Annotated in this window: 51 protein-coding genes and 5 tRNA genes (1 of these 56 running past the window's edge); 20 read left to right on the top strand and 36 right to left on the bottom strand. The window is 57.5% G+C overall.

What is annotated here, in order from left to right:
* Positions 1 to 866, bottom strand: partial view of a TadA family conjugal transfer-associated ATPase gene (locus tag H4Q31_RS07165; RefSeq protein ID WP_185178390.1) — the 5' portion only. It extends 376 nt beyond the left edge of the window; only the first 866 of its 1242 coding nucleotides appear in the window; the start codon lies at positions 864 to 866; the stop codon falls past the left edge of the window.
* Positions 829 to 1980, bottom strand: a complete 1152-nt coding sequence (locus H4Q31_RS07160; RefSeq protein ID WP_185178389.1) for a P-loop NTPase family protein — start codon at positions 1978 to 1980, stop codon at positions 829 to 831. Before H4Q31_RS07160 ends, H4Q31_RS07165 begins: the two co-directional genes overlap by 38 nt.
* A 319-nt stretch (positions 1981 to 2299) precedes the next feature.
* Here H4Q31_RS07160 and H4Q31_RS07155 point away from each other — a divergent pair, with 319 nt between their 5' ends.
* Positions 2300 to 3505, top strand: coding sequence for a WD40/YVTN/BNR-like repeat-containing protein (locus tag H4Q31_RS07155; RefSeq protein WP_185178388.1), 1206 nt, complete (start codon positions 2300 to 2302; stop codon positions 3503 to 3505).
* 281 nt (positions 3506 to 3786) lie between these two features.
* Here the strand turns inward: H4Q31_RS07155 and H4Q31_RS07150 are convergent, their stop codons facing one another.
* The 5 genes from H4Q31_RS07150 to H4Q31_RS07130 all read right to left on the bottom strand — a co-directional run bounded on the left by H4Q31_RS07150 (position 3787) and on the right by H4Q31_RS07130 (position 8223).
* A complete protein-coding gene (locus H4Q31_RS07150) occupies positions 3787 to 4719 on the bottom strand; it encodes an SPFH domain-containing protein (protein ID WP_185178387.1) in 933 nt (310 codons plus the stop codon).
* Positions 4719 to 5159 carry an NfeD family protein gene (locus H4Q31_RS07145; RefSeq protein ID WP_185178386.1) on the bottom strand — a complete coding sequence of 147 codons (441 nt, stop codon included), beginning with the start codon at positions 5157 to 5159 and terminating at the stop codon, positions 4719 to 4721. The genes H4Q31_RS07150 and H4Q31_RS07145 overlap by 1 nt, the downstream gene beginning before the upstream one ends.
* Positions 5160 to 5255: 96 nt before the next feature.
* Complete coding sequence (locus H4Q31_RS07140; RefSeq protein WP_185178385.1) at positions 5256 to 6305, bottom strand: Gfo/Idh/MocA family protein; 1050 nt, start codon at positions 6303 to 6305, stop codon at positions 5256 to 5258.
* Between the two features lie 138 nt (positions 6306 to 6443).
* A complete protein-coding gene (locus tag H4Q31_RS07135) occupies positions 6444 to 7217 on the bottom strand; it encodes a TIM barrel protein (RefSeq protein ID WP_185178384.1) in 774 nt (257 codons plus the stop codon).
* Between the two features lie 34 nt (positions 7218 to 7251).
* Entirely contained in the window at positions 7252 to 8223 is a 972-nt protein-coding gene (locus H4Q31_RS07130) for a Gfo/Idh/MocA family protein (protein ID WP_185178383.1), read from the bottom strand.
* 128 nt (positions 8224 to 8351) lie between these two features.
* Between H4Q31_RS07130 and H4Q31_RS07125 the strand changes: the two genes are divergently transcribed.
* The 3 genes from H4Q31_RS07125 to H4Q31_RS07115 all read left to right on the top strand — a co-directional run bounded on the left by H4Q31_RS07125 (position 8352) and on the right by H4Q31_RS07115 (position 10615).
* On the top strand, positions 8352 to 9182 hold the full coding sequence (locus H4Q31_RS07125) for an AraC family transcriptional regulator (protein WP_185178382.1): 831 nt from the start codon (positions 8352 to 8354) through the stop codon (positions 9180 to 9182).
* A gap of 217 nt (positions 9183 to 9399) precedes the next feature.
* Positions 9400 to 10308, top strand: coding sequence for a hypothetical protein (locus H4Q31_RS07120; RefSeq protein WP_185178381.1), 909 nt, complete (start codon positions 9400 to 9402; stop codon positions 10306 to 10308).
* A gap of 130 nt (positions 10309 to 10438) precedes the next feature.
* On the top strand, positions 10439 to 10615 hold the full coding sequence (locus tag H4Q31_RS07115) for a hypothetical protein (protein ID WP_185178380.1): 177 nt from the start codon (positions 10439 to 10441) through the stop codon (positions 10613 to 10615).
* 167 nt (positions 10616 to 10782) lie between these two features.
* Here the strand turns inward: H4Q31_RS07115 and H4Q31_RS07110 are convergent, their stop codons facing one another.
* The 3 genes from H4Q31_RS07110 to H4Q31_RS07100 all read right to left on the bottom strand — a co-directional run bounded on the left by H4Q31_RS07110 (position 10783) and on the right by H4Q31_RS07100 (position 13648).
* On the bottom strand, positions 10783 to 12312 hold the full coding sequence (locus H4Q31_RS07110; RefSeq protein ID WP_185178379.1) for a sulfatase family protein: 1530 nt from the start codon (positions 12310 to 12312) through the stop codon (positions 10783 to 10785).
* Positions 12313 to 12380: 68 nt separating this feature from the next.
* Complete coding sequence (locus H4Q31_RS07105) at positions 12381 to 12914, bottom strand: chromate transporter (RefSeq protein WP_185178378.1); 534 nt, start codon at positions 12912 to 12914, stop codon at positions 12381 to 12383.
* A 29-nt stretch (positions 12915 to 12943) separates the two neighbouring features.
* A complete protein-coding gene (locus H4Q31_RS07100) occupies positions 12944 to 13648 on the bottom strand; it encodes a chromate transporter (RefSeq protein ID WP_185178377.1) in 705 nt (234 codons plus the stop codon).
* 186 nt (positions 13649 to 13834) lie between these two features.
* Here H4Q31_RS07100 and H4Q31_RS07095 point away from each other — a divergent pair, with 186 nt between their 5' ends.
* Positions 13835 to 14800, top strand: coding sequence for a formylglycine-generating enzyme family protein (locus tag H4Q31_RS07095; protein ID WP_185178376.1), 966 nt, complete (start codon positions 13835 to 13837; stop codon positions 14798 to 14800).
* A gap of 222 nt (positions 14801 to 15022) precedes the next feature.
* Here the strand turns inward: H4Q31_RS07095 and H4Q31_RS07090 are convergent, their stop codons facing one another.
* Positions 15023 to 17110: a choice-of-anchor J domain-containing protein gene (locus tag H4Q31_RS07090; protein WP_185178375.1), complete on the bottom strand. Its 2088-nt coding sequence runs from the start codon at positions 17108 to 17110 to the stop codon at positions 15023 to 15025.
* Positions 17111 to 17387: 277 nt separating this feature from the next.
* Positions 17388 to 18740, bottom strand: coding sequence for a methyl-accepting chemotaxis protein (locus tag H4Q31_RS07085; RefSeq protein ID WP_185178374.1), 1353 nt, complete (start codon positions 18738 to 18740; stop codon positions 17388 to 17390).
* 233 nt (positions 18741 to 18973) lie between these two features.
* Between H4Q31_RS07085 and H4Q31_RS07080 the strand changes: the two genes are divergently transcribed.
* The 3 genes from H4Q31_RS07080 to H4Q31_RS07070 all read left to right on the top strand — a co-directional run bounded on the left by H4Q31_RS07080 (position 18974) and on the right by H4Q31_RS07070 (position 21579).
* Entirely contained in the window at positions 18974 to 19801 is an 828-nt protein-coding gene (locus H4Q31_RS07080) for a MetQ/NlpA family ABC transporter substrate-binding protein (RefSeq protein WP_209703590.1), read from the top strand.
* An 85-nt stretch (positions 19802 to 19886) separates the two neighbouring features.
* Positions 19887 to 20915: a methionine ABC transporter ATP-binding protein gene (locus H4Q31_RS07075; protein ID WP_185178373.1), complete on the top strand. Its 1029-nt coding sequence runs from the start codon at positions 19887 to 19889 to the stop codon at positions 20913 to 20915.
* Complete coding sequence (locus H4Q31_RS07070; RefSeq protein ID WP_209703594.1) at positions 20908 to 21579, top strand: methionine ABC transporter permease; 672 nt, start codon at positions 20908 to 20910, stop codon at positions 21577 to 21579. Before H4Q31_RS07075 ends, H4Q31_RS07070 begins: the two co-directional genes overlap by 8 nt.
* Positions 21580 to 21634: 55 nt before the next feature.
* Here H4Q31_RS07070 and H4Q31_RS07065 read toward each other — a convergent pair whose 3' ends face one another.
* From H4Q31_RS07065 to H4Q31_RS07020, 10 genes are all read right to left on the bottom strand, one after another.
* On the bottom strand, positions 21635 to 23701 hold the full coding sequence (locus H4Q31_RS07065; protein WP_185178371.1) for a beta-galactosidase: 2067 nt from the start codon (positions 23699 to 23701) through the stop codon (positions 21635 to 21637).
* 76 nt (positions 23702 to 23777) lie between these two features.
* Positions 23778 to 25364, bottom strand: a complete 1587-nt coding sequence (locus H4Q31_RS07060; RefSeq protein WP_185178370.1) for a DUF3502 domain-containing protein — start codon at positions 25362 to 25364, stop codon at positions 23778 to 23780.
* A 54-nt stretch (positions 25365 to 25418) separates the two neighbouring features.
* The gene (locus H4Q31_RS07055; protein WP_185178369.1) at positions 25419 to 26357 is read right to left on the bottom strand and encodes a carbohydrate ABC transporter permease; all 939 of its coding nucleotides are present in this window, start codon (positions 26355 to 26357) and stop codon (positions 25419 to 25421) included.
* A gap of 19 nt (positions 26358 to 26376) precedes the next feature.
* The gene (locus H4Q31_RS07050) at positions 26377 to 27297 is read right to left on the bottom strand and encodes an ABC transporter permease (protein WP_185178368.1); all 921 of its coding nucleotides are present in this window, start codon (positions 27295 to 27297) and stop codon (positions 26377 to 26379) included.
* Positions 27298 to 27413: 116 nt separating this feature from the next.
* Entirely contained in the window at positions 27414 to 28988 is a 1575-nt protein-coding gene (locus H4Q31_RS07045; RefSeq protein ID WP_185178367.1) for a response regulator, read from the bottom strand.
* A gap of 24 nt (positions 28989 to 29012) precedes the next feature.
* Positions 29013 to 30740: a sensor histidine kinase gene (locus H4Q31_RS07040; RefSeq protein WP_185178366.1), complete on the bottom strand. Its 1728-nt coding sequence runs from the start codon at positions 30738 to 30740 to the stop codon at positions 29013 to 29015.
* A gap of 109 nt (positions 30741 to 30849) precedes the next feature.
* On the bottom strand, positions 30850 to 33240 hold the full coding sequence (locus tag H4Q31_RS07035) for a beta-galactosidase (protein WP_185178365.1): 2391 nt from the start codon (positions 33238 to 33240) through the stop codon (positions 30850 to 30852).
* A 170-nt stretch (positions 33241 to 33410) separates the two neighbouring features.
* Positions 33411 to 33496, bottom strand: a tRNA-Leu gene (locus tag H4Q31_RS07030).
* 39 nt (positions 33497 to 33535) lie between these two features.
* Positions 33536 to 33611, bottom strand: a tRNA-Lys gene (locus tag H4Q31_RS07025).
* A 9-nt stretch (positions 33612 to 33620) separates the two neighbouring features.
* Positions 33621 to 33695 (bottom strand) — tRNA-Glu (locus H4Q31_RS07020).
* 160 nt (positions 33696 to 33855) lie between these two features.
* On the opposite strand from H4Q31_RS07020, the gene corA reads away from it, so the two are divergent.
* A complete protein-coding gene (gene corA, locus H4Q31_RS07015) occupies positions 33856 to 34785 on the top strand; it encodes a magnesium/cobalt transporter CorA (RefSeq protein WP_185178364.1) in 930 nt (309 codons plus the stop codon).
* A gap of 126 nt (positions 34786 to 34911) precedes the next feature.
* Here corA and H4Q31_RS07010 read toward each other — a convergent pair.
* The 3 genes from H4Q31_RS07010 to H4Q31_RS07000 form a co-directional block, all read right to left on the bottom strand.
* Positions 34912 to 35000 (bottom strand) — tRNA-Ser (locus H4Q31_RS07010).
* Between the two features lie 4 nt (positions 35001 to 35004).
* Positions 35005 to 35080: transfer RNA gene (locus tag H4Q31_RS07005), tRNA-Asn, on the bottom strand.
* Between the two features lie 133 nt (positions 35081 to 35213).
* A complete protein-coding gene (locus tag H4Q31_RS07000) occupies positions 35214 to 35687 on the bottom strand; it encodes a SprT family protein (protein ID WP_185178363.1) in 474 nt (157 codons plus the stop codon).
* Positions 35688 to 35795: 108 nt separating this feature from the next.
* Here H4Q31_RS07000 and H4Q31_RS06995 point away from each other — a divergent pair, with 108 nt between their 5' ends.
* Together H4Q31_RS06995 and cmpA are read left to right on the top strand one after the other, a co-directional pair.
* On the top strand, positions 35796 to 36158 hold the full coding sequence (locus H4Q31_RS06995; RefSeq protein ID WP_185178362.1) for a hydrolase/acyltransferase: 363 nt from the start codon (positions 35796 to 35798) through the stop codon (positions 36156 to 36158).
* A 102-nt stretch (positions 36159 to 36260) separates the two neighbouring features.
* Positions 36261 to 36407, top strand: coding sequence for a cortex morphogenetic protein CmpA (gene cmpA / locus H4Q31_RS06990; RefSeq protein ID WP_185178361.1), 147 nt, complete (start codon positions 36261 to 36263; stop codon positions 36405 to 36407).
* Positions 36408 to 36592: 185 nt separating this feature from the next.
* Here the strand turns inward: cmpA and H4Q31_RS06985 are convergent, their stop codons facing one another.
* The 7 genes from H4Q31_RS06985 to H4Q31_RS06955 form a co-directional block, all read right to left on the bottom strand.
* Positions 36593 to 38785: a Tex family protein gene (locus tag H4Q31_RS06985; protein WP_185178360.1), complete on the bottom strand. Its 2193-nt coding sequence runs from the start codon at positions 38783 to 38785 to the stop codon at positions 36593 to 36595.
* Positions 38786 to 38887: 102 nt separating this feature from the next.
* Positions 38888 to 39502 (bottom strand): TetR family transcriptional regulator, encoded by a 615-nt coding sequence (locus H4Q31_RS06980; protein ID WP_185178359.1) that lies wholly within the window; start codon positions 39500 to 39502, stop codon positions 38888 to 38890.
* Between the two features lie 70 nt (positions 39503 to 39572).
* A complete protein-coding gene (locus H4Q31_RS06975) occupies positions 39573 to 40739 on the bottom strand; it encodes a YhgE/Pip domain-containing protein (protein WP_185178358.1) in 1167 nt (388 codons plus the stop codon).
* Positions 40740 to 40907: 168 nt separating this feature from the next.
* On the bottom strand, positions 40908 to 41258 hold the full coding sequence (locus H4Q31_RS06970; RefSeq protein ID WP_185178357.1) for a type II toxin-antitoxin system PemK/MazF family toxin: 351 nt from the start codon (positions 41256 to 41258) through the stop codon (positions 40908 to 40910).
* A 3-nt stretch (positions 41259 to 41261) separates the two neighbouring features.
* The gene (locus tag H4Q31_RS06965; protein WP_311771699.1) at positions 41262 to 41543 is read right to left on the bottom strand and encodes a CopG family ribbon-helix-helix protein; all 282 of its coding nucleotides are present in this window, start codon (positions 41541 to 41543) and stop codon (positions 41262 to 41264) included.
* Positions 41544 to 41683: 140 nt separating this feature from the next.
* Positions 41684 to 42871, bottom strand: coding sequence for an alanine racemase (gene alr / locus H4Q31_RS06960; protein WP_185178356.1), 1188 nt, complete (start codon positions 42869 to 42871; stop codon positions 41684 to 41686).
* Positions 42872 to 43078: 207 nt separating this feature from the next.
* Positions 43079 to 44266: a LolA family protein gene (locus H4Q31_RS06955; RefSeq protein ID WP_185178355.1), complete on the bottom strand. Its 1188-nt coding sequence runs from the start codon at positions 44264 to 44266 to the stop codon at positions 43079 to 43081.
* Between the two features lie 567 nt (positions 44267 to 44833).
* On the opposite strand from H4Q31_RS06955, the gene H4Q31_RS06950 reads away from it, so the two are divergent.
* From H4Q31_RS06950 to H4Q31_RS06920, 7 genes are all read left to right on the top strand, one after another.
* Positions 44834 to 45889 (top strand): AI-2E family transporter, encoded by a 1056-nt coding sequence (locus H4Q31_RS06950; protein ID WP_185178354.1) that lies wholly within the window; start codon positions 44834 to 44836, stop codon positions 45887 to 45889.
* Between the two features lie 100 nt (positions 45890 to 45989).
* Positions 45990 to 46709 carry a response regulator transcription factor gene (locus tag H4Q31_RS06945; protein WP_185178353.1) on the top strand — a complete coding sequence of 240 codons (720 nt, stop codon included), beginning with the start codon at positions 45990 to 45992 and terminating at the stop codon, positions 46707 to 46709.
* A gap of 12 nt (positions 46710 to 46721) precedes the next feature.
* Complete coding sequence (locus H4Q31_RS06940; RefSeq protein ID WP_185178352.1) at positions 46722 to 47837, top strand: sensor histidine kinase; 1116 nt, start codon at positions 46722 to 46724, stop codon at positions 47835 to 47837.
* A gap of 125 nt (positions 47838 to 47962) precedes the next feature.
* Entirely contained in the window at positions 47963 to 48898 is a 936-nt protein-coding gene (locus tag H4Q31_RS06935; RefSeq protein WP_185178351.1) for an ABC transporter ATP-binding protein, read from the top strand.
* Between the two features lie 24 nt (positions 48899 to 48922).
* Positions 48923 to 50050, top strand: coding sequence for an ABC transporter permease (locus H4Q31_RS06930; RefSeq protein ID WP_185178350.1), 1128 nt, complete (start codon positions 48923 to 48925; stop codon positions 50048 to 50050).
* 1 nt (position 50051) lies between these two features.
* Positions 50052 to 51200, top strand: coding sequence for an ABC transporter permease (locus H4Q31_RS06925; RefSeq protein ID WP_185178349.1), 1149 nt, complete (start codon positions 50052 to 50054; stop codon positions 51198 to 51200).
* Between the two features lie 103 nt (positions 51201 to 51303).
* Entirely contained in the window at positions 51304 to 51774 is a 471-nt protein-coding gene (locus H4Q31_RS06920) for a thiol-disulfide oxidoreductase DCC family protein (RefSeq protein ID WP_185178348.1), read from the top strand.
* Between the two features lie 82 nt (positions 51775 to 51856).
* On the opposite strand, the gene H4Q31_RS06915 is transcribed toward H4Q31_RS06920, so the two are convergent.
* The 3 genes from H4Q31_RS06915 to H4Q31_RS06905 all read right to left on the bottom strand — a co-directional run bounded on the left by H4Q31_RS06915 (position 51857) and on the right by H4Q31_RS06905 (position 53958).
* A complete protein-coding gene (locus tag H4Q31_RS06915) occupies positions 51857 to 52417 on the bottom strand; it encodes a DUF2812 domain-containing protein (protein ID WP_185178347.1) in 561 nt (186 codons plus the stop codon).
* 1 nt (position 52418) lies between these two features.
* Positions 52419 to 52766 (bottom strand): PadR family transcriptional regulator, encoded by a 348-nt coding sequence (locus H4Q31_RS06910; protein WP_185178346.1) that lies wholly within the window; start codon positions 52764 to 52766, stop codon positions 52419 to 52421.
* Between the two features lie 178 nt (positions 52767 to 52944).
* Positions 52945 to 53958: an NAD(P)/FAD-dependent oxidoreductase gene (locus H4Q31_RS06905; RefSeq protein WP_185178345.1), complete on the bottom strand. Its 1014-nt coding sequence runs from the start codon at positions 53956 to 53958 to the stop codon at positions 52945 to 52947.
* A gap of 185 nt (positions 53959 to 54143) precedes the next feature.
* Here H4Q31_RS06905 and H4Q31_RS06900 point away from each other — a divergent pair, with 185 nt between their 5' ends.
* Entirely contained in the window at positions 54144 to 56072 is a 1929-nt protein-coding gene (locus H4Q31_RS06900; protein WP_185178432.1) for an ABC-F family ATP-binding cassette domain-containing protein, read from the top strand.
* 123 nt (positions 56073 to 56195) lie between these two features.
* Here H4Q31_RS06900 and H4Q31_RS06895 read toward each other — a convergent pair whose 3' ends face one another.
* Complete coding sequence (locus H4Q31_RS06895; protein WP_185178344.1) at positions 56196 to 56654, bottom strand: RidA family protein; 459 nt, start codon at positions 56652 to 56654, stop codon at positions 56196 to 56198.
* Between the two features lie 200 nt (positions 56655 to 56854).
* On the opposite strand from H4Q31_RS06895, the gene H4Q31_RS06890 reads away from it, so the two are divergent.
* Entirely contained in the window at positions 56855 to 57178 is a 324-nt protein-coding gene (locus tag H4Q31_RS06890) for a GNAT family N-acetyltransferase (protein ID WP_376698225.1), read from the top strand.
* The last annotated feature ends 493 nt before the right edge of the window (positions 57179 to 57671 follow it).

Genomic DNA, 57671 nt, shown 5'->3' with positions numbered 1-57671 from the left:
AGCATGTCGAGCGCTTCTTCGCCGCGCACCTCGCCGACAATAATTCGATTGGGACGCATCCGAAGCGACGCGCGTATCAAGTCCCTCATGCCGATCCGGCCCTTGCCTTCGGTATTCGCATTGCGGGTCTCGAGCGACACCAGGTTCGAGACGCCGTCCAACTGCAGCTCCGCCGCGTCCTCGATGGTGATGACCCGTTCGCCCTCCGGAATCCATTGGGACAGCGCGTTTAGGAAAGTCGTCTTGCCGGAGCCCGTGCCTCCGCTAATGAACAGGTTGTACTTGGCCTTGACCAGCAGCCGAAGGAACTCAGCCGCTTCCGCCGTGATCGATCTTCTGGCGATCAACGCGTTCATGTCGAGCGGCTGGCGAGGGAACCGGCGTATCGTCACAGTCGGTCCCTTCAGCGCGACCGGCGGCAGCACGACATGGACGCGCGAGCCGTCTGGCAGCCGGGCATCAACGATCGGCGAAGCTTCGTTAACGATCCGATTCACCCGGCCGACGATGGACTGGATCAGATCCTCCAGCCGCTCCCGGCTCTCGAAGCCGAGATCGACAGCCATCAATTCCCCATCCTTCTCTACGAAAATATCTCGATGCCCGTTGATCATAATCTCCGTCACGGCCGGATCGTCGAGCAGCGGCTGCAAGGCATCCAGCCCGCGGAACGAATGGAACAGCCTGCTGACGGCGGCTGCCCGCTCCGCCGCCGTCATTCGCCGCACGCGGTCGGTACGGAACAGCTCCGCTTCGACCAGCCGGCGCAGCTCTTCGTCCGTTATGGAAGCGTCCCAGGACAGCCGGGACTTCACCGCCTCGCGAAGCTCAGCCAGTTCGCTGGGCGACAAGCCTGCTCCTTCCATGTGAACCACCTCTCCGTTCCGCTGACGCCGGTTCCATCGCCAATCCGAACAGATCGAGCAGCAGGTCTACGGCTCCGCTGTAAGCAGGCGCTTGCAGCAGTCTCCCCGGCTGATCAAGCGTCTTCCATTGCGGAATATACGGAAGCCTCGCTGCCGGCTCCGTTCCCGGAAGCGTCCAGCGGCAGCCGTTCCCGCCGCCCGTCTTGTTCAAGACAAAGGCGACTTGTCCTGAATCGGCCGGCAGCCGATCCTGCCAATAGCGGACAAGCTTGTCCGCCTTGCGAAGCGCAAGCGCATCGTCCGGCGCCAGCCATACGACGCGATTGCTCGCAAGAAGCAGCTCCCGGTGCCATTCCTCGCAGCCGGAATCCGGATCGACCACGATCAGGTCATACGCACCGGAAGCAGCAATGAGATTCAGCAGCGACTTAAGCCGTTCCGCCGTCATCGCCAGCCGCTCGGACGGAAGCTCAGGCGCGTCCAAATAATCAGCCTGCAAGACCTGCTGTCGCCGTCTCAACCGTTCCCACTCCTGATCGGACTGTTCCGGCCGGCTCTGCAGCGAGTAGAGGAGACGGGACAACGAATCCGGCTCTCCGCTCCCGAACAACAGATCGGTTGCATTGAGCGGCTCCAAGTTCAAGTAGAACGCCCGGCACCCTCGTTCGCCTGCTTGCTTCACGATGTTAAGCGCCGCAGTCGTCTTCCCTGCTCCCCCAGACGCTGAGAAAACGGTCCAGATCTGCGTACCGGCCGAAGCTGTCCATCCGCCCCCTCTGGCCGGCCCGATCCGCTCCGCCAGCTCTGCGGTCAATGAGGACAGCGGCTGGAATTGCGCTAACTCTGGCAGCCCGTCTCCGTCGCCGGCACGCTCCGTTAGAACAATGAGCTTGCTTAGCAAGCCCGCCTCCTCCGCACATCCGCGCGCTTGCGGCAGCAGCGACGAATGAACGAGCAGCGCCGCGGCATCTCTCGCTTCCCGAAGGTGCCGCTGCAGCGCCAGCTCCTGCGTGAACGCGGCGACCTCCCAATCCGCCCGCGTCTCCTTCAAATACCTGGCCAGCTTCGCCGCATATTGAGGCTCCGGCACCGCCAGCACAATGCGCTTCACCATTCGCGTATTCCCCCTCTACTCCGGTTCGGACACAAAAAAAGCACCGCAATCCCCGACTTAACGTCGGAAATTGCGGTGCTTCCGCAAGTTCGTTGTCATTTGTACGGATAAGATACCATTTTATGTTAGAGGAGTCAACCCCTTTTTGCCGACCGCCGTACAAATTCGCATGTCCCGCCTCATTCGAATCCTCGTCCTGCCACAGACCCAAGCGAAGTCCCTCGCCTTATTCCGATCGGGTCTGATATTGGCGCGAATCGGGAAAACTAATTCCAACAACTGGGACACCATGCCCATACATAACAAGGAGAGAAAAAGCATGAGAACTTGCGTCCGTCGCGTTCTGGCGACGCTGCTGCTGTTCGGCTCGGCTGCCTGCTTAATTGCCGCTGCCGTGCCTTCTCAAACGGTTCCCGCCCCCAGCCCAAGCGCGCCTCCCGCTCCTTCAGGCAATTCGGGAACTGCCGCGCTGAGGCTCAGCCAAGTGCAGTTCGCCGACGCCGAGCATGGCTGGACATCCGGAGCGCTCGGGGACAGCCCATCGGCCCTCGTCTGGCGAACGACGAACGGAGGTCGCGCTTGGCACGCCGCTGCGCTGGGGAACGGCGTACAAGACGCCGCCTTCGGCATGGCAGACAGGCAGCACGGCTGGGCTGTCGGACCGTCAGACTGCCAATTCGTCTCCGGTACGTCCGTCTGCGGCAAGCTTGCCATTCTGAACACTCGCGACGGCGGCGCGACGTGGCAATCGCAATGGGCGAAGGACGACCCCAAAGCCGGCTCTGATAATGAAGTGGAAGCGGTGAACGCGGCGACAGCCTATGTTCGTGCTGGCCCTTCCGTTTGGAAGACGACCGACGGCGGGAGCAATTGGCTGGAAGCTTCGATCCCGAGCTCAGAAGCATCGCCATATCAGATCTCATTCGTCGACGAGTCGGTTGGCTTCGCTGCAGGGAGAATGGGAACAGAGTGTCCGGAGAAGGGGCTAGTTCCTTCCTCGCCGAACGCCGATTGCAAGACCGCAGTCTGGAAAACGACGGACGGCGGCAAGAGCTGGAAGAAGCTTGCTCACGCCCCCCGGCACGGAGGCGCCTGGTATCCGGCCGACATTCAGTTCGTGGACAAGCGCAACGGATACCTGCTGCTCGTCAACCCGAATACACATGGATCTCTCCTCTACTCCACCGCGAACGGCGGAATCGGCTGGAAGCTGAGGAATACGAAGATCCCCGGAGCTCGGCCCTATCCGGTCAAGCTCGAATTTGTAACCCCGCGAACCGGTTACGTTCCGCTCAGGGTCGGCGCCGGCCCTGTCGACGGCGGCCTTCTGCGCACCGTGAACGGAGGAGCAGCCTTCACCCAAGTGAAGGATCCGCGTCTAGTCAGCGTAGAAGACGCCGACTTCATCACCGCCCGGCGCGGCTTCGTTATCTCCTTGAACCCAGACAATCCAACTTCGACGCTGCTCCTCGGTACGACTAACGGCGGCGGCAGCTGGACGGACCTGACGCCGCGAACGACTTAGCGGGCGCCGAAGGGGATTATCCGTCCTAAGCGGAGATCCCCTGCTCAGCGCTCACCGCCACCAGCACAATCCGCCTGCAAACGCTCAGACGCACAGCCCAGCATTCATGCCCGCACTCCGTCTGTAAGCGCGAAGCACCGTATTCACGCCCGCATTCCGTCTGTAAGCGCGAAGTAACGTATTCACGCCCTCATTCTGCCTGCAAGCGCGCAACGCCGCGCAAAAAGCGGTGCCGGGATCGCCCCCGGGCACCGCTTCGTTCTGCTTCGCTTGCGCTTGCCTTACTTCTTGCCGCTGCTCTTGAACACGTCGGCAATGGCGCCTACGCTGCCCAGCGCTTCGACCGCACTGGACGGCAGGAACACCTTGTTCGCCGGCCCCTTCGCAACTTCGGCCAACGCTTCGAACGACTTGTACGCGAGCACGTTCTCGTCCAGTCCGGCCTGCTTCAGCAGCTCGACGCGCGACTTCTCCGCCAGCGCGACCGCCTCGATCGCCTTCGCTTGGCCAAGCGCCTCCAGCTCCTGCGCTTGCCGCAGGCCTTCCGCCTCGCGGATGCGCGCTTCCTTGTCGCCTTCGGCCTTCAGAATCTTGCTCTGCTTGTCGCCTTCGGCGCGCAGGATCATATCCTGCTTCGCGGCTTCCGCCTCGAGCACGATGGCGCGCTTGCTCCGCTCCGCCTTCATCTGCTTATCCATCGCATCCTGGATATCGGACGGCGGCTTAATGTCGATGACCTCGACGCGTTCGATCCGCACGCCCCACTTCTCCGTCGCCTCGTCGAGCGCGAGGCGGATGTCGACAGAGATCTTCTCCCGTCCGGACAGCGTCTCGTCGAGCTCCATCTTGCCGATGATCTGCCGCATCGTCGCCGTCGTGATGTTCCGCACGCCGGAGACATAGTCGGAGATGCCGTAGGTCGCCTGCTCAGGCGCAACCACTTGGTAGAAAATAATCGTATCGATCTGAACCTGCACGTTGTCCTTCGTAATGACCGTCTGCGGCGGCACATGCGCCTGCTGAATCCGCAGGTCGTGCGTCACCCTCACGTAATCGATGAACGGGACGAGAATGTTAACGCCCGGCGTGAGCAAGCGGTTGTACTTGCCGAGCCGCTCGACGACGCCGATCTTCTGCTGCGGAACGATCTTGATTGCGAATCCGATAAAAACGACGACAACCAGTAAAATAATAAATATAATAGCGTATCCCACTACCGATCCCCTCCCGATGGTCGTACTTCTACTTGCGTCGTTCCTCTGCTAACGATCGTTACGGTCTTGCCTTCCGCCAGCTCTTCCTCGGCATATGCGGTCCACGTCTCGCTGCCGACCTTCACGATGCCCGGCTTGCCCGGCTCGATGGCGACCGTGACGACGCCCTGCTTGCCGACGAGATCTTCAATTGCATCCTTGAAGTCCTTCGCCTTGGAAGAGCGCAGTCTCCGGCTCAGCGGCTTCGTGAACGCGGTCAGTACGCCCGCGACGACGATGAACGCAAGCGCTTGCACGAAGAACGAGTCCGGCGCCACCCAAGCGGCCAACGCTCCGGCAACAGCTCCAAGACCGAGCCACAGCAGGAAGAAGGACAGCGTCAACATCTCGGCGATCAACAGCACAAAACCGATGACCAGCCATATTGCCCATGGTTCCATGGAACTCACCGCCTTTTTCCCATTGTATCACAGAACCGTAGTTCTTTGGATGGACGAACCGAATCACATCCTTTCTTCCATATACGCTATTTTTCGCTATATCGATTCAATTAAATTTTGCGACCCGCCGATCCATACCTTTCGTCCCGTCCTCGCACTCTCAATCGCCCCGAGCACCATCGCCATGCTGTGAATATTGTCCCGGCCGTCCGTCTCGGCGCGCCGTCCTTCCGCCAGGGAAGCGAACATCTCGTCCAAGCATCCGGCATGTCCATCGCGGCCCGTCCATTCGAGCGGCGCTTCAACCTTCACGCTGTCGCGAAGGAACTTGCCGTCTTGCCCTTCCTCGGCGACCTCCGCATAGGGCGCCTGATCGCCGTCCCAGATCGCTGTCCCGCGCTCGCCCGTAATGCGCCAAGAAGACTCCCATGACGTCGGCGCTCCTTCCGCGGACCAAGAACCGCGGTAGCAGAAGACGGAACCGTCTGACATCTCGAAAATACAAATGGCCGACGCATTGCCCGCGTACCACGAACCGGGAACATTGAATTCATGGCAGTATACCGATACAGGGTCGGCGCCGGTGATAAACCTCGCCTGATCGAAGGTATGAATGGCCATATCGAGAATGAGCGGACTGTCCATCGCGTCGCGGAAGCCGCCGAAGTGCGGACCTAAGAAGAAGTCCGCTCCTATGTACCCAACTCGCCCAATCGTCCCTGCGCCGATCAGCGCGCGAAGCGCCCGGATGCTCGCGTTATACCGACGGTTCTGCATGACTGCGTGCGACTTGCCCGACTGCTCCGCGATGCGGATTAAGTCCCGCGCCTCCTCCATCGTCGCCGCCATCGGCTTCTCGCCGAATACGTGACAGCCCGCTTCGAGCGCGGTCTGCGCGATTCTGTGGTGCGTTGAGGGAATCGTCACATCGAAGACGAGATTGGCCCCTGACGCTTCGATCGCTTCAGCCAGATCGGCATACGTCCCGCACGTCAGCCCGTAACGGTCCGCCATCGAACGAGCAGCCTCCAGATGGATGTCGACAAGCGCGACAATCTCGGTATCCTCCCTCTTCCATGCATATTCCACCCAAGTTCTCGCCATGCCGCCGCAGCCGGCAACGGCTACCCGATACCTTTTCACCATTGCTGCCCCTCCTATTCCGGATTAAGTTGATGGGTCCATTATACTGCTCTGCCGCTTCCTATTGGAGATAAAAAAAACAGGCCTAACCTCGCCCATGAGAATGGCCAAGATAAGCCCGCGCACGCTAATTCTGCCAGTCTATCCGTTCATCGCGGGCGCCAGGATGTCCCGCTTGAATTGCTCGATCGCTTCGTCCGTATCGATCGTATAGCCGCATTCGAGGCCGACGAAGCCGTCAAATCCGGTGTTCCGGATCGCCCGCAGGATGTTGACGTAGTTCAGCTCGCCCGTTCCCGGCTGCTTGCGTCCCGGATTGTCGGCGATGTGGTAGTGGTTGATCCGCTCGATATAGCCGGCCGCCCCCCGGATGACATTGCCCTCCGTAATCTGTTGATGATAGACGTCGAACACGAGCTTCACGTTCGGGCTGTCGACTTGATCGATGACGCCGACGGATTCATCCGAACGCTGCAGGAAGTGGCCGGGATGATCGACAAGCCCGTTCAGCGGTTCCACCTCCAGCACGATACCGGCTTCCTCGAACAGCGGAGCGCAGCGCTTCAGCGTCTCGACCATCGTCTGCCGCTGCGTCTCCCGCGGGATGCCGTCCAATACGTTGCCCGTCTGGGAGATGACCGACTTGACGTTCAGAATCCGGCACGCTTCGATCGTCTGGCGAACGCCCTCCAGGTAGGCATCCCGCAGCGATTCGTCCACGAGGCTGATGAACTTCGTGCAGGTGGCGCTAATGCCGACGCCGATCCGCTCTTGCTCCTTCGCCGTCTTCTTCAGATCGGTCAAGTTCCACCAAGCGTAATATTCCAAGCCGTCGAAGCCGTGCTCCTTGATGCGCTCCAGATGGTAGATCTCGTCTTTGCCGGGGTAAGCCCCAATGCACAATGACCACTTCATCGGACGTTCGCGCTCCTCTCGATAGGCAATTGGTTTATTCGAAAATGATCGGTTTGCCGCTGCTCGCGGATTCGTTCGCGGCGATCGTCACTTCGTGCGTGCGCAGCGCGTCCGCATAGTCGGACAGGATGCGCGACGTATCGCCGGTGCGAAGCGCGTAGACGAACGCTTCATCCTCCGTGTAGTACGGATTGGTCTTCGACTTGCGGAACCGGCTGCCTTCGGCGGTCAATTCCCTCAGCCCGTCGCCTCGAATCTCCAGTACGCCCTTGTCCGTGTACAAATCGAGGCCGACGTGATGGCCGACCGGCAGCAGGCACGTATTCGAGATCGTAGCGACCATGCCGTTCTTCAGCTTGAGCGTCACGGTGCCGACATCCGGAACGTCCGTCCCTTGCACCTGTTCGTCCATGACCCGCAGCGCATAGGCGGCATACACTTCGCTGACGTCGCCGCACAGGTAGCGCAGTAGGTCGACGATGTGCGTCGTCTGCTCGACGAACTGACCGCCCGAGCCGGCCTGCGACCGCCACCACGGCACCATCGGCATGCCGCCCATCCAATAGCCGAGCGCCATGCCGGCCTTGCGGTCCGCTAGAAGCTGCTTGGCCAGTCCAGCCGCTTCGTTGTAGCGCCAGTGATAGCCGACGGCCGTAATGAGCCGCTTCGCCTTCACCTGTTCGGCGATCTGTGCGGGCAATGCCGAATCGATGCCGAGCGGCTTCTCCACGAGGAACGGGATGCTGCGCTCCAGCAGCTTGCGCTCCGCCTCTCCATGCGCCATCGGGGGCACGCAGACGTAGACGCCGTCCAGCTTCGTATCGTCCAGCATCTCGTCCATGTCTGCGAACGCTCGCGCACCGCCCCAGGCGGAAGCCGCCGCCTGCGAACGAGAGAGGTCCAGATCGTAGAACGAGACGACCTCCACGCCTTCGATTCGCTTCAGATTGTCCAGATGAGCTTGCGCGATGCCGCCGGTTCCGATAAAGCCGAGTTTAACGGACATGTCCTCACTCTCCATTGTTTGAATATGAGAATATACAACTGACAACCTTATTTTAATTTGGCAAATTACGGATTAAAATAGAAGATATAACGGATTCGGTAGAATAAAATGAAAGGGGGTATTCGCGAATGAGCTCTTATGGGAGACAGTTCGTCACGACGGAGCTGGACAAGCGCCTGCCGCTTCACCTCACATCGGTCGGCTTGTCGGAGCATCAGTACCCGATTAACCGGGAGGATGGGTTTCCCTCCTTCCACTGGCTGCATACGGTCAGCGGCAGCGGCAGCTTCACGGCGAACGGCGCGACGATGCGGCTCGGCCCTAACCAAGGCATCCTGCTGAAGCCGGATGTTCCGCACAGCTATCATGCGGATACGCCCGTGTGGTCCACCTGGTTCCTGACGTTCGACGGAGCGCTGGGGAATCCGATCACGGCCTCGCTGGATCTGCAGCATATGAAGCCGATCCGTTGGGAGGAGGACACGCCTCTTGCCGCCGTACACGAGCACTATGCGGAGAAGTGCCGTTACAGCTTCGACTTCGCGGGAATTAACGGCTCGCTGGAGGTGTACACGTTCCTGACGCTGCTCAAGCAATACGGGCAGGTGAGCGGCGAGCCGTCCTTGTCCAAGGGACATGAGCGGCTGACCCCGATCTACCTGCTGATCGAGGAGGAATTCGGGGATCCGAATCTGGGGTTGGATCGAATGGCGGCTGAGCTGCGGATCAGTTCGCAGCATCTGAACACGCTTTTCCGCAAGAGCTGGGGGGTTAGTCCTTATCAGTATCTGCTGCAGTTCCGCATTCAGAAGTCGAAGGAGCTGCTCATCTCGCAGCCCGACCGGCCGGTGAAGACAGTCGCGGAAGCCGTCGGCTTCCAGGATGACAGCCACTTCGTACGCACGTTCCGCGCGCTGACCGGCATGACGCCGGTGCAATTCCGCCGCCAGTACAGTTGAAGCGCAACTAGGAGAAGGAGGTCCCATGATAACAAGGAGAAAAACGGTCATGCCGCTATGGGTCGGATTATTCGTGTTACGGCTTCTAAGTTCTTTATCCCCTATAGGCTCAGAACCTTGAGTGACGCGCCGCCCATACTTCAACAGTGGAACCGTTTCCTAATATCACGTATACTTATTTAGGAATGCTTGTAGACAACGAATGAAGGTGACGCAAATGGAAGATTTGAAGCAAGCTTACGCCGCGCTTGGTCTCCCGGAGACCGCCAGCAAGGATGAAGTGGAGAAGCGTTACTTCCTATTGACGCGAAGAGCCAGGGCGCAGAAGATGCGCGAGCAAGCCGATCTGGCGTCTGAAGAACTGGTGGATATCGACGCCGTCACCGCGGCCTACCGCTTCATTCGGGATTACGAGGAGCAGCAGGCGAAGGCCGAATACGAGAAGAAGCATTACGGCAAGTATAAGGGAATGGCCGATAAGGCCAAGAAGTGGGATCACTTCTTCCACTATTACAAGATTCATATAATCGTGGGCATCATTGTACTGATCGCGATCGGGTTCGGCGTCAAGAGCTACATGGATCATCGCGCGGAGCAAGAACGGCTGGCCAAGCTGCCGCCGCCCGACCTGCGCATCATGTTCTACGGCAATTATTATTACCAAGGCTCCTTCAGCGTCGATACCGAGCAGATGGGCGCTCAAGCTCTGGAGCAGTTCCCGGAGTGGCAGCGGATCATCTCGAACCTGATCTACGTTCCGGCTGAGGTCAGAAGCGAACAAGACATGGCCTTCATTCAGAAGAGCATCGTCAGCCTGCTCGACGACAAATCGGATCTCTTCATCTTGGACAGAGCGAACTTCGACAAGCTGGTGAATGAGGACCTCTTCGCTCCGCTCGAGACGCTGCCCGGCGATTCCGCCGCGCTTGCCTCGTCCGATGCCGCCGTCAAGACGTCCACCATTGACGATCCTGCGGAGCGAGCCTACGGCATCGATCTGTCCGACACGCCGCTGGCGGACGATATGGATCTCGAAGGCAGCACCGAATATATCGCCGCCATTCGAGCCGACACCGAGCATACCGACAACGCCGTGGCATTCATCGAGCACTACTTGCAGCCTTAAAGCAGCTTATAATAAGGGACAGAGCGACAACCTCGCTGTGTCCCTTATTTGTTGACGCATTACGGCATAGTCCGGCGCTTCGCGATCCATACTAAGCGGCATCCATTCCCTATTCGAGGAGGCATGCCGCATGATCCGCAAAGACGGGGACGTCGAATCCTACACCGAAGCCTCATCCCCCACGCCCCCTGGCCAAGAGAGCGTATCGCCGCTCGACATGGTCAGTCAAGCCGTCGAAGAGATGGCGGACAATATCGAGCAAGCCTTCACTACCGAAGATGACGAACACAAGCATTCCAACAGGTAAAAATAGCACAAAAAAAGGAGCCGCGGTATCCCGGCTCCTCAAGGGAAAAGGTTATGAAGAAAAGCAGCAAGCTCGCTTGCAAACTCTTCTATACGAAAATGATATACGATTCATATAGACATGGCATTAGTGAATTCTTGGAATCGCCCGGCTGCGGCAGCGTCCGATCAAGCGTGCCAGATGCGCGGCATCGGCATCGATTCTTTGCCCAGCTCCGCCCAAGCGTATTTGAGCAGCAATTCGGATTTTAACCCGGCGCAGCGCGGCTCGTCCCATAGGTTATGAAGCTCCCCGGGATCCTCCTGCAGATCGAAGATCTCGCCGTAGGTTTGATTGTAGTAGACCGTTATCTTGTAACGCTCGTCGACATAAGTCTTCTGGTGGATAGTCGTCGGTTCGTGCCGGAACTCGCAGATCGCGTGATTGCGGGCTTGCCGCCGCGCGCCGAGCCAGACGCCGCTCTGATCGACGCCGGTCATGGCATACGGAACGGGAAGGCCCGCCAGCGACAGGAACGTCGGCGCCAGGTCGACCAGCGATTGGATCGCCGGCGACACGCGCCCTGCCGGTACGTGGCCGGGGTAACGCACAATGAAAGGAAGCTTGATCAGATCCTCATAATGGAAGCCGCCTTTGTATTGCAGCCCGTGCTGGCCGAAGAAGTGTCCGTGATCCGTCGTGAAGACGACGATCGTATTGTCCGCAAGGCCAAGCTGTTCGAGCTTGTCGAGAATTCGGCCGATATATTTGTCCATGCAGCTGATCATGCCGTAATAGGTGGCCACCAATCTCTTGCGCTCTTCCTCCGAATGATGAACGTGGGACTCGTATCCGTGAATCCCTTGTCCCGTCTCCCGCCAGGCCGAGAAGTCAGGATTCTCCTCCTGCGTCATGCGGAAGTGCGGCGGGTTCCGGTCATGTTCGCCGGCGGCCGCCTTCGGAATTGACAGCTTATCCGGGTCATACATCGTATCCCAAGGCTCGGGAACCAGATAATCCGGATGGGGATCGAAGAAGCTTGACCAGAGGAAGAACGGCTCGCCCTCCTCCTTGTATTGCTCGAGCAGTGCGTTGGACCGTTCCGCGATCCAATTGTTGTAATGGAACTCTTCGGGAATCGGCCATTTGTGCAGAATGCTTCTATCCATTGTTCCGGTCGGGGGGAGGAAGTAATCGCGCCAATTGCGGCAGCCCTTCTCCTCCATCCAGAGCGCGTAATGCTGGCCGACATGCGCTTCGTTCGTATGATTGCGAGCCAGTTCGACGTGGTCGTATCCATAGAAGGGTCCGTGGAAATCCTCCCAGAACGGCAGATCCTGAAGAACCGGATAAGCTTCCAGCGAAGGATATTCCTCCGTGCCGCGCAATGGCTGGAAGTGGGCCTTGCCGATCAAGGCCGTTCGGTAGCCGCTGCGATTGAATTCTTCCCCGACGGTATGGCGGTCCTCCAACAGTTTGGTCCCCAGCGTCCAAGCGCCATGCTGGCTCGGATACATGCCGGTGATGATAGACGCCCTCGTCGGCGTACAGGTTGGGTTCGGACAGTAAGCGCGAGTGAAGGTTGTCCCTTCCTCTGTCAGGCGGTCCAAATTCGGCGTCTGAATCTCTTCGTTAAACGCTCCGATCGTGTTCCAATGCTGTTGATCGCTTGTGATCAGCAAGATGTTGGGTCTCGTCACGTCTTCCGCTCCTATCATTTCTATTGTTGAAGCCAACCAATATTTAGAAGATCCCCTATAAGATACAGCATAATAGCACGGCTGCGCTAGCCGAGTACGGCAGCTCCCGCGATGGCAGAGAAGAGAAGGAGATATACAGGCGGCATACGGTATCGCACCAGCATCACCCAGCCGATCCCGATAATGGCAAGACCGAACACGAGATGTCCGCCCCACGAGCCGCGATCGAGGCTGCCGATACCAAGCCTGTAGACGGCGTACAGGATCAACGCGGTGACGATTGGCTGAAGGCCATAGAACAGGCGGCTGATCCAGCTCTGCTTGCGAAGCCGATGGATTAGAAGCAGCATCGCTGCCGACATGATGATGGACGGCAAGACCAGACCGCCCACCGCTGCAGCCGCTCCGCCAATACCGAACGTCCGATAGCCGATGAGGGTGCCGAGGTTGACTGCGATCGGACCTGGCGACATGCCGGCTACCGTGACCGCGTTCAGGAAGGCGTCTTGCGTCATCCAGCCTTGCTGGACAGCTTCTCTCTCGATCATCGGTATGAGCGCATAGCCTCCCCCGAAGGATACGAAGCCGAGCCGAAGGAAGAATAGGAACAGTATCCACATGCTGCGTTCACTCCCCGGAGAATTGCCGATTAGATGTAGTACATATAGCAGGAGCCGTCGCCGTTGCTGGAGCCATTCTCCTCTTGTACCGACTCCGAATCGCGGTAGCTTCTGCCCTTCATCCAAATGGCGCCAACGCCGATCAGGACGCCGCTAGCAATCAGGTACAGCGGCGGCACGCGGCCTAGCAGGCAGGCAAGCGCCGCCAGCATTAACCCGGCGGTGAACTTGTCGCGTATCGCGGCACGGCCGATTCGCCATGCCGTGAACAGAATCAGCGCGACGATGCCCCAAGCGCTCCCCTCCATCGCAGCGCGAAGCTTCGGCGTATCGCCGATCAGCCGGTAGAGGAAGAACAGCGCGAGCACGATGGCGATAGTCGGCACGATCGCCCCGATGCCCGCAGCAGCCGCTCCGCCAAAGCCTCTTAACCGGTAGCCGATGAGCAGCGACGCATTCACCGCAACGCCGCCGGGAGCCGCCGCAGCCAGCGACAACGTCTCTGCCAGTTCCCCGCTGCCGAGCCATCGCCGCCTCTCGGTCATCTCCTTCTCCAGCGCGGGGAAGATCGCGTATCCCCCGCCGAACGAGGAAGGCGCCAGCTTGAGGAAGCTCCACATAATGGATGCGAACGTAGGAGGCGAATGGACCTTATTGCTGGTCGTACTGCCTGCCCGATCCTTGCCGTCCGCATATATCCCTCTCTTCGCGCCTTGGATACGTGCCGAATTCATGACAATCGAGCTCCCTTATGGATAATTAAATCTAGGATAGCTGACTTTATTCCATTTTGGAATAAACTTCGGCTAATTTAGATATAACGGTTTTTTATATCTCTTTATTCCGATTCTTTTTCTAACAATAAGGTTTATAATGGTAGACAATAGCTTCTTTCGATTCAAAGGTTAAAGGAGGCTGCCATGCAGCACAACCTTCCTGTCTCATCCTGCTGCTCCGCTTCCCGCGGAAGCATCCCATCCCCAGCGACGGCGCCTTCTCCAGATCCGAAGCAGCCTCATGCCTCCGTAGCGAGAGGCGGCATGATCCTGTTGCCAGGCGGTTCATTCCTCATGGGGACGGACTCCGCCGAAGGCTTCGCCGCAGACGGCGAAGGGCCTTCCCGCATCGTGACAGTTGCGCCGTTCTACCTGTCTCCGTACACGGTAACGAATCGGGAATTCGGCCGCTTCGCAGAAGAGACCGGGTACGTGACGGAAGCCGAACGGTTCGGCTGGTCGTTCGTCTTCCACCTGTTCGTCCCGGAAGCTGCCCGCTCCTCGGTCAGAGGAGCGCCTGATCGCACACCCTGGTGGCTCGCGGTCGACGGCGCGGATTGGCGTCATCCGGAAGGACCCGGCTCAACGGTTGACGATCGGCTTGATCATCCAGTCGTTCATATCTCATGGCACGATGCGGCGGATTACTGCGAATGGGCCGGCGTCCGCCTGCCGACCGAAGCGGAATGGGAATTCGCCGCGCGCGGCGGGCTGGAAGGCAAGACGTACCCGTGGGGCGACCTGCTGAAGCCGGACGGCAACCATCGTTGCAACATCTGGCAAGGCAAATTTCCCATGAAGAATAATGTGAGCGACGGTTATGCGGGCACGGCGCCGGTTGACGCTTACGAGCCTAACGGCTATGGCTTGTACAACATGTCGGGCAACGTCTGGGAATGGTGCGCGGACTGGTTCTCGCCCAGCTACCACCAGACGACGCCGCGCGATAATCCGCAGTTCCTGACGCCTACGGGATCGCGGTCGATGCGCGGAGGTTCGTATCTGTGCCATCGCTCTTACTGCAACCGGTACCGCGTAGCTGCCCGCAGCCAGAATACTCCCGATAGCTCTACCGGCAACCTCGGCTTCCGCGTAGCGGCCGACGCCTAGCTCGCCGTCGGCTGTGCTCCATCAAGCGCAGCGGCTGTATGGCAACTGGGCATACTTCATCCGGCACATCGCATCCGGCATAGACGCGGAAGAGGCTCCCCCCATGATCGCCATGGCTGGGAGCCTCTTCTATGGCCTGCGTTAACCTTGTGCGCCTATGTCAGCTTTGTTCGCCTGCATGGCCTTGCAGGCCTAAGTTAACCTCGAGCATCTGCTGCCGTTTTATTTGCCTTTCTTGGCGCTGCCGCCCTTCTTCCCCGTATCCTTCATAACCACATCGTAATCATACGTCACGCTGTTCGACGTTCCTTCAGGCGCGGCGTACGTCGTCATCATGACGATGCGATCGTACTTCGAGCTGCGCAGCATATCAGCCAATTCGACCCGGTCGGATTCGGACATATTGACCGGATCCGGCAGACGAATGACTTTGACCTGATTGTCGTTGCCCTTCGCCTTCTGCTTGTCGTAATTCTTCATATAGCCGATGAATTCGACCTGGTAATTCACGTATTGTCCGGTAGCCTGCTCCAGGCTCATGAACCCGGACGTATCGGTCATCGGGTCGATCACCGTTCCGTTCAGGCGAAGATTGGACAGATACCATCCCGCTTCGTTGTAGCCCCAGTCGGTCAAGTAACGGAAGCCCAGCAGAATCTGCTTGCCGGCATAAGCGGACAGATCGAACGTCTCCGTCGTCCAGCCGCCGGAGCTGCCCGTGAAGCCCGGCAGATTCGCCGTGATCTTCGGATAGCCGCCATCTACAATATCGCTGCGCGTATTCTCGTTGGCCAGCGACGTCCACGTTTGCCCGCCATCCTCGGATACCTGTACGACGCCGAAGTCCCACGTCTCTTCAATGTTGTAGTTGGTGTCGAAGCTAAGCTCAGGCGCAGTCTCGCCGGTCAGATCCAGTTCTTTAACGAGGAAGTTGTCGGCCAGGTCGCCTTGATTGCCCCATAGCACAGATCCGCGCTCAGGATCCTCTACCGTCGTCCAATTCGTGCGCAGGAAGTCGAGCCCTTCGAAGTACAGGTGGTCGATCTTCGGATCCGGCGTGATGACCTTGAAGTCCGTCCCCCATGCAGGCGAGTTATTGTCAGCCAGCACTGAAGTGCTAAGGTCAGGCTTGAGATCAATCAGATTGAACTTGTAGGTGGAAGAATCGCCTTGATAGCCGCTGTCCAGCATAACGGCCGTCATGTAGTCGGCGTACACTTCAGCGAAGGTCTTGTTGACACCCACTTGCGCTAACGCGTCCTCAACGCCGCTGATGCCGGTGGAGGGATCATGGAACAGCGTCTGGATAAAAGGTTCGCCGTACTGCTCGTACAGATACAGCTGGAACAGATAAGCGGTGCCGTAATCAGCGAGAATCTGCAGGTCCGACTGGTCGCCCCACAGGGTCAAGGAATTCCGGAGATTCGCCAGGAATTCTTCCACATGATCCGTCGAATGGCCGTAGCCGACCATATATTGCGCGAAGTCGGACAAGCCTTCATTAATGAAGCTCTCTTCGCCCGAATCGCTGTCGCGATGCAGCAAGTGTTGGAATTCATGCGCGAATACGCCTTCGTAGAGGTACGGCTTCGCCGCGTCCGGGCCGGTCCGGTTCACCCAATCGTAGCTGTCGACCGTCATGACATTGCGATCGACGAAATCGCTGATCGTCGGGGAGAAGTACCCGGCGATGTAGCTCGGATAGGTCGGATTGTAGTAGCTTTGATCCTTGATATTGTCGATCAGGATAACGACGCGGCCGCTCTCATCCTCGTACCAGCCGTTGTAGCCGTTCTCCCCTGTACGCTCGGCCGGAGGAGCGAAATATTCAATCTCCTTCGGGTAGATGCGAGTCTCAAATTCGTTGAGCAAATATTGGACCTGCTCGTCTGTAATTTGAGAGGAGCCGTTCCGCGGATCCCCGCTTGGGAAGTTGAGATTGTTCGCGACCCACACTTCGCCGTGCTCGCCGACCGCGCGTAGAGTGAAGTTCGTCAAATAATACTGGCCGTCAACGTCGTTATTCGTGAGCCAAGGCTTAACGGTGCCAATATCGTCTGCCGTCAAAGCAGCTGCTGCAGAGGATGAAGCGGCATCAGCGGAAGCCTCGCTGCCGGACAGGTCAAGGCGGCCTTCCGCTTGGACGATCTCAAGCGTATCAGCTCTCAGCTTGGCGCCGACGTCCAGGACGCTTGGATTCGCGTTATAACTGGCCTGCTTGGCCGGCGCCGCAGACGCTGCTGCAGGCGCGAGCAGACCGCCGATCAGAATGAACGACGAGATCAGACCGATAAGATTACGTTTGACCAAATAGAACTCCTCCTCTGGAATGATTGGCATAGCCCGCGAAGGGCGATATCCCTATCATAGCAAGGAGAGAAATGGATGGAAGTGCCTCCATTACCATGCAAAACCTAACACAAGAGCTACATGTCCGCAACCTCCGGACTAATCGCTGTCAAACCGCGTCGCGGCGGCTTGTTCGGTGTCGACCATTCGACATGCGGATATCGCACAGACCGGAACATGCAGACGAAGAAAGGCGCCTCGCGGGCGCCCTTGGATATTGTCCTATGATGTTCTCCTATTAGAAAGCTTTGACTGCGGTATTTAATCTTTCCGCCGTGGCGGCTACCTCTCCCGCGACTTTGGCGATCTCCTCGACAACGACTGTCATTTGAGCCACTTCGGTCTGAATGAGCTGAATCTGCTCGTTCGACTTGGCGCTGCCATTCAGAATGCCTTCGAACGCATTCTCGGTATGGGACAAGCTCTGATTGCATTCCGACACCGATGCCTGAATGCCCTTCACTCGAGAGGTCACTTCTTCGAATTGCTTGGACGTGTTCGCGGCCAGATTCGATACTTCCTCGGCAGCCACGCGTGATTCCTCGGCCAGCTTCTTCACCTCTTGGGCGACAACGGCAAATCCGCGGCCTTGTTCTCCGGCTCTGGCCGCTTCGATCGAAGCGTTCAGCGATAAGAGGTGTGTCTGGCTGGCAATCTCGGCGATCGTGGCAGACAGATCCCGGATGCTCGATGCGGTCTTCTGCAGATTGGCCATGCTCGAGTCGACCTTCAACGTATTCTCTTCGATGGTCTTCATCGAGGAGATCGTCTCATCCAGCTGGTTCTTGCCCTTGTTGGAGAGAACGTTCGATTCCTGGGACAGTCTCGCGCCTTCGTCCGCATTGACCCGGATCTGCTCCATCTGAGCCAGCATCTGCTGCGAGCTAGCGCCGCTCTGCTCGCTCATCGCCGCGAAATTCTCCACGACTTCGCCGACTCGGCCCTTGAAATCGTCTTTGACCTTCTGTTGGTTGTCGGCTAAATTCTGATCCAATGACTGCTTGAATTTGTCCAGGACGACCTGTCGTTGAATGCTGATGTAACGCAGAACCTCCTGGGTCACTCTCGCCAGAACTTGAGAATCCTTGTACTTCTCGGCTAGCAGCGGAAGAATCTCAATCAGGAACTTGTCCCATACGGCTGTGTACCATGCGATTTGCACTTGCGTATGGACATACAGCTGTCCAGCCTGCTCGATCAAATCCATCTCTGCCGCGCCTAACTTATTGCTCAAGCACGACAGCAGATAACCTTCGATCTCCTCCCGTGCCGCCACCCAATTGCCGGCAGGGTCCTTGAAGAAGCCGATGAATCCCGGGTGCTCGTACTCCAGAAAGATCTTATCGAAGATCGCCGGCATATGAGCCGCAATCGCTTCTTGGGCGTCAGCGCTAATAGCCCTCGACTTGTCGTTAAACTTCAAATAATCATAACGCTCCTGAATCTCGGCAGGCGGCTGAAGGACCTCTTCTTTGCCTTGCAGGCTTTGTTCAAATCTACCAAGCGCGGAAGAACGATTGGAGCCGGAAGAAGCGGAGTTGCCAAAGCTGCCTGTCCATTTCTGTTTGGTCTTGGTTAGCAGTGATGTCATCATCGATTCCCCCCAAGCTTGGTTAAAGTTAGCCGTTTCGGCACAAACTGAGACTGCATTTTCCAAAATAAAATAGGCTCTTCCATAATAAAACAAAATGCGACATGTCAGCAATGCCCAAATCAAATTGTTGCTTATTTGTTCATTGACAACAAGTTTTATCACGATATATTTTTATTCTTACTGTCCCATTACAGGTTAGCAGCAAATCAGAATGGAAAGCGGTGTTTGGAGTGGTCAAAAAATCCCTTCTTATCTTCATGGTCTTCGCGCTGACAGCAATTGCTGCAGCATGCGGCAATTCAAACGAGAATGCCAATAACAGCTCTCCGGCGGCGGGCGACAAATTAAAGATCGGTGTTATGGCAGGCGTTGAGGAAGAAATCTGGAAAGTAGCCAAGGAAGTCGCAGCCAAAGACAATCTGGATTTGGAGTTAGTCGTGTTCAACGACTATGTCCAGCCGAACAAAGTGCTGGAGGACGGCCAATTGGATGCCAATGCCTTCCAACACCAGCCGTACCTGGACGAATTCAATAAGTCGAACGGTACGCACATCGTGAAGCTCGCGGATACGATCAATTATCCGATCGGGGTGTACTCTAAGAAGATCAAGGATTTGTCGGAGCTGAAGGACGGAGACACGGTCGGCTTGCCGAACGATCCGACGAACGGCGCCCGTGCGCTGATCCTGTTCCAAAGCGCCGGCCTCATTAAGCTGAAGGAAGGCGTTGGCGTTACCGCTACCGTTCGCGACATTGCCGAGAATCCGAGAAATTTGAAGTTCAAAGAATTGGACGCCGCCTTCCTGCCCAAAGCGCTTGGAGATTTGACCGCGGCCGTCATCAACACCAACTATGCGGTTGACAACGGCTTGTCCCCGACGGAGGATGCCATCTACCGCGAGCCGGCAGACTCTCCGTGGGTGAACATCATCGCGGTTCGCGATGGCGACCAGGACAAGCCGATCTTCCAGCGGCTCGTCAAGGCGTTCCAGTCCGAAGAAGTGAAGAAGTTCGTCACGGACAACTACAGTGAATCGATGGTGCCGGCTTGGCAATAGCCAAGCCGGTCATGCGCAGGTCTCTCCCACGCGGGAGCGGACCTGCCATTTCTATTTTTTAACGAGAAGCGGAAGGATGAAGGACATGATTCAACTGAAGAACGTCTCTAAGGTGTTCTATCAGAATAAGCACAAGATCGAAGCCGTCAAGAATGTGACGCTGGAGGTGCAGCAGGGCGAGATCTTCGGCATTATCGGCTTCAGCGGCGCGGGCAAGAGCACGTTAATCCGCTGCATCAACTTCCTGGAACGGCCGACCGAGGGCACGGTAAGCATTAATGGCGTGGATCTCGCGAGCCTGAAGGAAGGGCAGCTTCGGAAGACGCGCCGCAAGATCGGCATGATTTTCCAAACGTTTAACCTGCTCTCCTCCAACACGGTATTCGACAATGTGGCGACCCCTCTGCGCTTGGCGGGTGCGCCTAGAAACGAGATTAACCGGAAGGTTGGCGAACTGCTGGAGATCGTCGGCCTGAAGGAGAAGGAAGCGATGTATCCGTCCCAGCTGTCCGGCGGCCAGAAGCAGCGCGTTGCGATCGCCCGGGCGCTGGCCAGCGATCCGGAGATTCTGCTGTGCGATGAAGCGACCTCGGCGCTCGATCCGCAGACGACTGAATCCATCCTGGAGCTGCTGCTGGAGATCAATCGCAAGTACCATATTACGATCGTACTCATTACCCACGAGATGCATGTGATCAAGAAGATATGCGACCGCGTGGCGGTGATGGAGAACGGCAAGGTGGTCGAGCAGGGCAAGGTGCTGGACGTCTTCTCGCGGCCTCAGCAGGCGATTACGAAGAACTTCATCAAGACGATCTTTGACGTGAATCTGCCGGAATCATTGTTGGCGCAGATCAAACAGCACGACGATCCGGGTCAGCTGCTGCGGATCTCGTTCGCGGGCGACCACGTGGCCGAGCCGATCCTGGCGGAGCTCGCCGTCAAGTTCGCGCTTCGTCCCAACATTATGTACGGCAACATTACGCAAATTAAGGATACAACGTTCGGTACTCTCGTCATTCGCGTAACGGGGGAACCGGCGGCGATCCAAGCGGGCATCGATTATTTGTCCGGGCTGGAGCTGCAGATTGAGGTGATCGACTATGCTGGGTAATTTCTTCGACAGCTTCGCGGAGTTCTGGGACTTATATGTGCAATCGATGAGAGAGACCGGAATTATGGTTGTCTACTCCTTGGTGATCTCTGCCGCAATCGGCCTGCTGCTCGGCATCGTGCTCGTCGTGACTCGGCCAGGACATATATACGCTAATCCGATTGTCTATCAAGTGATGAATATCATCATTAACGTGCTTCGCTCCTTGCCGTTCATTATTCTGATGGTGGCGATCATTCCGTTCACGAAGTGGGTGGTCGGTACGACGATCGGGGTGAAAGGGGCGATCGTGCCGCTCGTTGTCTATACGGCGCCTTATCTGGCCCGGCTGTTGGAATCGGCCCTGCTTGAGGTGGACCGCGGCGTCATCGAAGCGTTCCAGTCGATGGGCGCGACCCACAGGCAGATCATTACGCGCGTCCTGCTTCGCGAGGCGCGGCCCAGCTTGGTGCTCGGCCTGACGATCGGCACGATCAGTCTCGTCGGCGCCTCCGCGATGGCCGGCGTCGTAGGGGCCGGCGGCCTCGGCGACGTCGCGATCCGCTACGGCTATCAGCGCTGGGAGCCGAACGTGATGATCACCTGCGTCCTCCTGCTCATCCTGTGGGTGCAGATCGTGCAGTCGCTAGGCACCGCGATCGCGAAGAGATTGCGGAAGCGGTGAAGGGCTCTTATATAGAAGGCGGTGCTGGGTGATGTCCCCGGCACCGCCTTCTTGATTAATTCGCCCTCCGCCGCAGAATGAGCGCGCCATTAGCCGGAAGCTCCACCCGTTCGGCTGCGGCTGCGCCCGTCTCCGCATCCTCGTATCCGCCCATATCCATCTCAACTTGGGCTTCTCTTCCCGAGAAATTGAGAAGGAACACGTAGTCGGTGTCGCCGTCGCTGCGTAACTGGGCGGTTACGCCATCCGGCAGCGTGCTGCCGATGGCCCGGCGGACGCCAGCCTCCTGCACGAGCTTGCCATAGAATAACCGATAGAAGGCATCGTCGCTTACCCGCGCCGCCAAATAATACGCCCGGCCATCTCCCAGGCTATTTCTTGTCAGCGCCGGACGCCCGGCATAGAAGTCGCCGCCGTAGACGGCCAGAACTTCCGCCGTCTCGGCATGGATAAGCTCGCACAGCTCCCGCACCTCGAAGGAGCCCTCGAAGCCGAGTTGATTGCTTGGACGCATGTGAACCGAATTGCGGTCATGGTCATACAAGCCTTCAATCTCCTCGGCCCATATGCCGGCCGTCTTGCGAAGCGGTCCCGGGAAGCCGCCGAGATGGCATAGATCGTTCTCGTCCACGATGCCGCTCCAATAGGTGATCGCCGCGGTTCCTCCTCCGCGGACAAATCGCTCGATCTTCTCCCCCGTCTCCTGCCGGAGCAGGTAAGCCATCGGCACCAGCAGCAGCTTGTACCCGGAGAGATCGTCATTGGCGCCGATGATGTCTACGGGAACGCCTAATCCCCACAGAGCGCGGTAGTGCTGCATGACTGTCTTCTCGTAGTGAATCCCGCAGTTGCGGGGACCCTGGGCGTCATTCACCGCCCAACGGTTGTCCCAGTCGAACAAGATCGCCGCTTCGGCCGGCACAGGCGTTCCGACAAGCTCCGCCAGCCCCGCCAGCGTGCGGCCCAGGTCCGCGACATCTTGGAACACGCGGGTATGCTCGTGTCCAATGTGATCAACGACAGCCCCGTGGAACTTCTCGCTGGCACCGCGGCTCTTGCGCCACTGGAAGTACTGCACCGTATCGGCGCCATGCGCCACTGCCTGAAGCGAGGACAGACGATGCATGCCCGGACGCTTCAGCTTGCTCACCGGCTGCCAGTTGGTCAAGCTTGGCGTACTCTCCATCAGCATGAACGGCTTGTGCTTGAGCGAACGGAACAGGTCGTGATTGAAGGCGAACCACGAAGCCACATCCCTATCAGATGGCGCTTCGTGCCAAGTTGGATAGGCGTCCCAGGAAATGACGTCAAGCTCCTTCGCGAACGAGCGATAATCCAGGCCGTAGAACAAATCCATCATGTTCGTCGTGCAAGGCAGCTCGGGATTGGCAGCCTTGAGCGGCTTGATCTCATGCTTGTAGAAATCAAGCGTCTGGTCTGATAAGAAACGCCGCCAATCCAGATTATGGCCGTGCACCATCGACTCTCCGTGGGGCGCCGGAGACTCCACTTGCGACCAATCCGAATATGTATGGCTCCAGAATGCGGTCCACCAAGCCTGATTTAATGATTCTAGCGAGCTATATTTCGCACGCAGCCAGCGGCGGAACGCTTCTTGGCAATACCCGCAGTGGCATTCGCCGCCGAACTCGTTCGAGATATGCCAGCCGACGACCGCCGGGTGATTCGAATACCGCTCGGCGAGCTTCGCGTTCATGATCGCCGTCTTCTCCCGGTAGACCGGCGACGTGTAACAGTGATTATGCCGCATGCCGTGCAGATTGCGGACGCGGTTCGCTTCGACCCGCAGCACCTCCGGATACTTCTGCGACATCCATGCGGGCCGCGCGCCGCTCGGCGTTGCCAACCAGGCATAAATGCCGTTCTCCGCGAATGTATCCAGCACATGATCGAGCCAGCCGAATTCAAATCGGCCCTCCTCCGGCTCCAAAGCCGCCCAACCGAAAATGCCAACGGACATGACATTACAGTTCGCCAGCTTCATGAGGCGAATATCCTCTTCGAAGATCTTCGGATCGTGCAGCCACTGATCAGGGTTATAATCGGCGCCGTGCATAAACGCGGGAATCTTGCGGCTAATCGGCGGAAATTTGGCTCCCATACTCTCTCATCTCCTTCGTCAGATCGATAAGAAGAAAGAGGGGACCCGTTCAGTTCCCCTCCTTCTCTATTAATCTTTATTGATTCGCTAGGAAGGCGTCGATCTGCGATTGCATCTCCTGCTGAACCTTATCGATGCCCGCAGCCTTCAACTGTTCGATCAGATCGGCCACGCCTTTGTCCGTATCCTTGATGAGGCCATATTCCAACGGGATGCCGTAGCGGATAATGACATTGCCAATGTTCGCGACTTCCGATTTGACATTCGAATCGTCGAATACATACGTCTCAAGCGGATAGTGGTAGATCTTCGATTGCCATCCATCGAAGATGTCGTTCGCTTCTTGCGGATACGAAGCGTCCTGCCGGTTCAGCTCAGAGTTCCAGCCCCAGTTCGAGATGCCGGCAGGATAGTTAACCGCATTAGGTCCTGCCGTATACTTGTCGTCTCCTTCAGGGTTGTAGTGCGAGCCGGCGATGCCGTACATCGTCAGATCATGAATCTCCTTGTCGTTCTGCAGCAGATCGATGAGCATCAGCGCGCGCTCCGGATTGGCAGAGGTCGCGTGAATGGCCATGCCATTCTGCGTAGAGATGGCAGCAAGCTTCTTGCTGTTCGGCGCAATGTCAGCGATCGCGAATTGCTGATCCGGCGTATCACGGCGAGCCTCTGCCAGATTGGCCGCTACCGTCCCGAGGTTCTGCGCATAGGACGAGACCTTGCCCGCCTTCATATCCTGCCATACATCGTTCTTGTTGTTGACGACGTTCTTCGACCAGACGCCGTTATCAGCCAGATCCTTGTAATAAGCCAGCAGCTCCTTGAACTCCGGCGTGTCATAGATGTTGAACACCTTGCCGGTCGCATCGTCCAGCTTAATAGCCAGCGGCACGCGCGTATCGATGACCTTGAAGTCGTTGTTATGCTCCAAGGTCGCTTGGTCGAGCTCGTGCCACTTCCAGCCGTCCGCGGCTTTGGCTCCATAAGCGGTGATGCCCTTCTCGTTCTGGGCGACCGTCTTCAAATAGTTCGCATACGATTCCAGGCTGTTGATCTCGGGCAGATTGTACTTCTGGCGAAGGTCTTCGCGGTAGAGGACGACCTTGTTCGTCACTTCCACATTATTGTTCGGCACCATATACAGCTTGCCGTTCACTTTAGCTTGGTCCCACGAGACTGCCGGCATGGCGGCCCAAGTCTTCGGAGCATACTTCTGCAGCATATCCTCCGTGAGCTCCAGGAAGCCGCCTTTGAGCGATTGATCGTTGTAGTACGCCCAGTTGGCCGTATAGACGAGATCGAACTGCTCGTTGGCTGCGAACTTCAACGGATACTTCTGGTTCCAGTCCGCCCAATCGAGGAACTCCACTTCGACGGTCGCATTGATCTTCTCCTTAAGCAACTTGTTCAGTTCGCCGAAGACCAGATCGTAATCGACAGGTTTGCCGCCGAGCAGGATCATCTTCAGCTTAACTTCCTCCGACGTATCTACGGCGTTCGAATCCGAAGGCTGCGAGCTCGCGCTCGGCGCGCTCGACTCGGATGGTTGGGCGGAAGCCGTGCCGGCTGCGTTGTTGTTGCCGCTGCTGCATGCGGCGAGTATGACTGACAGGATGAATGCAAGTGCAAGAAGCAGGATGGCCGATCTTTTCTCGCGTTGCATAATGGATATCCCCCTATTGGAAAATAATATATTGATAACCAGGTTGCCCTGAGGTCATCCTTTGACGGCACCGATGGTGAGGCCTTGAACGAAAAACCGTTGGATGAACGGATACGCGAACAGGATCGGCCCGATCGCGACGATCGTCATCGCCATCTTGAGGCTTTCCGACGGGATTTGGAGATTGACCACGGCGCCCGAGGCGATCATGGCCCTGCGCATGCCGTCCATGTTGCCCAGCATCTTGTACAGGTAATATTGAAGCGGCATCAAATTGTCGTTCGAGATGAACAGCATCGCGTTGTACCAATCGTTCCAATAACCAAGCGCGATGAACAGGCCGATGGTCGCCAGCACCGGTTTGGACAGCGGAATGATCAGCCTGCTGTAGATCAGAAAGTCGCCCGCTCCGTCGATCTTCGCCGATTCCGCAATTGCCTCCGGAATGCCGCTCATGAACGACTTCATGACCAGGATGTAGAATACGTTGAACAGAAGCGGCAACACGAGGATAAGGAACGTATCCTTGAGATGGAGATAGTTGACGATTAACAGATACCAAGGCACCAAGCCGCCGCTGAACAGCGTCGTGAAGAAGAAGAAGAAGGAGAAGCCGTTCCGCCATTTGAAGTCCTTCCTTGCCAGCACGTAAGCGGTCATCGAAGTCAGGAACAAGCCGAATGCGGTGCCTAGCGCTGTAACGCCGATCGTCACGCCGTAAGCTTTCAGCATCTGCTCCGGATATTTAAACAGCAGGCTGTATGCTTCCGTCGAGATCAATGTAGGAATCAACTGATACCCGTTCTCGATAATGCTGCTCTCCTTCGTTAACGAAGCCGAGAGAACGAGCACGAACGGAATCAGGCAGAAGAGAGAGACGATAGATAGCAGCAGGTAGGCAATGGTCTGGAACAACCGCTTATCGGCTCTCCCCCGGCCTGCGCTTCCAGCCGTCTGTCCCGCGCCAGCTCGAGTGGTTCGTTGTGTGCTCATGTCCTTCCTCCCCTCTCTATTAGAAGAGCGCGCGGTCCTTGTCATAGCTGCGCACGGCATAATTGGCTAATAGAATCGTTATGAATCCGAGCACGGATTGGTAGAACCCAGCTGCCGACGACATCCCGATATCGTTGGACGAGATCAGCGACCGGAATACGAACGTATCGATGACGTCCGTCGAGGCGAACAGCAGCCCGTTGTTGCCGACCATGTTATAGAACATCCCGAAGTCCCCTCTGAAGATATTGCCGATAGCAAGCAATACAAGGATGATAATGGTCGGGTACAGGTTCGGAATCGTAATTCGGGTAATCCGCTGCCAGATGTTCGCGCCGTCGATCTCCGCGGCTTCGTACATTTCCGTATCGATACCTGTTATGGCGGCCAGATACATGATTGAACCGTATCCGACAGCCTTCCAAGCGGAGACGACGACCAGCAGAACCGGCCAGTACGCGGCCGTATTATAAATATCGACAGGTTCCATGCCTAGTCCCTTCAGCACGGCGTTGATCGTGCCGTAGTCGAAGCTGAACAGATTGTAGGCGATGGCGCCGACTACGACCCAAGAGATGAAGTAAGGGAGGAACAGCAGAGTCTGGAATACTCTCCGGAACCACCGGCCTGCGATCTCGAACAGAAAAATCGCCATGGCGATCTCCAACACATTGTTCACGATGATGAAAGCGATGTTGTACAGCGCCGTATTACGGGTCACCTGCCAGGCGCTGCCGGAGTCGAAGAAGAAGCGGAAGTTATCCAGCCCGTTCCAGGGACTGCCGAAGATGCCGCCATCATAGGTGTACTGTTTAAACGCCAGAACGACGCCAGCCATCGGAATATAAGCGAACAGCATGAAGAACAAGACGCCGGGCAGCAGCATAAGCAGCAAGGTTCTATATTTGAGTGCGTCATGCCAGAATCCGTACCGTTTCAAAGTGCCGCCTCCTTCCAATCAGGTATAGCGCTTTCATTTTCTACAACAATTATAAGATGAACGTTCAAGCACGGAGCAGTAAGGGAAGCAACTAAAACTTATACACATTCCACGATTCAAATATGATGCTTCTTCCGGTATTCGCCCGGCGACATGCCGATGGATTGCTTGAACTGACGATTGAAGTAAATGATGTTCTTATAACCGACGCGATCGGCGATCTCATATATTTTGAGAGACGGATCCTCTAGCAACGCGCATACCCGCTTCATTCTCAGATCCAACAGCACATCGCTGAAGTTCATCCCCGTCTCTTCCTTGAAGAGATGACCCAAATAGTTCGGCGAGAAGTGGAAATGCGCCGCTACTTCCTTCAGCGTGACCTTCATCTCGATTCTCTCCCGTACATAACGAAGGATGGTGTCGATCAGCTTACGATTCGCCCTGGACCGCTTCGTGAGAAGCATCTCGGACAGCTCGAAGAATCTCCTTCTTAGCCAAGACAGAATGTCGTCCACCGTCTCGAACCGGAACAAGACAGCCGGCTGATGCGACTCCCATTCCAGAAGCTCATACAGATTCTCATTCAACTGCCGCAGATCCGCGTTCAGCTTGGAGGTCATCCGGATAATCAGGTTATATACTTCGTCCATCCGATGCAACGGCTGGTCCCGGCCGAAAATTCGCAGCAGGCAGTCGTCAATGCCGACCAGATCGTATGCCAGAATCGCGTGCAGCATTCGATCCACGATCCCGTCAAAGTTGTCGAAAACCTGCGTATCCGTACGATTCTCCGCCACATCGCAAATAAGCCGATTCTTCCCGATCAGCCACTTGGCGCCAAGAGCGGCCGCCGCTTGGCGATACGATTCCGGAAGCCGGCGCCAATCATCGGTGAACATGCCGCAGCCTACCGTAACCGTCAACGGATGAGCGCCCGCCACTTCGCGGATCAGCTCCTCCAGCAATACGGTGAACTCCTCCTCGGAGCCTTCGGCCAATACGACAAGCCGGTAATCGGACGGACTGGCGACAATCGTGCCAAGTCCGTTCTCCGTCGTGAATTGTTGGATGAACTTAACCATGCTACTAACCAGTTGCCGACGTTCTTCCTCCGGAACGCCGCGCATCTTCCAATCCACATCGTCCATCTCGATGATAACCGCCGCAGCGCCCCTGCTGACGATCGGCGCCAGAAACTGTTGTATATGCTCGTCGATCTGTTCGTGCGCCCGGCCGCTTAACCATCGAAGAAGAAGCTCTTGGCTCGCAAGCGACAATACCTCAACCTCGGTTCGGATCCGCTCCCGCTCTGCCTGAACGTCTGCGCATAGACGAGCCAGCATCTCGTGCAGCTCGTCGTCGTCGACGGGCTTCAGCAGGTAGCCCGACGCTTGAAGGGTGAGCGCCTCCTTCGCGTAACCGAAGTCCTCGTGGCCGCTGATGAACACGATCCTAATCCGCGGATTGATCGCCTTCGCTCTGCGGGCGAATTCCATCCCCGTCATAATCGGCATCCGAATATCGGATAGAATGATATCGATCTGCTTCTCTTGAACGAACTCCAGCGCGGCGAATCCGCTGTTCGCCGTTCCCGCGACTTCAAGCGGCAGTCCGCTGCTTGCGACTCTTCGCCTCAGCCATTCCAAATCGATCTTCTCGTCGTCCACGAGCAGTACGGTTACCATCATGGCCCTCTCCTTCCAGTTGTCCGCCTATGCTTCATCCGCCGCTCGGGCATGTTCCGCCGGCAGCACGATTCGCACGGCCGTGCCTCCGCCATTCATGCTGCCGATCTCGATGCCGTATTCGCTGCCGTACCTGAGCTTAATTCGTTCGTTCACGTTCTGAAGCCCGTAACCGCCTTCCTGCCCTTCGCCTGCGAGCAATGTCTTGACGACATCCGGCCTCATGCCGACGCCGTTGTCGATTACTTTAAGCTCAAGGTTGTCACCCGCTCTGCGCCCCGTGATCCGGATCGCGATCGTATCGCCGAACCAAGCGTGCTTAAATACATTTTCGACGAAGGGCTGGAGAATGAGCTTGATGACCGGTATATCGAGAATATCGGGGTCTACATCAATGTGAACCGAGAAAGCGCCTTCATATTTGACCCGCTGGATGTCCAAATAGGCTTCCACCTGCTCCAGCTCCTTGCCGAGCGGAATGTGCACTTGGCCCTGATTGAGCGAGAGGCGATAGAACTTCGACAATTCCTTCACCATTGCCGTCACTTGCTTCGTCTCGCCGAGGTTGGCAAGACTGCTAATCGTGGAGAGCGAATTGTAGAGGAAGTGCGGGTTGATCTGAGCTTGGAGCGCTTCGAGCTCCGCCTGTTTGCGCTGAATGCCCTGCACATAGACGTTGCTGATCAGCTCCTGAATATTCGCGGCCATCGCGTTGAACGCTTCTCCGATCCGCGAGAATTCATCATTGCCGCCGAACCGGACCCTCTTCTCGAAGCTCCCGCTCTCGAACGATCGGACAAGCGATACAATCTTGCCCATCTTGCGTCCTGACAACCTGGCCACGAAGATGCCAATCAGCGCCATGACGAGGAAGCTGATGGAGCAGATGGCGAAGATAGCCTTCTGCAGTTGGCGCGCATCCTTGCGAAGATAGTCGTAAGATACTAGCGTCTCGATAACGAAGTCCGTTCCCGGTACCTCCTGCGTTAGCGTCAAATAGTCAGCCGTACCTTCGCTTGGTACTGCGCTGCCTTGCTGGTAGAGAACCGTCTCTGAAGATACGTCGGCGAGACGTATCGTGATGCCATCTTGAACCGGGAACGTCTCGAAGTTGCCGAGCAGATCGGCGAAGCTGGCCGTAATTCGCAGATAGCCGCTCACGGTCAGGTAACCGTTAAACGACACCATGCGGCGAATATGAGAGATGTTCGCCAGTTCGTTGTCCGTCTCGATCTGCATCCACCGGTTGTCATCCCCCGCCTCGACTGTCCGAAGCCACTCGCTGCCTGCAATGTCCCGAGAGGAGAGAATGTAGTAATCGCTATCCTGAATCGGCGTCGATAGATCGTCGCCTTCCACAATATTGAGATCGCCGTTCGATGTGTACAGAATAATCCGGAGCGGATTGCCGAATAGCTGCAGCGGAGCCCGCATCTGAGGCACGATATCGTCAATCATCGTCAGGTATATCTCGAACGGATCGCCGCGCTTCTCGAGCGCCCGTTGAAACGGTACGTTGCCGAACAGCGTATCGGATATTCGCTGAATCTCGTCTAATTGATACTTCAAATTGTCGCGAGTCTGCTCTATCCCTGTTCTAATGTTGGTCTCCGCGATCTCCGTCCTTGATCGGATCAACATCGTGTAAGAGATATAACCGATGACGATGTCTGTTACTAGCACTAGAATAAGATAGGAGATCATCATCTTGTAGGTATACGGAATATACGTTCTCTGCGTTATCGTGCGTCCCATGCCTGCCTCCCGGATCATCGAAGTGCGCGACGATTGCTTATCCTTGAGTATATAAGATTGGATAGCAAATGGAAGCCGGGAATAGACAGATTATTCACAGAATCCTATATTACGAATCCGACTCAGCCAATAGAAGGATTCGATAGACCGGCTTGATCTGAATCTCTCGGATAACGGCCGTCTCTTCTCCGATAAAGGTTTGTTCCGCTGCCATGGCGGCATCAGACGCCACCTTCATCACACCTCTGCGCAGCGGCGTTGTCTCTAGCACAATCTTGCCATCGCGGATCTTGTCCCGGAACCGAGCGAGCCCGATCTCCCATTGCGCGCCATTATGGAAATGGTCATGCAATAACTTCCCGCCGGAGAAGGCATATCCCACATTTCCCGTGTAATCGATCGATAGCAGCGCGTCGCATACATGTCCGGTAACCGCAGCTGTATCAACGGCAAGCTCGACCTTATGGGCGTGCAGCCGGCGGACATCGAGCTTGATCTCGACTTGCGGGAACCGCACGGTGTGCGTCCGGAACAAGGCGCCGTCCCGGCTCTCCGCCCGATGATCCTTGGATGCGGCCGACAAAGCGAGCGCGCCGCCGGTTCCAGGGCCGGCGTATTCCCTGAACCGGTATCCATCCGGGACGGTCGGCGAAGCAGCCATGCTGGCGGTCAACTCGATGCGGTCTCCGCTTGCCGTGACTGGCGCCTCAGAGAAGAAGATGCGACGGCTGCCTCTTACCTCTACTTCCCACATTTGCGCCGCTTCCGCAGCTGTCATGACATATAGGCATACGTCACGGCTGCCATGCATGGCGATGCGGATCAGTGCAGAACAGTCATGGGATACCGTTATGAGGCGGCCGCCTTCATTGTCTCTCTCAGTTGAAGCACTTCCGAAGCATTCAATGTCCGCAACCCCCTCTTCGCCAATAGCGAACTCTCCGTCGATCCCCTCGTGCATCTGGAAGAAAAACGTCGCAGCCTCCTCCGATTGAATTGCGGTAATCGGCTGTGCGGTCGCATACAGAAGATCCAGGCCATCCAAGTTCATATGAAATGGGAGCATCATTGAGGCGTTGGGGCGAACCGTTATGCCCGAGCGCCGAGGGAAGCGTATGGTGCCGTCCCGGCTATCAATGGCAAATCGCACATCTCGATGAGTCTGCATGATCGCATGATCTTGATAATTATTTACGAAGAGATATCCGGAATGTCCGTCCGTCCGAACCGCATAGCGGAGCGTCCCGGTGTCCTCTGGGCGAATATCGGCTGCGCCATCCGGCAGCACCGTGACCATAGGAGCCAATTGGCTTCCGAACTGCCGCAGAAAATAGTGGAGCGGGCGAAGCAAATCGTTCGACGGACGAACCTGACCGAATTCGCCGATCGGCGCTTGAAAGTCGTAAGTGATGCGCGGCGTCGTGCTTTCATTCAGGTAGCCGGTTACGCCGACCGGGTTGGTGCCGCCGTGGAACATATAATATCCGATAAAGTTGCAGCCGCCCGCGATCTTCACTAGACTCATCGCTGCGACGCTCTCCGGCTCCACTTGGAAGCGCGACAAGTACCACGTCTGCATGCCGCCTCCCATCTCGCAGCAGGCATACGGGTATAGCGTCCGCGGATAGGGGGGATTAAAGTGGCGTTCAGCGCTGGCATCGTCGCTATGATAATTCACGAAGATATACTCGCCCGTCGGCTGCTGCTCGGGGTTATGCTCGCTGATGCTCCATGGCGTGTAGGCATAACCGCCGTATAGCGGCAGCACTTCGTCCTGCAACAGCGGGGCGTTGCCCCAGCCTGTGCTCGTATAGATCGGCGCCGCCAAACCGGCCTCAATCGCTAACCGCTTCAATTGGCGCATATGCTCCGCACCGCCGGTTCCGCCGCTCAGATATTCATCTCCTTGCTTGGCGGTCATCTCCCATAAGGCGGCCGCGGCGTTGAATTCATTCTCCAGTTGGATACCGATCACCGGTCCGCCGTCCTTATACATCAACCCAGCAGCCTGCACGCCGATCTCCCGATACAGCCTGCCTACGTAATCCAAATATCCTTCATCGTTCGAGCGAACGTCGAACTCGCGCCCGAACAGCCAGTCCGGCAAGCCCCCGTTCCGCACTTCGCCATGGCAGAATGGGCCAATCCGAAGAATGACGTACAGTCCGCAGCGGGAACATAGCTCCGTGAATTCTCGCAGGTTACGGTCGCCTTCCCAATCGAAGGCGCCTTCCAGTTCCTCATGATGATTCCAGAAAATATACGTGGCGACCACATTAATCCCCGAAGCACGCATCTTCCGCAGTTCGGTCTCCCATTCCGCATGCGGATATCGGCTGTAATGAATTTCGCCGCAGATCGCAATATAGGGCTGCCCGTTCATCTCCATATAATAATTGGTGAAGCCGATCCGCTCTCCGTTCGGATTGCTTCCTCCGAGACGAAGCGTCGACGGATGAATGGCTTTGGGCGCAGTTCGCGCATTAAGGTTATATTCCAAGTTCGTCCCCTCCTCTGCTCTACCATTAATTGTAGAAAAGCATAGGCCTCGTTGACATGGGGGTGAGCAATGAAAAGTAATACCTTATCTACGATTTGCTAGATGGTTGGACTGTCCTGTAACAAAAACAAAAAAATCCCCTGCTTCCGCAAGGGATGATCTCTTATGTATGGTGCGGTCGAGAGGACTCGAACCTCCACGGTATTGCTACCGCCAGCCCCTCAAGCTGGTGCGTCTGCCATTCCGCCACGACCGCATATGATAATTCTCCGGCTTCGATCGGCATAATCGAAACTGGTGAGCCATGAAGGACTCGAACCTTCGACACCCTGATTAAAAGTCAGGTGCTCTACCAACTGAGCTAATGGCTCTTAATTCAGTGGTGACCCGTATGGGATTCGAACCCATGTTACCTCCGTGAAAGGGAGGTGTCTTAACCCCTTGACCAACGGGCCACATTAGTCTTATTGCTGCCCGTTCATCAGGCGCCTCGTTCAAACGACAAAAATGAGTATACCTGAATCCCGGCACATGTGCAAGTCCTTTTGCGAACTTTTTTTAATGGTAAAATATGCTATCCTATAAGCATCTCACCGAGGGGAGAACAGAACGCCAATGCTCTTATACAATACGCATTCCAAAGCCGTTGCCGAGACCGAGATGCGCGTGCCGGATGACGGAGAGATTGCCTGGATTCCGCTGATCGGCAGCTCCGCCGAAGAGATTCAGCGTATCCTCTCGGACATGTTCGGATGCCATCCTCTGATCGTTGAGGATTGCGTCACGCTGGGCCAGCGCCCCAAGCTCGACAGGTACGACAAGCATCTGCTCCTGACGTTCTTCCACGTGAATCCGGATCTGTCGACGGTGGAGATCGAGCATGTGATCGGGCCGAACTACGTAATTACGATCTGTCCGGAAGAAGTCGATTCGCTTCGCCGGGCGAGAGAGGACTTTCGCCGAACCTCCAGGTATATGGAATACTCCGGCAGCCTCCTCTACTGCCTGCTGGACCACTGCGTAGACGACTACGCCAATGTCGTGGACAAGATTGACAACAGCCTAGACAAGCACGAACGAGCTGTCTTCCACAACCCCCATGTACGCATCGCAGGGGACGTATTCCGCCTGAAGCGGCGCCTGCATACGCTGCGCCGCATTCTCGCGGACGAGAGGGTCGCCCTCGGGCTGCTCAGCCATCAGCAGTTCCCTTACAGCCGCCGGGAGGCCGACGTTTATTTTATCGATATCTACGACCACATCTCGCGCGTGCTCGATTCGATCGACTCGTTCCGCGAAGCGATGACGGCTCTGCTCGAGCTTCAGCTCAATATGAAGTCCGACCGGATGAACGAGATCATGAAGACGCTGACCATCATCAGCTCCATCTTCCTGCCGCTGACGTTCCTCGCCGGCGTGTACGGGATGAACTTCCGGTTCATGCCCGAGCTCGAATGGAAGTTCGGCTATCCCGCTCTTTGGCTCATCATGGCGCTCGTCGCTGCCGGCCTCTGGTGGTTCTACAAGCGCAAGAAGTGGCTGTAGCCCTGCAACCGATTACCAACTAGCCGACAACCACAATCGACTCCAGCAACCAACATTCTAACGCACAACCAAAAAGAGCCTTCGCCGGCTGACCGGTGATGGCTCTTCAATTCGTCGCCTTGGTGGTGGCGGAGAGAGAGGGATTCGAACCCTCGCGGCTGTTACACCCTAACGCTTTAGCAAAGCGCCCCCTTCGGCCTCTTGGGTACCTCTCCAAAGTGGCTCCCCGAACAGGACTCGAACCTGTGACAACTCGATTAACAGTCGAGTGCTCTACCAACTGAGCTATCAGGGAATATGGTTTCGTCCGAAGCGACATTTAATAATTTATCATGGTTCCCAAGCGAAGTCAAGCGGTTCGTCCAATGTTTTTTATTGGCAAAAATGCATTCGTCGCATCGCCCAAATCCGATCCCTGGCGCGGCTTCTCACGCCTCCTGCTCCGGCTGCGCCTCGACCAGCTTGAGCTTGCCTCGGCACTTCCCGCAGGCGTATCGGCGCGGGTCGGCGCGACGCTTGCGCGGGTACGACATACCGCAATCGCGGCAGACAAGATAGTACTTCACCGGCAAGCTCCGTTTGGCGCCCGGCAGCGTCTTGCAATAGAGCGTCGCCCCCACCTGCTTCAGCAGTCGCTTAAAGTCCGGATCGGCATGCTTGTATCCCCGGCCGGCCAAATGCAAATGATAATGGCACAGTTCATGCTTGATGATCTTCTCTGTCTCCTCAACGCCGTTCACGGCCAATTGGTGAGGGCTGATCTCGATATTGTGGCTCTTCAGGAAGTAACGCCCGCCCGTCGTGCGCAGCCGCCCGTTGAATGTCGCTTTGTGGCGGAACGGAACGCCGAACGCCGCGAGAGATACCTTTTCGACCCATTGCTGCAGTTCGCTGTCGTTCATACGTGTGCCCCTCCCGCCTGTTCGCGCTTGTATTCCTCTTGAATTGTAGACTGACGTTGGGCTACACTGTCAAGTAGGAATTGCCGATCGAGGGGAGAACGCGCCGCCATGTCCAACAAGGCTTATATTCTAATGCAGCGTCCAGACGGAAGCCTGCTGTGGGTCGAGATGCCTGCGACTCATGCTTACCAATTAAGCGCGCTGAATTTGCGGCTTCATAAAGAGATCGCGAAGCTAACCGCCGACAACATTCCCGAGCTGCCGAAGGCTGTCGCGGAATGCAACGGTCTCGAGCTTCTTAACGAGAACGAAGTCCCGGTAGGCGGGCTTGCGTATATCAACGAGCTGGAACGCGCCTTCGCCGCCATCCGCGAGAGCTCCTATCCGCTCATCTCCTTGCTGACCGAGATCCGCGCGCTTCAGGCGCAGCTCGAGCAGTGGTACGAGGAAGAGGAAGAAGTCATGTCGTAAAAAGGCAGCTGAACGCAGCTCCCCGCGAACGGGACCTGCACGGTCATTCGCCCACCCCCATATGCTAGTAATGCAGCATGACAGGGGAGGAGGGCGACAGCAATGCCGCAATGGCTGTGCAACCAGCTCATGCGGGCGTACCTCAAGAAGGACCGCCGGCAGATCAAGATGCTGAACGACTGCTGGTTTTTCTACCAACGGCAGTCTCCATCGGGGAATACCCCGTCCGCTTCGCATACCAAGCCTTGAGCTCCGGCGCAAGCCCTTCAAGGCTCATCATAAAAGGCCGCCTTCGGTCCAGCCGCTCTAACGAGCGGACGGGCGAATGGCGGCCTTTTTGACGCGCGGGCGGGCGGGGAGGGGCCAAATTCGCGCGCTTCTCGCTTCCCGAAGCCCTCCTCGAGGGCTTACGCGACGCACTCACTCGGGCCGGCTTAAATCGCCGGTCCCTTCATCGTCAGGCTGACGCGCCCCTTCTTCAGATCGACGCCGATGACCCACACCTTCACGGTGTCCCCGACGGCGACGACTTCCGTCGGATGCTTGACGAACTTGTTGCTCAGCTGCGAGACATGCACGAGCCCGTCGTTCTTGATGCCGATGTCGACGAACGCGCCGAAGTCGACGACGTTGCGAACCGTTCCTTGCAGCTCCATGCCCGGCTTCAGATCCTCGATGTCGAGCACGTCGGTGTGGAAGATCGGCGGCGGCAGCTCGTCGCGCGGATCGCGTCCCGGGCGCTGCAAGCTGCCTACAATGTCCCGCAGCGTCGGCGCGCCAACCTCAAGCCGAGCCGCCATCTCCTCAACCTGCACCTCGCTCAAGCGAGCCTTCAGCTCATCCGTGCCGATCGCTGACAACGGCAGCTTGAGCTCCTTGAACAGCCGGTCGACCACCTTGTACGACTCCGGGTGGATCGGCGTCCGGTCGAGCGGATTCCGCCCGTCCGTAATGCGGAGGAAGCCGACGCACTGCTCGAACGTCTTCGCGCCGAGCCGCGGCACCTTCTGCAGCTGTGAACGGTCAGCGAAGGGGCCGTTCTCCTCGCGCTGCTTGACGATGTTCTTGGCGATCGTGGCGTTCACCCCCGCCACATACGACAGCAGCGAAGGCGAAGCCGTGTTGACGTCGACGCCGACGTGGTTAACCGCCGACTCGACGACGCCGGAGAGGCTCTCGTCGAGCCGCTTCTGCGACACGTCGTGCTGGTACTGCCCGACGCCGATCGCCTTCGGCTCAATCTTGACGAGCTCGGCCAGCGGGTCCTGCAGCCGGCGCGCGATCGACACGGCGCTGCGCTCGGCGACGTCCAGATCCGGGAACTCCTCCTGCGCCAGCTTCGACGCGGAGTAGACGCTCGCGCCTGCTTCATTAACGATGAGATACTGCAGCCCGCGCTCCGGCATGCCCTTGATCACGTCGACGACGAATTGCTCCGTCTCGCGCGATGCGGTGCCGTTGCCAACGACGATGAGATGGACGCCGTATTGCGAGATCAAGCGGCGGAACAGCGCTTCGGCTTCCGCCTTCTTGTTGTGCGGCGGCGTAGGATACGACACGGCCACCTCTAGCAGCTTGCCCGTCTCGTCCACGACAGCCAGCTTGCAGCCTGTCCGGTAGGCCGGGTCGACGCCGAGCACGACGCGTCCCTTCACCGGCGGCTGGAGCAGCAGATTGCGCAGGTTCTCGGAGAAGATGCCGATCGCGTGCTCCTCAGCCTTCTCGGTCAGTTCGCCGCGCAGCTCCCGCTCGATCGACGGCGCGATCAGCCGCTTGTAGCCGTCCTCCGCGGCAGCGGCCAGCGCGTCCCGCGTGACCGATGCGCCGCGAATCAACCGCCGCTGCAGCTCGTCCACGATCCGCTCCACCGGCACGTCGATGCTTACGCTGAGCACATCTTCACGCTCGCCGCGGTTCATTGCGAGCACGCGGTGCGGCGGCAGCCGCTTCACCGGCTCCGAATAGTCATAGTACATCTCGTACACCGACTCCGCCTCAGCGTTCTTCGCCTTGCTGCGCAGCACGCCGTATTCCCACATGAAGCGCCGCACCTGCTTGCGCGCGTTCGCGTCGTCGGCGAGGCCCTCCGCCACGATGTCCATCGCGCCCTGCACCGCCTCCTCCGGCGTCGCCACGCCCTTCTCCGCATCCACATAGCGCGCTGCTTCCGCTAGCAGATCGCCTTGCCGCGGCTGCGACAGCAGCCATTGCGCGAGCGGCTCCAGCCCGCGCTCCTTGGCGACGCTGGCGCGCGTCTTGCGCTTCTGGCGATACGGCCGATACAGATCTTCGACCTCCTGCAGCTTCACCGCGCCTGCAATCGCAGCCTGCAGCTCGGGCGTCAGCTTGCCCTGCTCGTCGATCAGGCGCAGCACCTCGCCCTTGCGGTCCTCGAGCTGCTTCAAATAGCCGCGCCGCTCCTCGATTGCCCGCAGCTGGTTCTCGTCCAGCTCGCCGGTCATCTCCTTACGGTAACGCGCGATGAACGGAATCGTGTTCCCTTCGTCGAGCAGGCCAGCGACCGTGCGCACCTGACCGGGACTGATCCCAAGCTCCGCCGCGATCTGCTTGATCATGCGCTCCGCCGCTTCGCGCGCGGCTGCCTCCGTTGCTACAGCTTCGCTCATCTCTCTTGCATCCTCCTCATCATTCACAGTCGTCCACCGCACAGCCGAAGCCGCGGCTAGAACGACCAAGAGACGCTCCCCTGTGGGAAGCGCCTTCTCTCCTCACCACATGCCAGTCACGCCACGCTCAGCCTCGCAGGCCAGCGCACCGAGCACGAAGCCCGTCAAATCTTCGATCTTCTGCTCCATCGTTGGCGCCGGTTCCGTCAAGACCGGCTCGAATAGGGCAAAGTCGCGAGGGAACAGCAGACCTCCCCAGATGTACAGAAACGTCGTATCCAGGGAACGGAAGCGGAATGCTCCTTGCTTCCGTCCTTCCTCAAGCAGCGACCTTGCCAGCTCCCAGATCGGAGACAGATATTCGCGGATGACCTCGGTCCGCGGAACGGAATGGGTCATCTCGTGCTGAATGATCCGGACCAGCTCCGGATCCCGATGCTGATAATGAATGACTTCGCGGATCATCAGCTTGACGCCCTCGACCGGATCGAGCGGCTCCGCGAAGAGGTCATCGACCACCCGCAGGGGCAGCGAGAAGTCGAACAGCGCTTTGAATATATTCTCTTTGCCTCCGAAATGGTAGGATACGAGCGCCACATTCGCGCCGGCTTCTTCGCAGATCTGCCGAATGGACGTCCCGTCGTACCCGTAACGGGCGAACAGCTTCTTCGCGGCCAAGAGCAGCCGCTTCTTGACGTCTATCTCCGCTGATTCCATCTCTGCCTCCATCATGAACCAAGCTATTCTCTTATTATGAACCCGCTCCTACCCGGAAGCAAGGCAGCCGTTACCGTTGGGCTGCGCCCGCGGGAGCGGCTCCGGCATGAGGCTTCTTCTGAGGCTTCAAGGCGACCGCTAGGGCGCCGACCGCGATCGCGACCGCGGCGATCAAGATCAGCATGCCGAACGATTCGCCAAGTCCGCCGCCGCCGAACAGGACGTTCATCAAACCGTTAACCGCATAGGTTGCCGGCAGCGCGTGGCCGAGCCCCACGTAGAAATCGGGCAGCAGCTCGCGCGGCACCATCGCCCCGGAAGAGACGAGCTGCGCGGACAGCGTCACCACGTTAAAGAGCATCCCGCCCATGCCGAACAGCAGCAGGAACATCTGGGTGACGAACAGGAAGGTAAGCAGCACGACGAAGACAACGCCCCACAGCGCGAGCCACCCTTGCTCCGTCTGGCCGCCGAACGCCATGACCAAGAGGGTGCCGATCAGCGATACGACGAACGCGGCCCCGATGTTAATCCAAGTCCGAGCGGCGAACCGCGCCCACTTGCCCGCGCCTGTCGCCATCGCGACTCCCATCGAGGATTGCTCCATGTTCATCCCCATGATCATCGCCCCGACGAACGAAGCGAGTACGACCATCATCGGCACCATTTGATTGTTCATGCCTTTCACCGGATGGATGCTCTCGATGTCGGATACTACCCGCTCAGACAATGCGCCAGCCGCCGCTTGCGCTTGATCAGCAGGCATCTGCGCCTGCGCCAGCGTCTGGGCGATGCCTTGGCCGACCGCCATCTTGTTGACCGTTGCCGTCACCTGTTCGGCGACTCCGGTCATCATGCTCTTGATAGTCGCCGGATTCGACTCATTCAGCACATATTGAATGGATGCCTTCTTCCCGGCGTCGGACACGTCCGCCGAGAAGCTCGCCGGAATCCGGATGATCATCTGCAGCTCCCGATCATCCAGCCGGCGCCGGGCAGCATCCATATCCTCGAACCGCTCCGTCTGCACCGGAAGCGAGCTCTGCAGCTGCTCCGCCACCTGCGCTCCGATGCCCGCATCCTCGTTCACGATGCCGACGTGCAGCCGGTCCATGCGATCCGTTACGCCGTCATACCCCGTCATCCACACCACGGAGAATATCAATTGGAACATCAAAGCCGTCACGATCCCGATCCACGTCGTCGGCCTTTTGAAGAATGCCTTAAGTACAGCCATTTCTCCCCATCCTCTCTCTGCTTAAACAAATGTTTTAATCACTTGTTTAATTTAGCGCAGAACAACCCCGCGCGTCAATGCCTTATTTCCTGTCGCAAGGAACGTCAAGAGTCCCGCAACGGCAAAAAAAAAAAAAACGGAAGCCGCCACTCGCGGCTTCCGCTCTGTTTAAAAGTCGATAAGTCCAACACTGATCAACAGCGCATCATCGACTTTATGCATCATTTCCTCTTCCAGATGGGTGATCTTGTCCGTCAACCGCTGCTTGTCGATTGTCCGGATCTGCTCCAGGAGCACGACCGAATCGCGGTCCAGACCGTGGACCTTCGCTTCGATCTCGACATGCGTCGGGAGTTTCGCTTTCTGGATTTGGGCGGTAATAGCCGCTACGATCACCGTCGGACTGAACCGGTTGCCGATGTCGTTCTGAATCACCAGCACGGGGCGCACGCCTCCCTGCTCCGAACCGACTACCGGCGACAGATCCGCATAGAAAACATCCCCGCGTTTGACGATCAACAATTACACCCCGCTTACTAGGCGTCCGAGTGTGCTCTCGGCATCTTCTTCCGCATGGAACGCTTCAGATGCCATATTCAGGTTGATCTTGGCCATCTCCAAGTAGCCGCGCTGCATGGAATCGCGAATCAGCCTCTTCTTCCGTTCTACGAGATATTGCTTCATCGCCTGTCGGATCACTTCACTGCGGTTGGTATTCTCCTTGGCGACGACAAAGTCGACTTCTCGCAGCAATTGATCAGGAAGACTGATCATAATTCGCTTCGTATTGTGTACATTGGCCACCGAACAAGCACCTCCAAAGATTTACCAACCCATGACCTAATTCCCAGTATACCGTCCACCGGAATAATTATACGACTCTTCCGAATACCATTCGCTCTCACGTGCCTGCATTCCTGCCCATTCGGCAAAAAAGGCCGAGGTCAACGTTCGGAAAATATTGGATTCTCCGCCCCGACCCGCTCGCCGTTCTTCCGATAGACACGCGGAACGCGCGCGGCGATCATGCAGGTCACTTCATAGGGGATCGTTCCGAGCTTCGCCGCCACTTCTTCGGTCGTAATACGCTCATCGCCTTGGCCTCCGATGACGACGACCTCTTCGCCGACCTCAACCCGTCCCGTCCCGCCAAGCTCGGCGGCATCCAGACCGATCATGCATTGATCCATGCAGATCGAGCCTAACACAGGCACGCGCTTCCCGCGGAGCAAGACTTCAGCCTTGCCGCTGAGCATTCGGCTGAAGCCGTCGGCGTAGCCGATCGGAATCGTGCCGACCCGCTCCGCTCGACGTGTGACGTACCTCCCGCCATAGCTGATGCCTTCGCCGGCCGGAACCGTCTTCGTGTGCACAACCTTCGTCTTCAGCGACAACGCCGGCTCCAGCTCGATCTCATCCTTGCGGACCTCGTCGCTCGGATAGAGGCCGTACATGCCGATGCCGAGCCGAAGCATGCCGCGCGCATGCTCGGGCAGATCGATGCCTGTCGCGCTATTGCCGGCATGAATGATCGACAGCGGCAGCGAATGCTTGCGCACATAGTCGACCACCGTCTGGAAGCGTTCCGATTGCATCAGCATGTGCGATTTGTCGACTTCATCGGCTTTGGCGAAGTGCGTGAACATGCCCTCCACTTCCAATCCAGGCAAGGAACATGCACGGTCAAGGAACCGCTCCGCATCCAGACCCGGGAACACGCCAAGACGCCCCATGCCGGTGTCGATCTTGACATGCGCTCGCAGCTTGGGGCCTCTCAACGTCATCTGTTCAATCGCATCTAATTGTTCATTGCGGTACAAAGTCACCGTAATGCCATGCTCGCGCGCCAACTCCCAGCCTTCTTCAGGCGTATACCCTAGCACTAGCACGGGAGCCGTAATGCCCGCTCTGCGCAGCTGCAGCGCTTCGTCGAGGAACGCCACGCCAAGGTAATCCGCTCCGGCCGTGATCGCGCTTCTGGCTGTCTCCGACGCTCCATGTCCGTAGGCATTCGCCTTCACGGACGCCAGCAATCGGGTGCCGGACGGCAGACGATCCCGGAATGCCTTCACATTGCGCTCTATGGCATCCAAGGATATCTCCGCTGCCGTCGGCCTATAATAACTATCCAAAACCTATTCACCCACTTTATTCTGTCAAACCCATCGTAAACCCAATAACGTAATGTTAACGACTGGCCGCTGGACTGTCAACGAATCAGGCGCAAGCAACGTTTTCCTGCTGCGCGAAGGAGCCGGTCCCGCAGGGCCGGCATCCGATCGCTTCTATTATAAGATGGATAAGTAGAATAATTCTAAGCTGATAATCGTTCGCTTCTGTTATTTGCCGGACGAGGCGACCATCGATTGTGCGATCTTGACGATCGCGTCATCTGGCAGATCGGCTGTCGTCAGGCGGTATTCCACGCCGTCGTACGTCCAGGTGACCGTCTGTGTATCGACGCCGAACATCTGTCCAAGCGTGAAGCCAAGATCGAACCCGCGGCCCGACATGATGGAATCCTTCACGTCTCTCTGCGTCGTCTCCACGATCGTAAAATCGTATGTTCCGGTATAGCGATACATGACACCGTTAAGTACGCCCGCTTCATCGTAGATGTCTTGATTGTCGTGCAGCGATACGCCTTCGGGGAGCGCATCCGGATCCGGTTCGACCGCTACGAAGTCGATCGGTACCATGCCTTGACCGTCCGCCATTCCCTCCGCCTGATCGTCGATGCCGCCGGTGGTCGTATCCGTCCCGCCGTCCGAACCGCTTGGCGTATCGCCATCTGTACCGCTTGGCGTATCGCCGTTCGTACCGCTCGGCGTCTCGCTCGCGGTTCCGTCCGTCTGGCCGGACGCATTGCCTGCGGAACCCGTACCTGAAGCGCCATCCATATTTTGCTTCATATCGAATGCTGATTTATCGAACTTCGTGCCGAACTTGAAGTCCGTGAACTTGACTTCGACCATCAATTGAGCGTTCGTATCCGTGACTTGTACTTGCTTGGGAGCATAGTCGTCCTTATCCAGCCAGATCTTCTGTCTGGCGAAGGAGCCGTTGTTGTAGTTGCTGGCCATGACGTCGAACACATAAGCGTCCTTGTCGGTCGTGAACTGCCGCGAATTGTCAATGGAGATGCTGCGCAGCAGTGTCTGGTACAAGTACACCTGGCCTTGATTGTCTGGCCAGTCGCTCTGGAAGCGGTAGCTCTTCTTCAATTGTGGCGTCAGCACGTACACGCCTTGATCGTTCTTCAGCACGATCTGCGTAATGTCCCTCTCCGCGCTGGTCAGCGCGATCCGATAGTAATTCGGCTTCTGATACCATACCTCCACCTTGTACGTCAGCGGCGTCTGTCCCGTATGAAGAATCATCTCCCCGCTGCCTTGATAACTCTCCAAGTTGTCCGACACCTTGCTCAAATCCTTCACGACCGAGTCCGAATTCTTGCCTCCGCAAGCCGAGAGTACAGCTACGAACAGCACGACGACGGACGCGATCCATGGGATCCGACGAAGCATGAGATCCACCCCTCTGCACATTGGTTAATCCATGGTTCATGTCTATGAGGGGACTTGACCGATTATGCAGACGAGTTCCGGCTTGGCTACCAATCAATCCATGCGGAATTTCGTTAAATATGTACAAAAGGGCGAAATAAAAGGTATAATCAAGTTAATATATGGTAAATATAGAAACTTTCTATCTTAGAGGAAAGCGGGTATGCACTTGTTAGCTTTTGGAAATATGGACAATATATCAATGATCATCGGATGGTGCATCAGCTTAGTGGTGGCTCTACTCTTGCTGTGGAGTTTAAAAACGGCGCGGAAATGGTTGATTCGGCTGCTGACCGCCTGTTTAATCGCGTCCATAGCTTATGTCTTCTATGCCTCGGCCTCATATAACGAACCAGCATCGGGCAACTCGAATCCGCCGGCCATAGATGGCATGCTGTATGATGATGTGTTCGAAGGAGACCTTTAGGTCGGAATGCTATCTTCCAGTGAATGTGCGAATAGCGGAACTTCTCCTCCGTTCTTCCGTACTACTGTTGAATAGAATCGAACACATAACGAGGGAATTGCATGGGAATGATTCGTGAACTGTTTGCCTTGCCGATCGTCAGAAGAATAACAGTGCTGCTGATTCTGGTTCTGATCCTATTCAGTATCCGGGATATGCTGAATATGCTGCTGCTGCTATTCTTGGTCACTTACGTCATGGACCGCCTTCAAGGCTATCTGAATTCGAAGATCAGCAAGGTGATCCGAATTCACCCGAACGTCATCTCCATTCTGCTGTATCTCCTTATTGTCGCGGGGATGATCGTGGGCATCTCCAGATATGTCCCCCAGATCGTTAATCAGATTGTGGAATTGACCAACAACATCATTAATTTCTTGAATTCCCATAAGGACAACAACGAGATTGCCGCTCGGCTGACGGACGCGCTGGACGAGATCAAATACGAGAATTACGTAGAGCAAGCGCTCGAATACATCAAGAAGCTGGGCGAGCTGCTCGAGGTCGTGCTCATCGTTATCCTGCTCAGCCTCTTCTTCCTGCTGCAGAAGAAGCAGGTGGCTCTGTTCACTCGCAAGTTCAAGGCAAGCAAGATCGGCTGGCTCGTAGACGAGCTGGAGTACTTCGGCAAGAAGTTCACCTCCTCGTTCGGCAAGGTGATCGAGGTGCAGCTCATGATCGCGCTGTTCAATACGGCGATGACGATGATCGGCTTGTGGATACTCGGCTTCCCGTACTTATTCGCGCTTGGCGTAATGGTGCTGATCCTTAGCTTGATCCCGGTGGCCGGCGTCATTATCTCCTTCATCCCGATCACCTTGATCGGCTACCAAGCCGGCGGATGGACGCTCGTCATCTGGACCGTCGTCATGATCCTGATCATTCATGCCATGGAGACCTATCTGCTTAATCCGCGCTTGATGGCGCATAAGACGAAGCTGCCCATGTTCTATACGTTCGTCGTTCTTGTCTTCTCCCAGCACTTCTTTGGGATCTGGGGTCTCATTATCGGCATCCCGATCTTCATGTTCCTGCTCGACATTCTAGAGGTCAACGCTTCCGAACATACCCCATCCCCGGCTCCAGCCCAGACAGAAGAAGCTTCCCGCGAGGAATAACCTTGCAGGAAGCTTTTTTTATAATGCTTGCCGTTGTCGGATATACCCGCTTGGTATATTCTTGTAACAACATGAATTCGATACGGGGAGGACTTTCCGGGTGCAAATCAAAGTGCTGATCGCCGACGACAACTCGTTCATCCGCGAAGGGATGAAGATCATCCTGACCAGCTTCGACGAATTCGACGTCGTCGCTACAGTGGAGGACGGCGCCCAGGCAGTCGAGTATTGCCGCCGCCACGAAGCGGACGTCGCGCTGCTTGACGTTCGGATGCCGAATATGAACGGCGTTGAGGCGGCCCGCCTGCTGGCGGAGCAGACCAAAGTGAAGCCGCTTATTCTAACGACGTTCGATGACGACGAGTATATTCTCGAAGCCGTGAAGGCCGGCGCGCGGGGTTATCTGCTCAAGAACAACGATCCCGAACGGATTCGCGACGCCATCAAGAGCGTATATAACGATCACCACGTCCTGCAGGACGTCGTATTGGACAAGATTAAGTCCAACCTGCTGCAGGGGCCGGGAGCTTCCGGCTCCGCCGCGCCTTCGGCGGCGGATGCCTCCGCCCCTGCAGTCCCGTCCCCCGCGCCGGCCGGATCGGACCGGATCGACCGCACGCTTTTCACCGAGCGGGAACTTGACGTTATGGCGCAGATCGCCCGAGGGCTGTCCAACAAGGAGATCTCGAAGAAGCTGTTCATCTCCGAAGGCACGACCGCCAACTACATCACGTCGATTCTGAATAAGACCGGACTGGAGCATCGGACGCAGATCGCGATTTATTATCTTACCGGCGAAGTGAAGCTGACGGAAGAATAGGAGCTCGGATCGATGGATTTGTGGATAATCGGTAACAAGCTCGGATTGCTGGTCTATATCATCCTGTCGGTATCGATCCTGCCGAAGACGGGAACGCCGTGGGACATCCTCGCCTATCTGATCTATCTGTGCGTCAACGTCACAATCCCAATCTTCCGCAACGACGCGCGAATCCAACAGCTGCTATCGGCATGCTCTGCTGTGCTCGTCGTCTACTTCGCCTATCGGTTGGACACGTCGTTCGTTCTGCTGCTGCCGGTCAATCTGTACGAGCTGGTGCTTCTATGGGAAGGCCGAAGAAGGATCGCCTTGGCGATTAGCCTGATTCCGCTCGTCATGATCCCGCGCGAGGAGCTGCCGGTCTACATTCTGTCGACGTTCTTGAGCTTCCTTCTCTATACCGGCTTGCGCCTGCAAATGGAAAGACTGAAGCGGGTCGACGAGGAACGGGAGACGCTGCGCTTGGAGATGCAGAATCTGAGCCACTTGCTTAACAAGAATCAGGAGTATATCCGGCAGTCCGAATATACGATCAAGCTGGAGGAGCGCAACCGGCTGTCTCAGCAGATCCATGACGAGGTCGGGCACGCCATGGCTGGCGCTCTTATCCAGATGGAAGCGTCGCGGACGCTGCTCGCCGCCAATCCGGACAAGTCGGCGGAGCTGCTCGGCAATGCGATCTCCATCTCCAAGGAAGGGCTTGAGCGCATCCGCCTGACGCTGAAGGATATGAAGCCGCGGTCGGAGGAGCTCGGCATCCATCGGCTTCGGCTGTTCGCGGACGAGCTGTCGGCCAAGCATGCGCTCAAAGCGACGGTCACGCATGAGGGCAATCTCGACGTCATCACTCCGATGCAGTGGAGAATCATCCACGAGAACGCGACGGAAGCCGTCACCAACTCGCTCAAATACGGCCATGCGTCCGCCATCGAGATCGAGGTTCGAGTGCTGAACCGAATGATCCGCTCAAGCGTGTCCGATAACGGCATCGGGGCTCGGAAGATCGTCAAGGGGCTCGGCATCGTCGGCATGGAGGAGCGAGCTGCCTCCGTTGGAGGAACGGTCATTGTCGACGGGGCCCATGGGTTCCGCGTGACGACTCTCCTGCCCAATGACAAGAGCGAATGAGAATCCTCATGGCTGCGAAAGTGAATTTTCTCATAGTCGAAGGATGAACTTATGCACTGACATAGGGTCATCCTTTTTCATTAGAATAAAGTCATAATCCATTGGCAGAAAACGGAGTGATTCGAGTGAACGTATTGGAAATCCGCAATCTGACGAAGAAGTTCGGCGACTTCATCGCCGTCGACAACATGAACCTGAGCGTGCGCGAAGGCGAGATCTTCGGCTTCCTCGGCGCGAACGGCGCCGGCAAGAGCACGACGATCAACATGATCTCCTCCCTGCTGCGCATTACGAAGGGCGAGATCTCGCTGCTCGGGAAGAACATCGTGAAGGAGAACAAATTCGCCAAGCTGAACATCGGCATCGTGCCGCAGGATCTTGCGATCTATGAAGAGATGTCCGCGTATGAGAATGTAAGCTTCTTCGCCGGCTTGTACGGGCTGCGCGGCAACCTGCTCAAGGAACGGGCGGCCGAGGCGCTCGAGTTCGTCGGCCTCGGCGACAAGCACAAAGACCTGCCCAAGAACTTCTCCGGCGGCATGAAGCGCCGCCTGAACATCGCTTGCGCCATCGCCCACCGGCCAAAGCTGATCATCATGGACGAACCGACGGTCGGCATCGACCCGCAGTCGCGTAATTATATCCTGAATTCCGTCCGGAAGCTGAACGAGATGGGCAGCTCGATCATCTACACGAGCCATTACATGGAAGAAGTCGAAGAGCTGTGCACGCGCATCGCCATCGTCGATCACGGCAAGATCATCGCCGAAGGCACGAAGGAGCAGCTCAAGTCGATCATCACCGATACGAAGGAGATTTGGATCGGCGTGAAGAACGAGGAGCGGCTTGATATCGATGCGCTGCAGCGCATCTCCGGCGTCATCTCTGTCCAACCGGAGGAGCAGACCGTCAAGATCGTATCGCGCGGCGAAGTCGGCAACTTGAATTGGATCATCCAGCAGCTGATCAAGGACGGGGTCGAGATCGGCTCGGTCGAAGAGCAAGCGCCCAATCTGGAGACGGTGTTCCTGACGCTGACCGGCCGCAAACTGCGAGACTAAGCGAGACGGAGGGGGAGAACGAACGTGAACGTACTGAACATTGCCTTATACGAGATCAAACGCTCTTTGCGGGACACGAGGACCTTCGTCTTCATGCTGGCCTTCCCGCTGATCCTTATTCTAATCCTGGGCACGGCGCTCTCGAACGCCTTCAGCAGCGAAGTGACCATGGACGGCATGAAGCTGCTCTACAAGGTGTCGGCCCAGAATGAACCGTTGCAGCAATATTGGAACGGCTTCGCGCAGGCGATCGAGAGCCAAGGCGTCGAGCTGACGGCGGCGAACGGCGGTATCGACGGCCGCGCCGCCGTCGCGGACGATCAATATGCCGCATATGCGGAGATCGATGACAATGGCGTCCGGTTCTTCGGCAGCAGCCTGCGGACGATCGAGAGCAACATCATCCAAGGGATGCTGACCTCGTTCGCCGACAGATATAACCTGGCCGCCGCTGCGATGAAGAACAGTCCGGAAGCCGTGCAAGCCATCCTCGCGGACGCGGGGAGCAGCGGGTCCTTCATTCAGGAGGCGTCGATCGATCCGCACCGCAAGCCGGGCTCCATCGATTACTATGCGATCGCGGAATCGACGATGATCGCCTTCTACGCTTGCATGTCGGCCAGCTGGCTTATCCGCGGAGAAGTGAGACGCAGAACGGCTCTGCGATTGGCTGCCGCCCCGGTCGGCAAGATGGAGATCTTCGCGGGGAAAGTCATTGGCTGCACCGTCATCAACTACCTGTGCATTCTGGCCGTCGTGCTGTTCAGCAAGTACGCGTTCGGCGCGAACTGGGGCGACCATCTCGGCATCGTATTCCTGCTGCTGTTCACCGTCGTGCTGCTGGCCGTCAGCTTCGGACTCGGAATCGCTTATATGATCAAGGGGGACTCCGCCAATTCCGTCATGACGATCTTCGTCCAGATCGCCTCCATGCTCGGCGGAGCCTACTTCCCGATCCAAGACGACATGAACAACTTCTTCGGCAGCTTGGCGAACCTCTCGCCGCTTCGTTGGGCGAACGACGCCTTGATGAACCTGATTTACAACAACGATCTGCAGGCAGCGCTGCCGGTCATCGGCCTGAATGTGGCGATCGCCGCCGCATTCCTCGCCTTCGTGGCGGTCTCTATGCGCAGAAGGGAGGCATTCTAACATGAACAATATCATCTGGATTGCAAGCCATTCGCTGCGGAGAACATTCCGCAAGAGATCGAGCTGGATCGTCTACTTCGGCTTGCCGGTCGCTACGATTCTGCTGTCGATGTTCATCTACGGCAGTTCGAACGAAGGCACGCTGCGCGTCGGCGTCGTTAACCAAGACGGCAGTAAGGCGCTGACCGCAGATACGGTTCACTTCCTCGAAGGATTGAACAACGTGGAGATCACGATGACTGACGACGCTTCCCTGAACGGGGATATCGCATCCGGCAAGCTCGACAGCGGGCTCATCTTCGAAGCCGGATTCGCGGACAGCGTTCGCGATGGTCAGCCCGCCCATCTTCGCATCGTATCCGCCAAAGGAGCAGCGGTCACCTCCTACGTGAAGGCCATGATGGAGGAATACGTAGGCAACGTCGCTTCCATCGGCCGAGCGACGGCAGATAATCCCGCGTCGTTCGATGCGATCTACGCGGACTACAAACAATCGGGCTTCAAGCTCGATGCCGAGTCGCTCAAGGATACATCCCACACGAAAGGCGTAACGTACCAATCGCTCGGCTTCCTGATCATGTTCCTGCTGTTCTCAGCTGTCAATATGAGCAATCTGATCATCAAGGAGCGGGAAGATCGCACGTTCCTGCGGCTCCTCTCCTCTCCAGTGACAGCCCGCGGATATGTCTTCGCTCACGTTCTCGTCGCCTTCATCATCCAATTGCTGCAAATCGCCTTCACGCTGTTCATGATGAAGAACGTGTTCCACATCGACTCGGGGGTTCCATACGGCGAGATGCTCGCCACGATGCTGCTCTTCTCGCTCACGGCCATCGGCCTCGCGCTGCTGATCACCGCCTTCGCCAAGAACAGCAAGAACGCCGGCGCGATGCAGAACCTGATCATTACGCCGAGCTGCCTGCTGGCCGGCTGCTTCTTCCCGGCCGAGATTATGCCGGACACCGTCCGCCACATCTCGAACTTCCTGCCGCAGCGTTGGATTCTGGATACGATCACCAAGCTTCAAGAAGGCCAGACACTCGGCAGCCTCGGGCTGAACGTCGCCATCCTGGTCGGCTTCGCCGCAGCGTTCACGCTAGTCGCCATCTTCCGCTTCAGCCGCAACAACGACACCAGACAGTTTATTTAGAACGAAGCCGCTCTCTCCAACAATGGAGGAGCGGCTTTGACGATTGGTTACGTGGTATTCGAAATTTGGTATAGTGGAAGCATCAAGAGGAGGGGGGAGCATCATGTCGGATCCGAGCAAGCTTCAGACGCGTTCAGGCGACACCGGCGCCGGCGCCGGCGCCACGCCGCCGTACGTGCTCCTCTTCGACGGCGATTGCGTGTTCTGCAACGGAACCGTCCGGTTCATCGCAAGGCGGGATCCGAAGAGACGATTCCGCTTCGCATCGCTGCAATCTTCGGCGGGGCGCCGCCTGTTGGCCCAATGCGGCGTGCCGGAAGAGACGGACAGCGTCGTGCTCATCGAAGACGGGCGAGGCTACATCCGCTCTGAAGCCGCGCTGCGGGCGGCGCTCCGGCTGCGCGGCGCTTGGCCGCTGCTATACGTCTTCCAAGCGGTTCCCTTGCGATGGCGCGATGCCGCCTATGACGCATTCGCCGCTAGACGGTACCGCTGGTTCGGACGGCAGACGGAAGCTTGCGCGCTCCCGAGTCCGGAGGTGCGCAGCCGGTTATTGCCCGAAGAGGACGAGTAGGCGCCGGTCCGAATCAGCGAATATTTCTGACATCGGTTGCCTGGGCTTGCGGACGAGCCGAAGAACGAACCGCCTTCTCTCCCTAATCCGCATCCGCTTGCTTGATCATTCGGCCCATCCGCGCGTACCCGTAGAAGAGCAAACCGATCAGCGCCGCATAGAGAGCCATTCCAGCTAAGCCCAGCGTCCACAGCCAGCCGCCCGAATAGCGGGATACGAGGGACTTTCCATTCACGATGAACAGGACCAGATTAACCAACCCGATCACGCCTAGCGTCCCCTGAATCTTCCGATAGAAACTCTTCAGCGAAGAACGGTCGGTGTACAGCTCGTACGTCTCGTCACCCTTGCGCGCTTTGCGGAAGTAGTGCCACATCCCCGATACGGTGCCGACATACTCCCATCCGTCATCCGCGTAGAGCTGCAGATAGTCGGCGAAATCGGCTTTGTTGCGGGAATTGTGCTGATAATCGATTCGGTACACGTACCGTACGGAGTCGTCCTTCTCCAATTCCTGCGAGAACGCGTTCGGCTTCACGACATGCCAACCCGCCGCCGATTGCTCTGTCAGCCACTTCTCTTCTTCCCGATAATTCCAGCTAAGCCAAGTGTGACGCTTCTTAACTCGCGCTCCGTTCGCCATCTCACAATCCCTCCCTACTGGCGGTCATCTTGCGTCCGTTGCGAAGCAGCTCTTCCAGACGGTTCATCTCGGCTTCCGCAGCCAGGCGGCCGGCTTCCGTAATCGCGTACATCTTCCGTCTCGCATCCGTGGACTCCGGCGTCGGCGCGTTCTCGATCCACTTCTTGCCCAGCAGGCTGTTCAGCGCCGTATACAGCGTTCCCGCCCCGACATGCACGCGTCCGCTGCTCATCTGCTCGATTACCTGCATGATGCCGTAGCCGTGCGCCGGTCCGGGGTACAAGCTGAGCAGGATATAGTAGAACGCCTCGGTCAGCGGCCCGTTCTCGTTGCGATCGCTCAAGTTCATCCCTCCTCAAGGTGTGAAGCATCGACTATCGGTATATCTAATGTATATATATCGTATGACGATATAATAATAAGTAATATATCGTGTGTCAACATAGTTTTTCCATGAAAATGAAAAAGAGGTTGCTCCCCAGGCTCGTTTGAACCCAAGAAACAGCCTCTGTTGTGCCTTGCTGCCTTCAGCCGCGCATCGCGATCAGCTTGTCGTGGTGCGTGGAATAGAGCGGCGCCACTTCCTCCTGCGGAGCCAGATAGGCCTTGGCGCTGTTGACCGCCATCGGCCCTTCCATGAAGCCGCCCGCGATCAGCTTCAGCTTGCCGGGATGGGTGACGACATCGCCGGCGGCGTAGATGCCCGGAATGTTCGTCTCCATCTTGGCGTTCACGACGATCCGCTCGTCGTCGAACGCGAGCCCCCAGCCGCGAATGCCGCCGAAGTCACCGCGAATGCCGTGATTGACCAGCACCTCGTCGGCCTCGATGACTAGCGTCTCGTTCGTCTCCGCATGCCGAACCGTCACATGCTCGATACGATCTCCATCGCCAGCTACCAGATCCAATTGATATGGAGTCAGCACCTCGGCGGAGGAATTCCGCATTCGGGTCACGCTGCTCTCATGCCCCCAGAACTCGTCGCGCCGGTGCACGACCGTCAGCTTCACCGCGATCGGCTCGATCGCGTTCGCCCAGTCGACGGCCGAATCGCCTCCGCCGGAGATGACCACTCGCTTGCCGCGGAACCGTTCGATATCGTCGACGGCATAGTGCAGCTGCCGTCCCTCATAGATCTCTACGCCAGCCTGCTCCAGCTTGATCGGCACGAACACGCCGTGGCCGATCGTCAGGATGATCGTCCTCGTATAATGCCGTCTCCCGCTCTCCGCTGTCAGCTCGAACGCGCCGTCATCCAGCCTTTGGAGTCCGTGAATCCGCTCGTTCAGCACGATCTCGGGGGAGAACGTCTTCCCCTGCTTGACGACCTGCTCGATGAACTCGGCTCCCGTAATCGCCGCGATGCCCCCAATATCATGAAGCACCTTGTCCGGGTAAAAATGCACTTTGCCCCCGAGCTCCGCCGCGCACTCGATCACCTTCGTCTTCAATTCCCTCATGCCGCAATAGAAGGCGGAGAACAGGCCGACCGGCCCGCCGCCGATAATGGTCACGTCAAACAGTTCCTCTTCGCGGTTCATCCCTAATCTCTCCTCGCCCGCTAACCACTTTGCTGACCCTCATTATAATTGATAATGGTTCTCATTATCAATAACAATAATCATCGCAGTCCCGTTTCCAGCCGAACGGCTCGGCATCTACGGCAAATATGGTATGATACAAGTTGAACTTCTGAATTATCATTGCGTGAAACGGGTTGATGAGCTTGCATTTAATGTCCATTGAACATATATCGAAGACGCACGGGGAGAAGACGCTGTTCGAAGACGTGACGTTCGGCGTCGAGGAAGGCGACCGCATCGGCATTATCGGCGTTAACGGCACCGGCAAGTCGACGTTCCTCAAAGTCATCGCGGGACTTGAACCCGCGGACTCTGGCAACGTCAGCATCGCGGGCGGTGTCCGTATCCGCATGCTCGCGCAGGACCCTGCCTTTACGCCGGGCGAGACGGCGCTGGAGCATGTGCTGGGCGGCAACTCGCCGCAGCTAGCGGCCGTGCGGGCTTATACCGCTGCGATGGCGGAGCTGGAGCTAAGGCCGGACGACGCTGCGGCGCAAGGGCGTCTGATTGCCGCGAACGCGCGGATGGACGAGCTCGAGGCGTGGCAGATGGAGAGTGAAGCGAAGGCTGCGCTGTCGAGGCTAGGCATCGCCGACGCGTACGCGCCGGTGGACACGCTGTCCGGCGGCCAGCGCAAACGCGTCGCGATGGCGGCTGCACTGCTGCAGCCTTCCGACGTGCTCATCCTCGACGAGCCGACGAACCATATCGACAACGATTCGGTCGCTTGGCTCGAGGGCATGCTGCAGAAGCGCCGCGGCGCGCTGCTCATGATTACGCACGACCGGTACTTCCTCGATCGGGTCAGCAATCGGGTCATCGAGCTCGACCGGGGACGCGCCTACTTCTATGAAGCGAACTACAGCCGATTCCTGGAGCTGAAGCTCGAGCGCGAGGAACGCGAGGCCGCGTCCGAACAGAAGCGGCAGAACCTGCTGCGGGGGGAGCTCGCATGGATTCGGCGCGGCGCTCAAGCGCGTTCAACCAAGCAGAAGGCGCGAATTGACCGGTATGAGGCGCTAAAGGCGCAGCCGAAGAAGGAAGCGGCAGCCAAGCTCGACATCTCCGTCGCGTCGGCGCGGCTGGGCAAGAAGATCCTAGAGCTTGACCATGTGTCGATGAGCTATGGCAGCCGGAGCCTGATCCGCGGGTTCAGCTATATCGCCGTGCCCGAGGATCGCGTCGGCATCGTCGGCCGCAACGGCAGCGGCAAGTCGACGCTGATGAAGCTGATCGCGGGCAAGCTGCAGCCGGATGCGGGCAGTGTAACGCTGGGGCCAACCGTGCAGATCGGCTGGTTCTCGCAGGAGCACGAGGAGATGGACGGCAGCAAGCGCGTCCTCGAATACATCCGCGAGGCAGCCGAGCAGGTCCGCACCGCCGAAGGGGAATCCGTATCCGCTACGCAGATGCTGGAACGATTTCTTTTCCCGCCGGCCATGCATTGGAGCCTCATCTCCAAGCTGTCCGGCGGCGAGAAGCGCCGCTTGCAGCTGCTTCGCGTGCTGATGGAAGCGCCGAACGTACTGCTCCTGGACGAGCCGACCAACGATCTGGACATCGCGACGCTGACGGTGCTGGAGGACTACTTGGACGACTTCCCAGGCGTTGTGTTCACCGTCTCCCACGATCGCTACTTCCTCGACCGTACCGTAGACCGCATCTTCGCTTTCGAAGGCGACGGCAAGGTGGAGCTGTATGTCGGGAACTATTCCGACTATGAGGAGCAGGCGCAGCGCCGGGGCTCGCGGGATCAGGCGGAATCAAGCGCATCCGCCAAACCGAAGGCAGCCGCTGGGCCTGCGGCTGCTTCGACGGAGCGCGAACGGCCGTTGAAGATGTCCTACAAGGATCAGAAGGATTACGAGAGCATCGAGGGTTGGATCTCCGATACAGAGGAGAGTCTCGCGAAGGTAGCGTCCCAAATGGAAGCGTCGGGCAGCGATTCGTTCCGGCTCCAAGAATTGATGGCCGAGCAGGCGAAGCTGGAAGAGAAGCTAAACGGCCTGCTGGAGCGCTGGACGGAGCTAAGCGAGCTGGCGGAGAAGATTGAAGCGCAGAAGAAGCAGTAGTGCGGAAGCGGTAGTGCGGAAGCGGTAGTGCGGAAGCGGTAGTGCGGAAGCGGTAGTGCGGAAGAAGGGCGCCTTGAGCCGGCGGATGCTGATCGATTGCACCGCCGGTTAGGCGCCCTTCTTCTATTCGACTTGGAAGATCGAATCGACGACAATTGGAAGCTGGTTTCTAAGCGTGCTAGCTCCAAGTACAGATCGGGCATGACTGCCTCTCGGCTCCCCGAACACCTCCAGCACCAAATCCGAGAATCCGTTCAGCACGAGGTGCGGCTGCTCGAAGCCCGGGTCCGCGTTAACAAAGCCTTGAAGCTTCACGACTCGCTTCACCCGATCGAGCGTACCGATCGCGCTGCGAACGACCGCGAGCACCTCTATACCGGCCGACCTGGCGAAGCGATAGCCGTCTTCCACCGTGAAGTCGCGTCCAAGCTTGCCCCTCGGGCTGCCGGACGGCCCTTTGCCCGAGACGAACAACAGCCCTGCCGCTTCTACGAAGTTGGCATATTTGGCCGCCGGTTCGCTTGCGGCCGGCAGCTCGATCCCGAGCTCCCGCAGACGCTCCTCGATCGATGATTGCGTCATTCGCCTCTCCCCTTGCTTCGTGTTGGTAAGATTATACAGGCGATGTCCGATTCGATCAACCGCTCTGCAAGTCCGGCCATTCGTGATTCTTGTCGAAGACGGGATCCGAACAATAGGATTTTCATCCAAAATACGGTGGAGCTTCAACTAACATGGAATATGATAGGAATATATCAATTGAGTTAGTAGAGGGGATAGCAATGACGATCGAGAACAAGCTTCGGGAGACCGTGATTGAAGATTTGCCGATCTTCTTCGAGCATGAATCCGATCCTGCCGCCCGTTACATGGCCGGCTTCACGCCGGCAGAGCCGGACGATCGCGACGCTTTCGATGCGCGCTGGGAGAAGACTCTGAACAATAAAGACGTTCGCAAGATGACGGTCCTCGTGAACGGACAAGCGGCCGGACATCTGCTGAGCTTTCAGCTGTTCGGCGAACCGACCGTCGGCTATTGGATCGGTCGATCGTTCTGGGGTCAGGGGGTTGCCTCTGCGGCGCTCTCGAATTCGTCGCCGGTCTGAGCATTCGGCCTCTCTATGCCCGCGTAGTCAAAGACAATCTCGGTTCGCTCCGCGTCCTCGAGAAGTGCGGATTCAAGATTGCCGGCGAGGACAAAGGTTTCGCGAACGCACGGGGCGAAGAGGTCGAGGAATGGATATTGAAGCTAGAGGAGTAATGAGGCATTCTTATCGCTATCGGTCGTGCGAGTTACTCGGCCAAACCCGCTAACTCGACCGCTTGGGGCGCCTTTCCGGGTGAGTTACTCGGCCAAACCCGCTAACTCGACCGCTTGGGCGCCTTTCCGGGCGAGTTACTCGGCTAAACCCGCTAACTCGACCGCTTGGGCGCCTTTCCGGGCGAGTTACTCGGCTAAACCCGCTAACTCGACCGCTTGGGGCGCCTTTCCGGGCGAGTTACTCGGCTAAACCCGCTAACTCGACCGCTTGGGGCGCCTTTCCGGGCGAGTTACTCGGCCAAACCCGCTAACTCGACCGCTTGGGGCGCCTTTCGAGG

Source organism: Cohnella lubricantis (assembly GCF_014212015.1).
Taxonomy (GTDB): domain Bacteria; phylum Bacillota; class Bacilli; order Paenibacillales; family Paenibacillaceae; genus Cohnella; species Cohnella lubricantis.
Note: the sequence above shows the minus strand (reverse complement) of the source record. Positions and strands in the feature narration are given on the sequence as shown.

What these genes read in the sequence shown, in the direction of transcription:
- H4Q31_RS07160 (WP_185178389.1), bottom strand. Translation starts at nt 1,980, where the DNA reads ATGGTGAAGCGCATTGTGCTGGCGGTGCCGGAGCCTCAATATGCGGCG.
- H4Q31_RS07155 (WP_185178388.1), top strand. Translation starts at nt 2,300, where the DNA reads ATGAGAACTTGCGTCCGTCGCGTTCTGGCGACGCTGCTGCTGTTCGGC.
- H4Q31_RS07145 (WP_185178386.1), bottom strand. Translation starts at nt 5,159, where the DNA reads ATGGAACCATGGGCAATATGGCTGGTCATCGGTTTTGTGCTGTTGATC.
- H4Q31_RS07140 (WP_185178385.1), bottom strand. Translation starts at nt 6,305, where the DNA reads ATGGTGAAAAGGTATCGGGTAGCCGTTGCCGGCTGCGGCGGCATGGCG.
- H4Q31_RS07135 (WP_185178384.1), bottom strand. Translation starts at nt 7,217, where the DNA reads ATGAAGTGGTCATTGTGCATTGGGGCTTACCCCGGCAAAGACGAGATC.
- H4Q31_RS07130 (WP_185178383.1), bottom strand. Translation starts at nt 8,223, where the DNA reads ATGTCCGTTAAACTCGGCTTTATCGGAACCGGCGGCATCGCGCAAGCT.
- H4Q31_RS07125 (WP_185178382.1), top strand. Translation starts at nt 8,352, where the DNA reads ATGAGCTCTTATGGGAGACAGTTCGTCACGACGGAGCTGGACAAGCGC.
- H4Q31_RS07120 (WP_185178381.1), top strand. Translation starts at nt 9,400, where the DNA reads ATGGAAGATTTGAAGCAAGCTTACGCCGCGCTTGGTCTCCCGGAGACC.
- H4Q31_RS07115 (WP_185178380.1), top strand. Translation starts at nt 10,439, where the DNA reads ATGATCCGCAAAGACGGGGACGTCGAATCCTACACCGAAGCCTCATCC.
- H4Q31_RS07110 (WP_185178379.1), bottom strand. Translation starts at nt 12,312, where the DNA reads ATGATAGGAGCGGAAGACGTGACGAGACCCAACATCTTGCTGATCACA.
- H4Q31_RS07105 (WP_185178378.1), bottom strand. Translation starts at nt 12,914, where the DNA reads ATGTGGATACTGTTCCTATTCTTCCTTCGGCTCGGCTTCGTATCCTTC.
- H4Q31_RS07100 (WP_185178377.1), bottom strand. Translation starts at nt 13,648, where the DNA reads ATGAATTCGGCACGTATCCAAGGCGCGAAGAGAGGGATATATGCGGAC.
- H4Q31_RS07095 (WP_185178376.1), top strand. Translation starts at nt 13,835, where the DNA reads ATGCAGCACAACCTTCCTGTCTCATCCTGCTGCTCCGCTTCCCGCGGA.
- H4Q31_RS07085 (WP_185178374.1), bottom strand. Translation starts at nt 18,740, where the DNA reads ATGACATCACTGCTAACCAAGACCAAACAGAAATGGACAGGCAGCTTT.
- H4Q31_RS07075 (WP_185178373.1), top strand. Translation starts at nt 19,887, where the DNA reads ATGATTCAACTGAAGAACGTCTCTAAGGTGTTCTATCAGAATAAGCAC.
- H4Q31_RS07065 (WP_185178371.1), bottom strand. Translation starts at nt 23,701, where the DNA reads ATGGGAGCCAAATTTCCGCCGATTAGCCGCAAGATTCCCGCGTTTATG.
- H4Q31_RS07060 (WP_185178370.1), bottom strand. Translation starts at nt 25,364, where the DNA reads ATGCAACGCGAGAAAAGATCGGCCATCCTGCTTCTTGCACTTGCATTC.
- H4Q31_RS07055 (WP_185178369.1), bottom strand. Translation starts at nt 26,357, where the DNA reads ATGAGCACACAACGAACCACTCGAGCTGGCGCGGGACAGACGGCTGGA.
- H4Q31_RS07045 (WP_185178367.1), bottom strand. Translation starts at nt 28,988, where the DNA reads ATGATGGTAACCGTACTGCTCGTGGACGACGAGAAGATCGATTTGGAA.
- H4Q31_RS07040 (WP_185178366.1), bottom strand. Translation starts at nt 30,740, where the DNA reads ATGGGACGCACGATAACGCAGAGAACGTATATTCCGTATACCTACAAG.
- corA (WP_185178364.1), top strand. Translation starts at nt 33,856, where the DNA reads ATGCTCTTATACAATACGCATTCCAAAGCCGTTGCCGAGACCGAGATG.
- H4Q31_RS07000 (WP_185178363.1), bottom strand. Translation starts at nt 35,687, where the DNA reads ATGAACGACAGCGAACTGCAGCAATGGGTCGAAAAGGTATCTCTCGCG.
- H4Q31_RS06995 (WP_185178362.1), top strand. Translation starts at nt 35,796, where the DNA reads ATGTCCAACAAGGCTTATATTCTAATGCAGCGTCCAGACGGAAGCCTG.
- cmpA (WP_185178361.1), top strand. Translation starts at nt 36,261, where the DNA reads ATGCCGCAATGGCTGTGCAACCAGCTCATGCGGGCGTACCTCAAGAAG.
- H4Q31_RS06985 (WP_185178360.1), bottom strand. Translation starts at nt 38,785, where the DNA reads ATGAGCGAAGCTGTAGCAACGGAGGCAGCCGCGCGCGAAGCGGCGGAG.
- H4Q31_RS06980 (WP_185178359.1), bottom strand. Translation starts at nt 39,502, where the DNA reads ATGGAATCAGCGGAGATAGACGTCAAGAAGCGGCTGCTCTTGGCCGCG.
- H4Q31_RS06975 (WP_185178358.1), bottom strand. Translation starts at nt 40,739, where the DNA reads ATGGCTGTACTTAAGGCATTCTTCAAAAGGCCGACGACGTGGATCGGG.
- H4Q31_RS06955 (WP_185178355.1), bottom strand. Translation starts at nt 44,266, where the DNA reads ATGCTTCGTCGGATCCCATGGATCGCGTCCGTCGTCGTGCTGTTCGTA.
- H4Q31_RS06950 (WP_185178354.1), top strand. Translation starts at nt 44,834, where the DNA reads ATGGGAATGATTCGTGAACTGTTTGCCTTGCCGATCGTCAGAAGAATA.
- H4Q31_RS06940 (WP_185178352.1), top strand. Translation starts at nt 46,722, where the DNA reads ATGGATTTGTGGATAATCGGTAACAAGCTCGGATTGCTGGTCTATATC.
- H4Q31_RS06925 (WP_185178349.1), top strand. Translation starts at nt 50,052, where the DNA reads ATGAACAATATCATCTGGATTGCAAGCCATTCGCTGCGGAGAACATTC.
- H4Q31_RS06920 (WP_185178348.1), top strand. Translation starts at nt 51,304, where the DNA reads ATGTCGGATCCGAGCAAGCTTCAGACGCGTTCAGGCGACACCGGCGCC.
- H4Q31_RS06915 (WP_185178347.1), bottom strand. Translation starts at nt 52,417, where the DNA reads ATGGCGAACGGAGCGCGAGTTAAGAAGCGTCACACTTGGCTTAGCTGG.
- H4Q31_RS06910 (WP_185178346.1), bottom strand. Translation starts at nt 52,766, where the DNA reads ATGAACTTGAGCGATCGCAACGAGAACGGGCCGCTGACCGAGGCGTTC.
- H4Q31_RS06905 (WP_185178345.1), bottom strand. Translation starts at nt 53,958, where the DNA reads ATGAACCGCGAAGAGGAACTGTTTGACGTGACCATTATCGGCGGCGGG.
- H4Q31_RS06895 (WP_185178344.1), bottom strand. Translation starts at nt 56,654, where the DNA reads ATGACGCAATCATCGATCGAGGAGCGTCTGCGGGAGCTCGGGATCGAG.
- H4Q31_RS06890 (WP_376698225.1), top strand. Translation starts at nt 56,855, where the DNA reads ATGACGATCGAGAACAAGCTTCGGGAGACCGTGATTGAAGATTTGCCG.